This window comes from Streptomyces sp. 2131.1 (genome assembly GCF_900105515.1).
Classification (GTDB): domain Bacteria; phylum Actinomycetota; class Actinomycetes; order Streptomycetales; family Streptomycetaceae; genus Streptomyces; species Streptomyces drozdowiczii.
On the sequence record NZ_FNSY01000002.1, the window covers coordinates 1 to 53,641 of the forward strand.

The following is a 53,641-nucleotide window of genomic DNA, read 5'->3' on the forward strand; positions in this document are numbered from 1 at the left end:
TGACAGGCCGCCACTTCGTGGCTACCCGTCAGAGGTTCCGCTCCGCTCCACCTCGGCCCGTCCGCTTCGCTCCCGGACCAAACCCGCTCCGCAGACCGAGCTCACCGCCGGGCTGGCCCGATCCACTCCAGTGGACTGTAGGAATCAGAACGCTGACGCACAGCCACCTCCCTCACCAAAGGGCCACATTCCCTCTACCCGCCCAACCACCCACTCCTTCCGCCCGCTCACTCGCAGCCACCGTGCGAGTTGCCTGAGCGTGAAGGCCAGGACCGCGTGTGCAAGTGCCGACTGACTTCAGAACGGCTTCATGTGCTTCATTAGTAAGACGAGATTAGCTATGGAATCACAGCACCCCAGCACTCATCGCCCCGGAAGTGGAATCCTCACACCGCCCGTCGGGAATGATCGACTGACAGAAGACCCGCAGCACACACACGACAGCCATCCTTCAGCAGAAGAACAACACGGCGCATCAACCGCAACAGCCTTGTCCCCAGTCTCGAAGGCCACCTACCCCTCACGAACCAGACACTCGGCGCAGGTCAAGTAAGCAAGACCTGCGAGACGTAGCAAGTCACCGAGTCACTCGATTCGCCTCACCGGCGGACTCTACTCAGACATAAGAGCGTTCCACATCGAAGTGAGCTCTGACCTGCGGCGATGTGAAGCTGTTTGTTCTAGATACCTGGAACAAACAGCTTCCGAGTGTTCCAGGTATCTAGAACAAAGCGCGCTCAGAGTGCGGACTCGCCTGGAGCCTCAGAGACGGCCTCTACCAACTGCACCCGCTTATCACCGGCGCGAAGGTGTCCTCCCACGTGATGCCGATCCCCAAGATCCGAGCTGCCGAACCAGACCGCTTCACCCAACAGCGACGGGCAAAATGCGCCGCCAGACAGCCAACCTCGCCACCGCACACCCGCTGTCACCCGGTAGCACAAGCTGAACCGAACCGTTCCAGGACAGCAGAACAACTCGCGATAAGGCACCCCAGAGGGTCCACATCGCTGGGGTTGTCTACCCCCTGAGTAGTCACATCACAGGTCAAAGGTCAGCCAAGCCGACGTTCGAGCCGCCCTCTCGTGGCAACACCGCTGGGCCTACACGGTGTTGATCCACCTCTTGGGCCGGCAGGAGCCAGGCGGGCGCTGCGCTGCCTGGTCACCCACGGAACCATTGCCGCCGAGATCGGCATCACCCGGTCCAAGGTCACCCGTGCCCTCCAGCACCTCGGCTTTGCTCGGATGGTAGGGAAGGAAGGCAACGGCGCCTACCGGCTCAGCCCGCTGATCGCCGGGTTCCGTACCCCGGCAGAGCGGCAACGCCGCCTGGAGCCGCCCATCGACCTCGCCAACCGTCGGCGAACCCGACCTCCTGCCTTCAGCGAAGTGGCGTCGCGCCAGCCGATGCGACGCCACTTCGCGCGTGCGGGAGCACGGCGTACAGCCAGAGCAAGGCCCTGGGGCACCAGATCGCCGTACAGGGCCAGGCGGACGAGTTCGGCGAGCAGCGCGGCATGAGCGAGAACGGGCAGCGGCAGGGGACTCGTGACTTCCTCGCGGGTGGCGGGGTCGCGGTAGTGCCTGAGCTCATTCTCGAACGATCAGCAAGTCGGATTCCCAGAGGGCGCTCCGTGTCTTCGGGTGCCCGGCAGCTGGTCGTGCCACGTCATCAGCGTGTGGCTCGTTACCTCGTGTACGTCGAGGAGCCGAGCACGACCTGGTGGCCGGTGATCTCGAAGTCCACCCCCGACGGCGTGGAACGGGCAGCGGTGAAACCGGCGTTCTGAGGCAGGGACACACGCCATACGTAGGAGTGTCCACCGATGCCCGGCACCGCGACGCTGATCTCGTCGCCCTGCGCCAGCAGACTTCCGCCGGTGTCGACCTTACGGCCGTCCCAGGTGCCGCTGACCTGAACCCGCGCTTCCTGCCCGTGCGACCCGGCCGCCGGACCGACGGTGAGTGCCCCGCCCTTGCCCATAAGCCGCGTGATCACACCGGACAGCGCCTCGTAGGAGAAGGACACTTCGCCGGTGACCAGGTTTGCCTGCGCCGTGCGGGAGGACAGCGAGGTGACCGTCACGTCGTGCAGGTCCAGGGCGAGCTTCCGCACGTCGAGGTAGTCGCCCTGCGCGTTCGACGTCGTGTTGAGCGAGAAGTTACCCGCACTGATGGTGACATGGTCGAGCTCGCGGCCCGTCGCCTGGGTCAGGAACGGGAAGCCGTGGATCGACACATGGGTGTAACCGTCCGTCGAGCCTGAGCCGTATCCGTACTTCTGCTGCGCGAGCTGAGCCGCCTCCCCCTCCGCGACATGCACCGCGACCCGGTCCGCCACCGTGAACAGCACAGCCAGCACGACGACCACGATCGCGAGCACTCTGACCCAACGCTGTCTCATTCTCCTGCCCCCTCCCACTGCCGCGCCCCCCTGGCAGCGACCACACCGCCGAACAGACACACGGCGACGGGGCATAGTAACCGGGGTTACGGACCTGAGAGCTCAACAGAAGTCAAAGGGCCGTGCGGAGACGACCACGACACGCGCTACTGAAGGTTTCTGGTGGCTGTGAGCGCGTGAGCGTCGATGCGGTTCAGCCACATGTCCTGGTCATCTCGTCGCTTCCGCGGCGGCGGCGACGGTCGGCTGCGGCCGGCCAGGCTGTGGACGAAGATCGCGTCCCTTTGGCGTCGATCTCGTTCACCGGCCGGTGAGCAGTTCTCCGTACCAGGCGAGTGTGGTGTCGACCGTGGCCTGCATCGGGTTCGGGACGAGGCTGTACGCCTTCTCGATGGCCGTGGAGTCGACGATCTGCGCCTCCGTGTGCTGGTAGAACATCTCGGCGTACTCCGCCATGAACACCTCGTCGAACGGCCCGAACGGGCGCGGCTCGGGTATGGCGGTGAGGTTCAGGGGGCGGCCGATGCGCTGCGCGATCAGGTCCATGATCTGGCGGGTGGTGAGTGCGGGTGCCGTGGGCAGGTGCCAGACGCGGCCGTCGCCGTCCGGGTTCTCGCCGAGCGTCGCGAGGCCCGCCGCCACGTCACCGATGTAGGTGTAGCTGTGCGGCAGATCGATGTCGCCGAGTACCGGGACCTCTTCCCCGGTCAGCGCGGCCGGGAACACCGCGCCGCCGAGCGTGGAGTTGAGGACTCCGGGGCCGACGAAGTCGGCCGACCGGCCCAGCACGACGCGCAGCCGGCCCTCGTCGTGGGCGGCGAGGTAGCGGGCGTCGAGATCCGCGCGCATGCGGCCCTTGCGGGAGGTCGCGTTCCAGGGGGTGTCCTCGGTCATCACCGCGCCGTGCGTCTCACCGTATGGGTAGAGCGTGTCGAGGACGACAAGGCGCGCGCCGGCTGTCTCAGCCGCCGCGAGGACGGACCGCTGGATGCGCGGCATCACCTCGACCTGGAGGTGATAGGCGACGTTCAGGCAGTGGTAGGCGACCGCCGCTCCGTCGAGTGCGGCCCGCGCGCCTTCCGCGGTAGACGCGTCGGCGGCGAACCGCTGGACCCCGTCCGGGGCGCCGCCGTCGCCGCTCCGGTCCACCAGTCGGACCTGGTGACCACGGCCGGCCAGCTCCGTCGCGAGCGCGGTGCCGGCGGGACCGGCGCCGAGGACTACGTGGAGATCACGTGCTGTGGTCATGAGGACTCCCGAGGTAGGCAAAGGTGACTGTACATCGCTTTAGTTATTGACTGTAACTGTTGCGATGGAGCGTCGCAACAGTTCTTGTTAGACTCAGTAACTGCAGTGATCGTGCCTAGCGAGAGGGCCGGGAATGGCGGAGACGCAGCAGGGGCCGCGGGCCAGGTACCGGGAGCAGACCCGGGCGGAGATCAAGGAAGTGGCGCTGCGCCAGCTCGCCGAGGGTGGTGTGGGGGCGCTCGCGCTCACACGGATCGCCAAGGCACTGGGGCTGTCGGGCCCCGCCCTCTACCGCTACTTCGCCAACCGCGACGACCTGCTGAGCGCCCTGATCAGGGACGCGTACGACGACGCCGCGACGGCGATCGGCGAGGCGGCGGCCACGGCGCGCGACCGGAGCCCGCGCGAGCGGTTGCGCGTGCTGGCCGGGGCCTACCGGGCCTGGGCGGTCTCCGCGCCGCACCGTTATCTGCTGATCCAGGGGTCTCCGGTACCGGGGTATGTGGCCCCGGACGACACCCTGGAGCGCGCGCGTGCCGTGCTCGGGCCGCTTCTGCCGGTCTTCGCGGGCGGTTCCCCGGGGGCCGACGTGGCCTCGATGGTGGACCGGATGGCGGCGTGGCTGGAGACGGACGCCGGCGTGGGGTCCTGGGTGGCGGAGTACGTGCCCGACGCCGCGGGGGACGTCAGGGCCTCGGCCGTTGCGCTGGCCGGTGCGGTGCTGGCGTGGGCGCAGTTGCACGGGGCGGTGGGCCTGGAGGTGGCCGGGCAGTTCGCCGGCATGGGCCATGACGGGGAGACCCTGCTCGCGGCCCAGAACGGCATGCTGGCGGACGCCTTCGGCCTGGAGTAGGCGACCGGGTCCGGGAGTTCAGGCCCGTCGGCCGTTGGGGGCTCCGTGTGCCGGGCGGGCGGTCGGGTGATCGATGAGTTCCGGGGCGGGCGGGGGTCATCACCGTCGACGGCCCGAACCTCGCGGCCCAGGCGATCAAGGCCGGGCTGGTGGACGAGTACCACCTGTTCATCACCACGAGCGTGGTCGGCGGCGGCAAGCGGTTCTTCCCCGACGGCGTACGACTCGATCTCGACCTGGTCGAGAAGCGCGCGTTCGACAGCGGACTGATCTACGCGCGCTACCGGGCGCGAGGTTCGCGCCCTCGCCGGTGAAGGGCGACATCAGGTGGGCGGCGTCGCCGACGAGCGTCACGCCGGGGACTCTGTCCCATGCGAGTCCGACGGGGAGGGCGTGGACGGGCCGGAGCAACGGTTCCGCGTCGCTCTCCGTCACGAAGGCGGTGAGCAGCGGCGACCATCCGTCGAACTCGTCGGCGATCCGGCGGAGGCCCGCGGACGGGTCGCTGAAGTCGATCGACCTCTGCATCGGTGTACGAATGATGCCCTGCGGATGCCCGCGGGACTTCGCTTTTCGCGACCAGCCGCGCCTGGCGGTTCAGCCCGTGAGGGTGCTGAGCCAGCTGGTGAGCAGGCGGTTGGTCTCCTCGGGGCATTCCTGCTGGATCCAGTGGCCGCAGCCCTCCAGGAGATGGGAAGCGGTCAGGCCGGGGAGCATGGTGGGGAAGGCGTCGATGGCGTCGGACATCCAGGTGGTGGAGGCGTCCAGGGTGCCGCCGATGAACAGGGACGGCTGTATGTCCTTTACGGGCGGCTGTGGCTCGCGCTCGGCGACCAGGACCTCGTACTGAGCGCCGGGGACGTTGCCGAGTTCGACACCCGCGATGCGCATGGGGTCGCGTACGCCGGCCCCGGCAGTGCCGGCGTACGGGTCACCGAGCATCGCCGCGCAGAGCCGGGCCCGGACAGGCTCGGCGCCGCCGGTCCTCACTCGGGACGGCCGTCGGCGAGCCACTGGGCGAGGCCGCGCAGCCCGGCCGCCCAGCGTCCGAGGTCGGTGGCCTCGGCGTGGACGGTGACTACGGTGAGCAACTCGGCCACCGCCTCGTCCGACCTCTGGGCGTCGTTGAGGGTCAGGGCGCGGAAGACGCGTACGGAATCGGAGTCGGGGAACTCCCTGCGGGCACGGTCGAGCACCGCCAGCGACTCGTCCAGCTCGCCCAGCCATCTGAGGGTGCTGGCGTACTGGCACAGGCACCGGCGCAGGACGTCACCGTCGAGGCCGAGGGCGAGCGCGCGCTCGTAGTGGCCACGGGCGGTCTCCTCCTGGCCGGCGGTGTCGTAGGCGCCGCCCACCTCGTACACGAGGACCGGGTGGTCCGGGTGTTCGGCGAGCAGCGCCTCGAAGTAGGCGATCGTCGGGGCCATGTCCGCCCGGTCGCGCCGGTCGTAGCCACGCTGGAGCGCCTCGGCCAGTTCGGGCGTCACGTCGGTCGTCACTGCCGCTCCCCCACGCATACGAGTCCGGGGACCGATTCTAGGGGAGTCTCTCCTCTCGCGGCGCGCGGAGATCGCCCCGGGCGGGAGCGAGCTCTCCTCCGGCGGTCCTGCCATGCCGACGCGGGTGCGGTCCGTGTCGGCATGGCCGTCAACCGCCTTGCGAGGAAGGGTGGTTGCGACCGCGGTCGGTCGTATTCTTCGGCGCTCAGCACCCAACTTCGGGCTGCTCTCGCCGCCCCCGCGTCACTGGCTCACGGGACCTCGTCCTTCACGAAGTGGGCGGCGGAATCGGTCAGATCCGAGGGGGCGGCCATTGCCGTACCCAGAACGAATGCCGTGGTGAACAGAACGGTTGCAATGAGCTTCGTCAAAGTCTCTGTATTCCTCATATCGGACGGGAAGGCTGACCGTTTGGTCTAGGCGCGGCGAATCGTTCCTGCCTGCCTTTTCATCACGCGAACGATCGTTTCTGCGTGTGGTGGTCCATCGAAGATCGGGGCGACCGGGCCGCAGGGCCCTTTCTCCTCGATCGCCTTCACCGGCTCGGCCGACGGGTACTCGTCGGTCCAGAGCGGTCGCAGCCCGAGCGGGTACCGAATCTCCTCGAACTTGTCCGGGTGCGCAGTGTGCCCGTGTTCAGTGCCGGCGCTCGGCACCGGGGCGGGCCATGCCTCCCGTTCGATGTCCTCGAGGCGTCGGCGGAAGTCGACGTGCAACTGGTCCATCGTGTCGAAGAAGCTCTCCAGCAGAGAGCACATTCCATACCTCCTGTGGCCACGCCGGCCGTCGGCTCCCACGGCAGATGGGGCTGGGCTGTTCAGGGACGGCGGTGCGTTGTTCGCTCGTGATCGTTTACGTGATCGTTTACGGGATTCCAGACTCCCCAACGAATCCCACCGCTGAAAGGAACGTGCCAATCGAGTGACCCCGTCCGGAGTTGACACCGCGTGACCGGTTTGCTCCGACCACGAGCCTTCCGGGTTCTGTGACGGCCTCTCACAGAACCCGGAAGGAGGTCACCGCCTGCGGGGCGCCCAGCCGCTGCCCACGCCCGCCACGTGGAGGGCCAGAGCCGTGAGCCCCAGCAGCATCACGTTCGTCGAGGAAAAGACATCATTGGTACTGATATCCGCCGCGTTGATCAGGAACGAAACGAAGAACAGCACTGCCGCGACTATGCCGAGCATGAGAAACCCCTCTCATCGAAAGTGCATCCCCTGTACCCCCTCACCTGATACATAGACGGCCTCCTGACCCCGCATCGCCGGAAAGTCCGCGAAGGCTCGTCGGCTGTGCGCGAGGAGTTCGCGTACGGCGGGGTTGTGCGGGCTCTTCCAGATCAGGGCGAGCAGTGCCGGTGTGTCGACGTCGTCGATGGTGCGGGCGGTGAGACGGTCGCGGTGGACCGCGGCCATCGATTCGCTGAGGACGGCCACGCCGAGGCCGCGGGCGGCGAGGTCCGCGATGGCCTCCGCGGCGCCGGCCTGCATCGCGATCGAGGGGTGGAGGTGCTGTGCGGCGCAGGCCCGGTCGAACACGGCCCGCAGGCCGGTGCCGGGCGGCATGCACACGATGGGGTGGGCGGCCAGGTCGCTCAGGGTGATCCGTCGCTGTTCCGCCAGGGGGTGCCCGGGCGGGATCGCCGCGACGAGCCGTTCACTGATGATCGTCAGCGCGTGGAGTCCGTCGGGGGCTGTCGCGGTTCCGATGAGTGCCAGGTCGACGGCGCCGGTTCGTACGCCTTCGGTGAGCCGGTCGGAGCTGTCCTCCAGCAGGGAGATCTCCACGCCGGGGTGGGCCTCGTGGAATGCGGCGAGGGCCTCGAAGAGCGGAGTGAGGGTGCAGCCGACGACCATTCCTACGGTGAGCCGGCCCCGTATCAGGTCGGTCACCTCGTCCACCGACCGGCCGACCGCTCCGACCGCGTCGAGCGCGGCGCGGGCGTGTTCGAGCGCGGCCTTCCCCGCGACGGTGAGCGTGACGGTCCGGGACGACCGGTCGAACAGCTCGGCGCCGAGTTCTCGTTCCAGTTGGCGGATCTGGGCGCTGACGCCGGACTGGCTGATGTGCACCCGCTCGGCGGCGCGGGTGAAGTTCCGCTCTTCGGCGACCGCGACGAAGTACTCCAATTGCCTCAGTTCCATGGCTCCCGATTCTAGTTTGCAGAAGAATCATATGTTGGACTTCTGATGAGTGGGCGATCACGCTGGGAAGTGCCGGAACCCCACGTGAGGAGGAACCCATGCCGGAGTACGAGAAGGCCATGCGGCCCGAGGACATCACCCGCTTGTTCGTCGAGCGGTCCAATGCCGGTGACGCGGCCGGGGTCGCCGCGCTGTACGAGGAGGACGCGGTGCTGGCCTACCCGCCCGGCGAGCGGACGGTCGGGCGCGACGCGATCCGTGCGCTGTGGGAGAAGGTGCTGGCCAACGGGCCGCACTTCGAGCCGGAGCAGCCGTTGCCGACGCTGATCAGCGGCGACATCGCCCTCACCTCGACCCCGCCCAGGGACGGGGCCGGTGCGCGGGCGCAGGTCGTCAGGCGCCAGCCGGACGGGAGCTGGCTGCGGCTGCTGGACCAGCCGGAGTTCGTCCCGCCCGGCAGCTGACGTCCCGTGGTCGGTGCGGAGGCCGGGTTTCGCGTCCCCGTACGCTCGTTCCATGCCCCGAAGCCCGAGGAAGTCCCGGCGGCTGGTCGCCGGCGGGCGCGTGTACATGTGGACGCTGCGTCACAGTCACGGTGTGACGGACAGCGGCCGGTCGTGCCGCGAGACGCTCACGCTGTCCCCGCAGCCCTCGGGTGCGGGTGGGCCGCTGCGGATCGTCTTCGGCGAGGGCCCCGGCCGGTACGTGCCGGGCGGGGCTCCCCTCGGGTCCGGGGACGTGGGGTACGTCGGGGGCGCGTCCCTCAACCTGCATGAGCCCGGGGCCGTCCGGGCCCTGCTCGACGCGGCGCTGGGCCGCGGGTGGCAGCCGGAGGGGCGGGGCCCGGTGGAGGTGGACGGCTGGTCGCTGCTGGAGGCGGCCGCCGCGGCGCGGGCCGGGGGTGTGGATCCGGAAGGGTGATTCCCGTCCTCAGTGGTGGTCGTTCGGGGTGCCTATGGCGGCGGCGGCCTCCCGTACGTGCGGGACGGCCCGTTCGGCGAGGTCCGGGTCCGAGGTGACCACGTTGATCGCGGCTCGGACCGGCCAGCCGGGCAGGGGGGCGGCGACGCCGTGCGCCCCCACGTTGACCTCGCTGTGGGTGATGACGTAGCCGGCCTCGCGGATCGCCTGTACGCGGTCGGGTTCCGCGGCGCGCGGGGGGCCCGAGGCGAGGGTGGCGAGGCCGCCCGAACCGTGGTCGAGGGGGTCGCGGCTGCCCTTGCGGTACCAGAACAGGGGGCCGTCGGTGGGCGGTTCGGCGACCACCGTGGTGACGGCGGTGGTGCCGATGGCCTCGACCAGGCTGGCGGTGGCGTCCAGTCGGCGGGCGAGGCGGTGGAGAACCGGTTCGGCGACGGTGCGCAGGCTGGGGCCCGTATCGCCGAGGAGCCCGGGGACGGCCGGGCCCACCGCGTAACGCCCCTCGTCGTCGCGCGCCGCGAAGCCGGTGCGGTGGAGGGAGACCAGCAGGCGGTGCGCGACGGAGCGGTGGAGGCCCGTCGCGGCCGCCACCTGGCTGGTGTTCAGTCCGCCCGGGCGGCGGCTCAGTTCGACGAGGACGGCGAGGCCGCGCTCCAGGGTCTGTGAGCCGCCGCTCTCGGGGTCGTTCGGCGGGGTCATGGTGCCTCTTCGGGGATCGGCCGGATCGTGGGGAGGATCCTGCCACGGACCTCGCCCAGGCCGATGCGGCCCCGGGCTCCCGGCGCGGAGTAGCGCAGGACCACCTCGTCGCCGTCCTCCAGGAACGTGCGCTCCTCGCCGCCCGCCGTCCAGGTCTCCCTGCCGCCCCACGAGAGTTCCAGGAACGAGCCGCGCTGGTGTTTGTCCGGTCCGGAGATGGTGCCGGAGGCGTAGAAGTCCCCGACGCGCAGCGAGGCGCCGTTGACGGTGAGGTGGGCGAGCATCTGCGCGGGCGACCAGTACATGGACGCGTACGGGGGGCGGGCGACGACGGTGCCGTTGACCTCGACCTCCACGTCGATGTCGTAGCCCGACGGGCCCTCCTCCCGCAGGTAGGGCAGGACGGCGGGTTCCTGGCCCGGCAGATCGGTGCGGGCGTGTTCGAGGGCGGCGAGCGGGGTGACCCAGGCGCTGACGGTGGTGGCGAAGGACTTGCCGAGGTTGGGGCCCAGGGGGACGTACTCCCAGGCCTGGATGTCGCGCGAGGACCAGTCGTTGACGCCGGTGACGCCGAAGACGGTGTCGGTGAACTCGGCGGTCGTGACGCGCTGCCCGAGCGGGATCGTGCGGCCGACGACGAAGCCGAGTTCGGCCTCGATGTCCAGGCGCAGGGACGGGCCGAAGGTGGGTGCCGGGTCCGTGGGGGCCTTGCGCTGGCCCGCGGGGCGGTGGACCGGTGTGCCGGAGACGACGATGGAGCCGGCGCGGCCGTGGTACGCGACCGGCAGGTGGCGCCAGTTGGGCATCAGGGCGTCGCCGTCGGGGCGGAAGATGCGGCCGACATTGGTGGCGTGGTCCACGGAGGCGTAGTAGTCGACGTAGTCGCCGACCTCGAACGGCAGGTGCAGCGTGACGTCGGCCAGCGGGACCAGGCGTACGCGGTCGCGGTGCGCGGTGTCGGTGAGCAGCTCGGTGGCCCAGGCGCGGACCTCGGCCCAGGTCGCCGGGCCGGCGGCCATGAGGGGGTTGAGCGCGGGGGCGTCGAGCAGCGGTGTCCAGTCGGGGCGCAGGGCGGCGGCCGCGGCGCCCAGGTCGAGGGCGTGGTCGCCGATCCGGACGCCGATGCGCGGGGTGGTGCCGGCGGTGGAGAACACGGCGTACGGGAGGTTGTCGACGTCGTACGCGCTGCCGGCCGCGGCCTCTGCCCAGGTAGTGGGGTGGGTACTCATGTGCGGGGTCCTTCGGAGTCGGTGACGGGCGGTCAGGGGTGGCTCGAGGAGGCCGAGGGCGGTCAGGGCATGGCGTCGAGGAGGCCGAGGGCGGTCAGGTCCTCCAGCGGTTCGAGCACGCTGCAGGACCCGTACGAGGTGAAGGCCGCCCGTGCCGTCGCGGTGTCGGCGGCCGGGAGCGCGGTGACGGCGCGGGCCAGGGTCTCCGGGTCGCGCTCGGCGAGGGCGGCGCGGACGGCGGGGAGGGGTTCTCCGGAGCAGGCGCGGGCGGTCGCGAGGAGCACGTTGAGGTAGCCGTGGTGCTCGAAGCCCGTGGTGGGGGCGGTGTGGCGGACCGCGTGGTGGAGCCCCGCCGTGCACTTGAAGGCGGCTCCGGACGCGACGGTGTCGTGGATCCACGCCGCCGCCTCGTCCTCGGTCGGGAACGCCGCCGCCTCGGTGCCTCCGGTACGGAACTTCAGCCGGAAGCCGTGGCGTACTGCGGCGGCGAGGGCGTCGGCCCACGCGGATGTGCCGGGGCGCGGGGCCTCGATGTACACCGCGCCGGGCAGGCTCTGCGCGGCGAGGTCGTCGAGCTGGTCGCGGAGGGGCTGCGCGGGGTCGGGCCTGACCTCCAGGGCGGCCGGTACGAGGCGGTCGGTGGCGGCGAGGGCGGCCAGGACGGCCGGGATCGCGGCGGGGGCGGTCACCACGCTTACCCGCAGGCCGTCGGGGAAGAGCTCCGGTCCGGCGAGTTCCGCCAGTTCGGGGAGCCGGTCCGCGCCGATGACGAAGGGGCCGACGAGGGCGGCGTGTGCGGAGGCGAGGTGCCCGGCGTGTTCGGTCACGGCGCGCGGCAGCGGGGCGAGCCCGGGCGGGAAGACGGCGGCGTCGTCGACGAGGTGGCGGAAGGCGGGAGGGAGAGGCACAACCGGCACCCTAGCGGAGGTGCTTCGGCATGCGAATGCCCAGTGTTCTTTTATCGAATACCCCGATGCCCCCGGTCGCCGTTTCCGGGCTCCGCTCCGTGGGAACGTGCCGGGGCCGCGTGACCGCCCCCGCCACCGACGCGGTGACGGGGGGCGGGAGGGGCAGGTTTCAGCAGGGGCGGATGTGGAAGACCGGGGTCCAGGACGCGGTGCCGCTGCCCTTGGCCACGTGGGACCAGCGTTCGCTGCCGTCGCTGTTGTAGAAGCGGGCGCGGGTGCCGGAGGTCTGGTTGTTGTTGAAGGTGCCGTCGCCGATGCCGTTGAAGTCGTAGTAGCCGCAGCGGTAGTAGTCGTAGTTGACGCCGCGCCCGTCGGTGATGCACAGGTGCCCGTTGCCGCAGGCCAGGGCGGTGGCCGGGGAGGTCAGGCGGCGGGTTTCGGTCTGGCCGGGGGCGGGAAGCGTGACGGTTCCGCCGGGTACGGCGAGTGTGTTGGCCGAGGTCTGGCGGGCCTCGGGGTCCCGGGCGAGAGCCGCGTCGACCTGCCGCTGGAGCTGCCCGGCCTGCTGGTCGGTGAGGCCGGCGGACCTGGCCTGCTGGGCGTAGGTCTGCTGCGCGGTCGGGGCGGCGGGGGCCATGGCGTGGGCGGACAGGGAGGGACCCGCGATCAGGGCCGCGGCGGCGGCGAGCAGTCCTGCGGATCGGCGGAACGTGACACGCTTCAAGGTCTTCTCCTGGTGTTGGTCGTGCGCCTCTTTGAGGAGCACGGCGACTCTTTCCAACTCGCCGCCGCTTCAAAGGACATGGCACCCGGATTCACTGTTTGGTGGTGCAGATGCCTTTTTTCGTACGCGCACGGATCCACCGAGCAGCTGTGCCGTTCACCGGCGCCGGCGGAGGTGAACGGGCCCCGCGCCCCGGGGGCATGGTTGCGGGATGGGGACGCGGGTTCGCCGAACAGCCGCCTGGAGCCGGGCCGGAATCACGGGCACGTCGGCAGGATGCACGAGAGCCTCGCTCATACGGGCCGCACGAACTACCACCCGCACGCGCCGCGCGGGTGCTGGAAGCCTGACGCTTCACTGAGCCCGGGGTGCTGGGCGAGGGGGGCAGGTGAGCACGTATACATCGCGTGTATACATATCGCGTATAGTGCGCGGACCGGTGCCCCCGAAGGAAGGCGAGACATGACATACGCAGCGCCCCGACACGAGCCTGCGCAGCGCAAGGAGTGGGCGCGTCCGCTACTTCCGCACCTCCTCGCGGGGGCCGGAGGGCTCCTCTTCGGGGTCCTGACCAACCTGGCTCAGGGGTGGCTTCCCGGCAGTTCCGGCCAGATCGCGAACTCGGGGGCCGTGTGGTGTGTAGCCGCCTTTACCGCGGGAGCTCTGACCCGGCGCGGGTCGGCTCGGGCGCCGGTGCTGGCCGGCCTGCTGGCCGAGACGTGCCTCGTGGTCGGTTACTACGGTTATGCGGAGTTCGGCCGCGACGGCATGGGAAGCCCGTTCTTCCCACTGGTCTGGCTGGCCCTGGGCTGCATCGCGGGACCTCTGATGGGCATGGCCGGCCACTGGTGGCGCCGGGGCCGCACTCCCCGCCGCCGGATCACGGGTCTGGCCGCCCTTCCCGGAGTCTTCGGCATGGAGGGCATCCACTACGCCTGGACCCTCCACTACACCGCTGAGGCCACCGCCTGTTTCATCCTCCTCGCCGTACTCCCCTGCCTGGGCCGCTCGTGGCGTGAACGCCTGACGACCCTGGCGGTCGCAACGGCCTTCGCAGTGGTGGCGTACGGGTTGGTGGAACTGCCACTGAACGCTCTGTCGGCGTGAACACCGCGCACCGCCGCTGCCGGGTCGGTCCGCGACGGGGCTGAGACGCGAAAGTCCCGGCCTGCGCCACGGGGCGCAGGCCGGGGGCACCTCGGGCGCGCGACCGGTCAGGCGGTGCGGGTGCGCACCCGCCGGGACTTCCGGGCCAGCAACAGGGCCTGGAGAATGAACCACCCCCCGCCGCCGGTGGCGTACACCGACAGCACGTCCAGCGAGGGGTCGGCACCCGCGGCCTGGATGTTGTAGGAGATGCCGACGACGAAGGAGAGCCCGCCCGAGATCAGGGTCGGCCACTGCTTGCCCAGCTCGGGGCCGCGCCGCCGCACCCCGACGATCACCTGGGCGGCCCCGGAGACGACGGCCCAGGCTCCGAACACATGGAGCACCGGCTGCACTCCGCCGGCCCCGGCGATGCCGAGCGCGACGGCGGCGAGCGTGCTGAGCACCCCGTTGAACGCGGTCACCCCGCGCTCGGGGCCCTCGGGTGTGGAGCGGTGGTCGATCAGTGAGGACACCGCGTCGATCAGCGGGTAGACGACGAGCAGGGTGATGGCCACCGCGTCGATGTCGTCATGGGCTCGGGCGAACGCCAGGGCCCATGCCACGGCGAGTACACCGCGGCCCAGGTACAGCCTCAGCAGGGCGGAACGTCCCTCTGTCTGCGTGCTCATGATGGTCCGGCCTTTCGGGTCGGTGGCTCGTGGGACCGGTCAGTGCCGGGACGGGACGGCGCATCGGAAGCCGGCGGCGGTGTGGCCCTTGTAGCGGGGTACCTCGGGGTAGCGGCACAGGTTGCGCTCGACCGGCTTGCCGTCGGCGTCGATCAGGGTGGCGGGCAGTGTCTTCGGGGCCTGGCCGTGCTCGACCCAGGCGGTCAGCGCGGCAAGGCCGTCGGCCGAACCGTCCTGGCCGTTGAGACCGCAGTGACTGGTGCCCGGGGCGAGGAAGACGCGGTAGAAGGTGTCGACCGCCTCGGAGCCGCCCAGTTCCCGCTCGACCTGCTCGCGGTACTCGACCGTGCCCCGGGTCGGGATGAACTGGTCGTCCTGGCCGTGCCAGGTCAGCAGCTTGCCGCCGGACCTGCGGAAGCCGGACAGGTCGGGGTCGTCCGTACCGATGAGCTCGTCGTACTCGGCCCGGGACTGGTCGAACAGCCGGGTGAACTCGCTGTAGGTGATCCTGGAAACGTCGTAGGACGGGTCCCTCTTCAGCCAGTTGGTGACCCAGAACTGCGGGACCGGGAAGGGAGCGCCCACGGCGGTGCCGTCCGGGGTGGTCGTGGTGCCGGCCAGGCCCTTGAGGTCGGCCGTGACGGGGACGCCGGACCACAGCTTCTTGCCCGTGGTGGTGCGCGGGCCGTCCCAGATCCTGCGGACGACGGACGCGTCGGCGGCGGTGATGGTCAGCTCCCTGCCGTCGCACACGACCTTGGTTCCGATCAGGCGGCGCGGGTCGAAGTCGCAGCGGGACGGGTCGTTGACCAGCCCGTCCTCGGCACCGTCGAGCCTGTCGCAGGCTTTGACGGCGGCGTTGGTGAACGCGTCCAGCTCACAGCCGGTGGGGTGGGTCTTCTCGTTGTTCATGACGACCTGCGGCCACAGGGTGGCGACCTCGAACTCGTCCCAGTTGACCGCGGGCGCGTCGGCGAGGATGCCGTCGTAGTCGTCGGGGTGGCGCTGCGCCTCCGCGTAGCCCTGGCGGCCGCCGGTGGAGCAGCCGGTGAAGTAGGAGTACGCGGCACGCTCGCCGTAGACCGAGGCGACGACCTGCTTGCCGACGACGGCCGCCTCGTGCTGGGAGCGGTAGGAGAAGTTCTTCAGCGACGTGGTGTTGACGGTGCCGTCGCTCTTCAGCGCCCAGCTCACGTCCAGGGCGTCGCCAACGCCGGCGTCCGTGGTGGTCGCCGCGTAGCCGCTCCTGACGGCGTTGCCCATGCCGACACCGTTGTCCCCGGCGAGGTAGGCGCTGCCGCCCAGTGCCTGGAAGCGGCCGTTCCAGCCCTTCTCCGGCAGCCAGTTGGAGATCGTCACGCGGTCGCCCTCGCCCGGGTGGGTGAGTGTGACGGTCACCTTGCAGAAGGCGGGGACGCCCGTGGCCTCGCCACCGAGGATGCCGGTGCCCTTGATGGTTCCGCCCCCGTCGCGGACCACCGTCACGGACTCCACCTGGGTACCGGCCGGCGCCTCGATGGGCCCTTGGGCGCAGTTGAACGTGGTGGCCGAGGCGGGCGTCCTGCCCTCGGCGGAGGCGGTCGGCGGGCAGACCGCCGCGGCCAGGGGCACACCGGCCGCGAGCGCGGTCAGAAGTCGTCGTTTCATGGGTGTCCGTCCAGGAAGTAGGGGCGTACGGGGCCGCGTATCGACACACGTGAGCGGCGGGAGGGAAAACCGGCGGGAGCTACGGGCTCACCTTGCGGCGGAGGCTGGTCAGGGTCCGTGTGCTCCTTGCCCGGAGGCGTCGCCCGGTGAGGTGTGCGGACCGTGCGACGACAGGGCGACGCATGCAGCACACCCCTTCGTCACCGTTTAAACCGGTGACGATCGTGACACGCGGCTCACCGACTGTCAACGGAATGAGGGGTGGGCCGCATCGACGGCCGGCCGGGGCCGGGGCGGCGGATTGCGGCCGGCCACGGGGAACGGCAGGGGACGCCGCCCCGGCTCCACGGGTGCCGGGCCCGGCTGCCGCACGCCGGCCGCACCCGGGGTACGGTGCCCCGACCAGGGGGAACCGTCCCGGACGGTGGCGGGTTCTTGCACCCCGATGCGGTCACCTGTCAGAATGGTGACGTGAATCTTGACCACGTCTTCGTCTGCGGGAACCCGGCGCTCGACTTCGCGGCCACCCTCCGGGCCCGGCGATCGACGCGCTTCGAGATGTTCGTGACTCCGGACCGGCTCAACGCCTGGTACCTGGAGTCCGGGCTCGTGGACACGATCACCCCCGGCAACGAGGACGACGTCCGGGCGGCGGTCACCGTACGCGAGGCCGCCTACCGGCTGATCACCGACCGCCGCCTCGGCGAGGAGTTCGACCGCGAGGCACTCGCCGTGCTCAACGGCGCCGCCCGCGAGCTTCCCGTGACGCCCCAGCTCACCCCGGCGGGCCGGCACACCGACGCGACGCCCGCCCAGGCCCTGGCCACCGTCGCCCGGCAGACGGTCGAGCTGCTCAGCGGCCCGGACGTGCCCCTGCTGAAGGAGTGCGGCAACCCCGAGTGCACGCGCGTCTACATCGACCGGTCCCGGGGTATGCGGCGGCAGTGGTGCGGCATGGAGTCCTGTGGCAACAAGTACAAGGCCGCCGCCTACCGGGCCCGCAAGAAGACCGCGGCGGCGGCTGACGCCGCGAGCTGACGACCGCCGACGGGATGACGGCACACCTGCCGAGCCCTCGGCTCCGGATCATGCGGTGTGGGCACTTCGGCTTCTCAGCGCTGGTCGGGCGGACAGCACACGGTTGTGACCAGCCACTCGGCCGCCCCTCCGGTCGCGCGTGCGGGACCAAGCCGCGTCGGACTTGGAACTGACGGACGAGATGACGACGTTGCAGCGAGAGCAGGCCCTCCTGACGGACATCCTGAACCTCGCCCAACGCTACGAGGGGGTTTGCGGACCCGTCCTGGCTGCCCGAGCTGTCGCAGAACGAGCCCGTGGTCGCGAAGGCGAAGCGCACGGGTGCGGGCACGGCCCGGCGGACAGGTGCGGCGGGAACCTCTCCGGTGGGTGGCCGGGTTGGCGCGAAGGGGAAGCCTCGCCAACCTCTGCTGGGTGACCTGTTGCTGAAGCTGCTGGGCGGCCACGATGATCCGCGCCAGGCCAAGGAACTTCGCGACGAGCTCCTGGAGAAGCATCCCGACCGCGACCCGACGCCGCAGGTGGTGCGGAACACGCTGGAGTCACTGGTGGCGCCCTGTCCCGTGCGGCCCGTCCGTCAGAGAAAGCTCGAAGTCGACGGGCCGTATCCCCCGAGCACCGCGCTCTCCGCCCAGTTCCACACCTGGACGTCGATGGGCCGGGCCGGCTCCTCTGCGTCCGTGACGGTCCGCGGAGCTCTGCGGACGGACCCGTCGGCGTTGCGGCCGGCGGCCGAGGCACCGCCCGCGCGAAGTGAATGGATCCCGAGAGTCATGTGCTGTCCTTGCTCGCCGTGGACGGCGTGAGCCGGCCGGAGGTGGATGCGGGCCCCGCATCGGGGGGTTGGAGGGATACGGGACCCGCGGTCAGGGGGTCAGGCTGCGGCAGCCCGGATGCTGACCGGGATGTTGCCGCGCGTGGCCTTGGAGTACGGGCAGATCTGGTGCGCGGCATCGGCGAGCTGCTGGGCGGTGGCCCGGTCGACAGCGCCGAGTACGGGGTTGAGGACCGCGGAGAGGGAGAACTCCCCGTCGTCACCGTGGGTGAGGGTGATCTCCGCCGTGATGGTGGTGCTGGTCAGCCGGACCTTCCGCTCGGCTGCGGCGCGGCGCAGGGCGCCGAGGAAGCAGGCCGCCCACCCGGCCGCGAGGAGCTGCTCGGGGTTGGTGGCGCCGCCCGCGCCGCCCAACTCCTTCGGGATGGCGAGGGCGGTCGTCAGCAGACCGTCGGAGGAGCTGACGCGACCGCCGTTGCGGCCCTCTCCGTCGACGTCGACAACGGCGGTGTAGGTGACTGCCATGGCGGGTGCTCCCTGAGTCCGGGGCGAGAAAGATTTGAGGACACATCCCGACCGGCATTTGCACTTCATCACCGGTTGAGAAGGTGACGTAATCATGGCAGCCGCATTCGTCACCGGTCAAGCCGGTGACGAATTGAGGGGACCGTTTTCGTTCGCCCGCCCGTCTGCCCGCGGGCGCAGGGTCGTCCCGTGTTCGGCCCAACTCGCTTGAAAGAGAACGGGATTAGGGTGTGTGCGGCCCGCAGCGGGCGGGCCGTCCGGGCCGCGTACGACGTACCCGGGATGCAGGAAACCGGGGGCGGACACACATGGCGGACGAGACGGACACAGTCGGCACGGACACAGCCGGAACAGGCACACCCCGACCGGACACCGCCGGCCCCCTCCCCCCGCCGGACCGGCGCGTCCTCGCTGTCGCCGGCGGGGTGTTCGCGGTCCTCATGGCACTGTCCACGCGCTACGGCTTCCACATCGACGAGCTGTACTTCCTCGACTCCGCCCGGCACCTCCAGGCGAGTTACGTGGACCAGCCGTTGCTGGCGCCGCTGCTGGCACGGGTCTCGCTGTCGCTGTTCGGCGTCTCCGAGGCCGGTCTGCGCCTGTGGCCCGCGCTCGCCGCCGCGGGCACGGTGATCGTGGGCGGGCTGACGGCACGTGAGTTCGGCGGCGCCCGGCGGACCCAGCTCCTCGCGGCGGTCGCGACCGCCGCCATGCCCGTGCTCCTGGGCGGCGCGCACATCGCCAACACCACGGCGTACGAGGTGCTGGCCTGGGCGGCGATCACGCTCGTGGTCGTACGGATCGGCCGTACCGGCGACACCCGCTGGTGGCTCCCCGCCGGAGCGCTCGTCGGCGTCGGCGCCGAGTTCAACCACCTCGCCGGCATCTTCGGGATCGTCCTGCTCGCCGCCGTCGTGCTCGGCCCGGCCCGCCGTACGGCGGCCGACCGGTGGCTCCTGGCCGGTGCCGCACTCGCCGTACTGATCGTCCTGCCCGACCTGTGGTGGCAGGCCCACCACGACTGGGCCATGTTCGAGATGACCCGGGCGCTGAACGCGAAGAACGGCGGCCCCGGGCAGATCCCCACCTGGATCGTCGGCCAGCTCGCCACGGCCGGGTTCGCCACGGCGGTCCTCTGGATCGGGGGCCTGCGCCTCCTGTGGCGCTCCGGCCGGCCCCTGTGGCAGTGCCTGGTCGCCGCGTACGCCGTGCTGTTCGTCCTCTTCGCGGTGACCACGGGCGCGCAGATCTACTACCTGGGCGGGCTGTACGTGTCCCTGCTGGCGGCCGGTGCCGTGGGGCTCGACGAGTGGCTGCACGCCCGCCGTGACCGCCTGCGCTCCCTCATGACCGCGACCGCGGTCTCGACCGCGCTGCTCGCCGTCATCGTCCTGCCGGTCCTGCCGCCGGCGACGGTGGCCTGGACGTACGGCGTCAGCACGAACACGGGAGAGACCCTGGGCTGGCCCCAACTCGTCGGCACCGTACACCAGGTGTGGGACGGCCTCCCCCAGGAGCAGCGCGCCGGCGCGGTGATCCTCACGGCCGACTACGGCGAGGCGGGCGCCGTCAACGAACTCGGCCGCGGCACCGGCCTGCCGCGCGCGGTGAGCGCCCACAACACCGACTGGTGGTGGGGCCCCGGCAACCCGGCCGCCACCACCGTCCTGGCCGTGTCCCCCGGCCCGGAGCACGCCCCCGGCTACGCCGCCGAGCTGCGCCGGTACTTCCGGCACGTCACCGTGGCCGCAGACCTCACCAACCCGTACGGCATGCACAACGTCGAGTGGGGTGGTCACGTCTACCTCTGCACGGGCCCCCGTCAGCCCTGGGGCGAGATGTGGCCGCGACTCCGCCACTACGGATGAGGCGTGCGTACACCCCCTAGCGTGGGCCCATGCATCCCTTTTCGCGCTCCTGGACAGCTCTGCTCGACGCCGTGGCCGCTCTTCCCGACGAGGACTTCGGCAAACCTTCCGGCTGTACGGGGTGGCTCGTCCGGGACCTGGTGTGCCACCTGGTCATCGACGCGCAGGACGTCCTGATCACCCTGGCCACCCCTGCCGACGACCCCGCCACGGCCGACGCGCCCGGCTACTGGACGCTGCTTCCCGAACCGCCGACGGGCGACGGCCCGCTGCACGCGCTGATCCCGCGCCTGGCGGCGGCGTACGGCGAACCGAGGTGGCTGAAGCACCACATCGACGACGTCGGCTCGGCGGCCGTGCGCGCCGGCGGGCTCGCCGACCCGGCCGCCCGTGTCCGTACCCAGGACATGGTCCTCACCGTCGCCGACTACCTGTCGGCGTACGTCCTCGAAGGCACCCTCCATCACCTGGACCTGGTGGCGCATCTGCCCTCGGCCCCCGAGCCGCCCGCCGACACCCTGGCCGTGGCGCGCACCGCGCTGGAGGCCGTCGCCGGCGCCGCGTTCCCCGCCTCGTTCCCGGACACCGACGCGCTGCGGATCGGCACGGGCCGCGGCACCCCGACTCCCGCGCAGACGGCGGAACTGGGCGACCTGGCGGCGAAGCTCCCGCTCATCCTCGGCTGAGGTACTCCTAGTGACGCCCGGTCAGGTACACCGACCGCAGCTTGAGCCGGTCCGTCGTGGGATTGCCGTGCGGGCGCAGGGTCCAGGAGTCGCCGGTGCAGTCGGGCTCCGAGAACACCATGACCCACTCGTCGGTGTCGTTGTGCGGAGCGAAGGCGGGCTCGGCGGAGCGGGTGTCGGCGACCTCGGGGAGCGTGACGCAGCCGGGGCTCGGGGGGTCGTGCAGGATGACCGTGCGCGGCATGCCGTCGAGCCCGGCGAAGTCGTAGGAGAAGTCCCCGACGGCGGCACTCGCGGTCCCCGACTGTGCGACGAGGAGGGCGAGAGCGCCGATGGCGACGGCCGCGGTATGACGAAGTCTCATGACACCCAGGTCGTTCTGAGGCATTGACGGCTTCCTCGACGCCGGACCCGGCAAACCGCCGGATCCGCTCGTCTCTCCCCTGAAGGCCGCTCCCGATACCGGACGTCACCCGCACGGACTCCGGCGTATCGATTCTTCGTACTCCAGCGGGTTGGCGGCCCTCGGTGAGAGCAGGCGCCCCGCGTGTGACCGGCGAGGAGTCCACCGATGCGCCGCCGGGAGGGTGCCATCGACTCGTCCAGCCCCGCGGGCTTGCCGACGACAGGCCCTAGCGGGCGTTGGCGGTCTGGTGCAGATGACGGCTCACATCGCCCACCATGCGGATCTGCACCCTCCGCTCCACGAAGCGCCACTGCCCCTCGCGGCGGGCGAAGCGGTCCCGGTACCGACCCGCGGCGACAGGCTGCAGCGGCAGGTCGGCGAGCGCCTGCAGGACGGTGACGTACGACCGCGCGACCGCCGTGCCTGCCTGCTCGTCCACCTCGACGCCGATGTTGGTGGTGACGTGCTGCGTGCGCGGTGTGCCGTCGGCATGGATGATCACGGTGTTCCGGAACATCTCCTCGATCGCGCGGCGCTTCCGCCGACCGGCTCGCCGCTGCCGTGGAACGTGGCGTCGGCCAGCAGAGCGCCGAGTCCGGCGAAATCCCCGTCGTCCACGAGTTCGGCGTACCGGGCGATCAGGTTCTCGATGATCCGGTGACTCGGCAGGGAGCCGCTGTGCGAGGGGACGGGCGTGGGCACGGTCTTCTCCATGGGACTCTTCGCGGGGCGGGATGGCACTCGCGCGCCTGACAGCGAGTCAGGACTCCGACGCTGCCTCGCCGCCGTCGCGCCGGGCGGAGAGGCCGAACGGTGCTGCTACAGCCCCAGGTCGAGGGCGACGCACGAGTAGAACTTCCACGAGTTCTCGGGGGTGTAGGTGTCTCCCGTACCACCCGGCGTGGCTTCCACCTCCGCTGCCATGTCCTCGCGGCGGATCCGCTCGGGGAGCTTACCGAAGCGCATGTGCCTCACCGCCGCGTCGGCGTCCATGGCGAGTTCCTTGTTCATGGCTCTGCCCCACTTCTTCGGTCGTGGATCGCGCCCTGTTCGTCGTCCCGGGCGACTGATGCCAGCATGCATTGCCCAGTGTCACCTGTCAAACCGGTGACGCCTGCCTTACTCGACCCACCCCATGCCTTCCCCCGCGCGACTGAAGGCGCAAGGCGTGACTTCGTCACCTGCTGGACAGGTGACGCTCTTCTGTGCGAGGGTCCACCGTGCCCCGGTCCTCCCGTACGGCGGGTGTGAACAGCGCAGCGGGCACGAGCCGGACACGTAAGAACGTTTGACGGAAGGTTTGACATGATCAACAGGCGCACTTTCAGCAAGGCCGTCGGCCTGGGCACCGGCGCGACCGCGGTCTCACTGTCGGGCCTGGGGACCGACGCGTTCGCCTCCACCGCCTCGCACGGGCGGCCGGGCGGCGGCTCGCAGGCTCCCACCGTCCCGGCTGTCGCGCCGGGCACCCACACGTCCTTCGGCGAGATCAAGCAGGTCAAGGCCGGTGTCCTGAACGTCGGTTACGCCGAGGCCGGCCCCTCCCACGGCCCGGTGGTCATGCTGCTGCACGGCTGGCCGTACGACATCCACAGCTACGTCGACGTCGCCCCGCTCCTCGCCGACCTGGGCTACCGCGTCATCGTCCCGTACCTGCGCGGACACGGCAGCACCACCTTCCTGTCCCACCGCACCCCGCGCACGGCCGAGCAGTCCGCCATCGCCCTGGACGTCATCTCCCTGATGGACGCCCTGAAGATCGAGAAGGCCGCGCTGGCCGGCTTCGACTGGGGCTCGCGCACCGCCGACATCATCGCCGCCCTGTGGCCGGAGCGGGTCACCTCCATGGTCTCCACCAGCGGCTACCTCATCACCGACCGCAAGATGCAGGCCGCACCCGCCGACCCGGCCGTCGAGCGCACGTGGTGGTACCAGTGGTACTTCGCCACCCCCCGCGGCAAGGCGGCCATGGAGGACGAGAAGAGCCGCCTCGCCCTGTGCCGCTACGTGTGGACCCTGGTCTCCCCCAACTGGGCCTTCGACGAAGCCACTTACAACCGCACGGCGGAGGCGTTCAAGAACCCGGACTACGCGGCCGTCGTGCTCTTCAACTACCGCTGGCGCATCGGCCTGGTCGACACGGACCACCGGTACGCACGCCATGAGAAGCTGCTCGCCGCCCAGCCCACCATCCACGTGCCCACCGTCACCCTCGACGCCTCGCTCGACCCGTTCACCCCGCCGCCCGGCGACGGCTCGGTCTACCGCTACCACTTCACCGGCCCCTACGCGCACCGCACGATCGCGGACATCGGCCACAACCTGCCGCAGGAGGCGCCCACCGCCTTCGCTCAGGCCGTGGTCGACGCCGACCACCTCTGAGCCCGGGGCGAGGGCCGGCGGCCCTCCCCCGAACCCGCTCTCGCGTCCCCGGTCAGCCCCTCAGCCGGTGGGGATGGGCCGGGTAGACGCCCAGGACCCGCACCTCGGAGGAGAAGAAGCGCAGTTCCTCCAGGGCGAGGGCGACCCGCTGCTCGTCGGGGTGGCCCTCGGCCTCGACGTAGAAGCGGCTGGCGTTGAGCCCCGCGCCGATCTGATAGCTCTCGATCTTGGTGAGGTTCACCCCGCCGGTGGCGAAGCCGCCGAGCGCCTTGTAGAGCGCGCTCGGGATGTTGCGCACGCTGAAGAACAGGCTCGTCATGGTCGGCTGACCCGGGTCCGGGGCGGGAGCGGGCGTGCGGGACAGGACGACGAACCGCGTGGTGTTCTCCGGGTCGTCCTCGACGCCCGCGCGCAGGACGTCGAGGCCGTGCAGCCCTGCCGCGGCGGGGGGCGCGAGTGCCGCGTGCCGCGCGTCACCCAGCTCGGCCACCTCACGCGCCGCGCCGGCGGTGTCGTCGCAGACCAGGGTCCGCCAGCCGCCCTCCCGCAGCAGCTTGCGGCACTGCCCCAGGGCGTGCACGTGGCTGCGGACACATTCGACCTGGTCCAGGGTGGAGCCGGCGACACCCATCAGGTCGAAACGGATGGCGAGGAAGTACTCGCCGACGATGAACAGCCCGGACTCGGGGAGCAGGTGGTGCACGTCGGCGACGCGTCCGGCCGCGGAGTTGTCCACCGGGATCACGGCAAGGTCGGCGTCGCCGAGGGCCACGGCGTCCAGGGCCTGCTCGAAGCCGGTGCAGGGGTGTTCCGAGGCGTCCGGGTACAGGGCGCGCGCGGCGGTCGCCGAGTTGGAGCCGGGTTCACCCTGATATGCGACGGTCGTCACCGCGTTCAGCCTTCCTGAGGGAAATCCTGTCGTGGGCGGCAGAAGTTCCGTTGCGTACCGCGCCTGCTGAAGTATCCGTGAACTCGCCTCCCTCTCGCTCACCAGGGGCTGCCTCCCGGCACCGCGGCCGGCCGTCGGCCCGAGGCAGCCGGCTCGCCGTCGGCCGCCCGCATCCTGATCCCGGTCCGGTCCGGTCCGGGGCGTCGGTGATTCAGGCCTTCGTCGAGGCGGCCCATTCCACGAACTGGATGATCACGCCGTTGGGGTCGGTGATCTGGAAGAGGCGTTCGCCCCAGGGCTCCTCGCGCAGCGGCATCGTGATCTCCACGCCTTCCTCGCGCAGCCGCTGCTCCTCGTCCTTGATGCCGGTGGCGAGGGTCAGGGCCAGGATCAGGCCCGCCGCGCGCCGGTCGCGCTGGTCGGGCGGCAGTATCTCCGTCCCCCGGGCGAGCAGCACGATGTCGGCTGCCGCGTCCGGGCGGGTGAGGGAGGCGAAGCCCTCGGCAGCGGCCTGCTCCGTGTAGCCGAGGTGCGTGGTGAAGAACTTCCGGGACGCGGTGACGTCGTCGACGGTGAGGGACAGGGTCGTCGTCGTGATCGCGGCGGTCGGCGTGGCGGGAGTGGTCGGCTGCATGGAGGTCTCCTCTGCGGGTGCGATGCGGTGCTGTACGGCGCAGGGCTGCGGTGCAGGGCTGCGGGCGGGGCGACCTGGGCGGGCCGGCACCCGGTCAGTAGCCGCCTCGGCGGGGGAGGTTGCGTACTGGCGGGGGCATCCGGCGGGGCTGCGCGGGTGCCCCCGTCCGCTGCGGGTGGAGGCGGGGGCTCCTGGGCGGTACGGGGACGGCGGCGGGGTTGCCCGTCCGGTCGGCCAGGACCGCGCCCAGGTCCAGGGCGGGGAAGTTCGGTGCGGGGCGAGGGGCCTTCGGCATACGGGTGCCCTTCCATTCGTCGTTCGAGGTTAACTTTACGACGGAGGTAAATTTAGCCCGAGGCTTCAGGGGTGTCAACATAAAAATGCTACGAGGGTAAGATTGCTCCATGACTCCTGAGGCCACCGCCGTCGCAAGCGCCCCCGTCGGACTCCGTGAGAGCAAGAAGCAGGAGACCCGGCAGCTCATCTCCGATGCCGCCACCCGGCTCTTCCTCGACCAGGGCTTCGAGCAGACCACCATCGCCGAGATCGCCGCCGCCGCCCGCGTCGCGAAAAAGACGGTGACCAACTACTTCGCGCGCAAGGAGGACTTGGCCCTCGACCACCAGGACGCCTTCACCGGCTCACTGGCCGCCACGGTCGCCGGCCGGGCCTCGGGCGAGTCCGCGCTGACGGCCCTGCGGCACGCCTTCGCCGAGGCGGTCGCGGCCACCGATCCCGTCGCGGGCTTCTCCGGCCCCGAGTTCGCCCGGATGATCGCCGACAGCCCCACGCTGACGGCACGACTGCGCGACCTGCACGACCTCCGGGAGACCCGGCTCGCCGAGGCCTTGGCCGAAGCCACCGGCACCGCCCCCGACGACATCGCCGTGCGCACCGCCGCCGCCCTGCTCGGCAGCGTGCACCGCATGCTCTTCGACCGCATCCAGGAACTGACCCTGGCCGGCTGGACCAACGCACAGATCAGCGAAGAGATGGCGGCGGCAGGTGACTACGCGTTCGGGGTGCTGGAGGAACCGCTGGCCGGTTACGCCGCCGGGCCCTCCGCCGACCCGAAGGTCCACCCGGACCTCGTGCTCTAAGGGTGTTCTCAGCGGCCCGTCGTTCTCAGCGGCCCGTCGTCCTCAGCGCCCCGGCCAGGCGATGTCGTCCACCGCGAGGAACGCCTCGCCGACCACCTTCGCCGGGGTCGCGCCGGTGAACGCCACGACGTCCCGGTGCAGATGGGACTGGTCGGCGTAGCCGGTGTCGGCCGCCACCCGGGCCGGGCCCTCGCCCGCGACCAGGCGGTGGGCGGCGTGGTCGAAGCGGATCAGCCGCGCCGCGCGCTTGGGCGGCAGGCCGAGCTGGGAACCGAAGCGGGACCACAGCCGCTTCCGGCTCCAGCCGACGTCATCGGCGAGTTCGTCGATCCGGAGCATGCCGTGGCCGGCGATGATCCGCTGCCAGGCCCGGGACACCTCCGGGTCCACCGGCGCCCCGGCCGCGTACCGGCGGGTGAGCAGCTCGTCCGTGAGCGCGAAGCGGGCCTGCCAGGACGGGGCTTCGCCGAGCCGTTCGCGTATCCGGGACGCCTCGCGGCCCCACAGGGCGTCCAGCGGGACGACGGCACCGTCGAGCTCGGCGGGCGGCACTCCGAGGACCGCGCGGGCGATCACCGGGGACAGCCGCACCTGCACGCACTCGACGTTCTCCCCGTGCACCCGGACCGCGCCGCCGGAGCCGAGCCCGGGGCCGGCGACCAGGCACCCGCGCTGCTGCTCACCGGTCGCGGTGTCGAGGACGGGGATCCCGGCGCCGAATTCGAGGAGCAGGGTGACTGCCGGATGCGGGACCATGCGCAGCGCCTCGAGATCGTGCACGCGGAACCCGGCCATGGTGACTCCGCCCACCCGGCTGGGCCGCTGCGGCCGGGAGACGTCCCATTCGGCCGTACCGTGCATGAAGGTGTGCACACTTCCATGCTACGAGCGGGCCTGGGAGGGCCCCGCAGGAAGGGTGGAAAGCCGGCCGGGCGGAACATTCGTTCAATAAGCGGGCGGGGCCGGTGGCGACAGTGGGGTCATGACTGTTTCTGAGACCGCCCGGTTCTCGGCCGTGACATCGGCCGACGGCAGCACCATCCATGTGTGCCAGGACGGGCCCCGTGACGCCCCCGCGCTCCTGCTCATCCATGGATCGGCGTCCTCGGCACGTTCCTGGGACGCGCTCGTTCCGTTGCTGGCCGGCCCGGGGGCCGGGGCCGAAGCCCGCCGCGTCGTACGGATCGACCTGCTCGGGCACGGCCGGTCGGACAAGCCCGACGACGGCAGCTACGCGATCCCGGACCAGGCGCGGCGGGTCGGCGAGGTGCTGGACCGGCTCGGTGTCGGGCATGCCGTGGTGGTGGGCCATTCAAGCGGCGGGGTGGCCGCGACGGCCCTCGCCGAACAGCGGCCGGAGCTGGTGTCCGGTCTGGTGCTCGTCAACACGGGGCCCGGCCTCGGGGCGTTCATCGCCACCGGCTCCGGCGCCCCCGCCGGGCCCGTGCAGTGGCCGCCGAGCGACGAGCAGATCCGGCAGCTCGCGAGCACGGGCTTCAGCCGCCCCGGCTACCGGGTGCCGGACGCGCTGCTGGACGAGGTGCGCGCCATGACGCCGCACTCGTTCACCGCCACGATGCAGGGCACCCGCGCCTACCTGGAGCAGCGGGTGCTGCCGGACCGGCTGGCGGGACTCGGCAAGCCGTTGCTCGTGCTCTTCGGTGAGGACGACCGCCGTTGGCGCTCCTCGTCCGCCGCCGACTACCTCGTAGTCCCTGGTGCCCGGGTGGAGCTGCTGCCGGGGCTGGGGCACTCGCCGATCCTGGAGGACCCGCCCCGGGTCGCCGGTCCTCTGCTGGACTTCGCCGCGCTCCACGGCTGAAAGGGAGGGCGTCGTGCGGATTCTCGTCTCCGGTGCCGGGGTCGCCGGGCCGGTGCTCGCGCACTGGCTCACGCGGTACGGCTTCCGGGTCACCGTCGTGGAGCGGGCACCGGCGCTGCGCAGGACCGGTGGCCATGCGGTCGACCTGTTCCGGCCCGCCGTGGACGTCTCGGAGCGGATGGGGGTGCTGCCGCGCATCGAGGAGCGGGCCACCGGCACGGACCGGCTGACCGTCTTCCCGGAGGGGGCGCGGCGGCCCGTCCGGGCGGACCTCGCCAAGATCTTCGGCGGGGCCTCCGACCGCCATGTCGAGGTCATGCGCGACGACCTGACCACCATTTACCGCGACGCCTCCCGCGAGGACGTCGAATACCTCTTCGACGAATCGGTCACCTCCGTCTCGGCCGGAAGCGAGAACGGGGACGAGCACGGGTGCGAGGTGACGTTCGAGAGATCCGCGCCACGCCGCTTCGACCTCGTCGTCGGCGCGGACGGTCTGCACTCCACCGTGCGCCGCCTCGTCTTCGGCGCGGACGCGGGCCGCAGTTCCTTCCTCGGGGCCTACTTCGGGGTGTTGAGCCTGCCCAACGCCTCCGGTCTGGACGGGGAACTGCTGATGCACGTCGGGGTCGGGCGCACCGCCGGGATGTACGGGGCACGGCATCTGGGCGACGCGCGGGCGCTGTTCCTGTTCCGGAGCGCGCGGGAACTCGACTGGCACCGCCGCGACGTTCCCCGGCAGAGGGAGCTGTTGCGCGGGGCGTTCGCCGGGTTGCACCCGCAGGTCGACGGGTGGCTGGAGGAGCTGGACCGTACGCCGGCGTTCTACTTCGACTCGGTCAGCCAGCTCCGTATGGACAGCTGGTCGCGGGGGCGGGTGACGCTGGTCGGGGACGCGGGCTACTGCCCCGGTCCGGCCGTCGGCGGCAGCACCACGCTGGCGGTGGTCGGCGCGTACGTCCTCGCCGGGGAGCTGGCCCGCGCGAGCGGCGACCACGAGCGCGCGTTCCCCGCGTACGAGCGGGCGATGGCGGAGCACGTACGCGGCAGCCGTGCGGTCGCCCTGAGCGCGGCAAAGACGCTGATCCCGGCGTCGCGCCTCGGGGTCCGGGGCCTGGCACAGGGCGCGCGGCTGGTCTCCGCGCTGCCCGCGGGACCGGGCCGCGCGCTGCTGCGCCTCACGACGAGGAGCGGACGGCTCTACAACTCGATGACCGTCGAGGACTACGCGCCGGCAGCCGCCGTGTGATGCCGGCGGACGCGGCTAGGGCCTGTCCAGCGCGGCCTCCACCTCGTCCATCACGTGTTGCCAGTGGGTCCGTCGGCGTTCGCGTTCCTCCGCGTTCGCCAGGTGTTCCTGGTGGAAGCGGAGCGTGGTGCGGGCGCCGTCGGCGGCCGGGGTCACGGCCACCTGGAGGGTGGTGGTGCCGTGGGTGACGCGGATGCGGTCCGCCGGGCGGTAGCCGCGTACCTCGCCGGTCACGCCGGCGGCCGTCCGGTAGGGCGCGCCGCGCTCGGGGGTCAGGGCGGTGTCCGAACCTAGCCAGAGGGCGAGTCCCTCGGGACCGCTGATGAAGTCCCAGACGACGGACGGCGGGTGGGGCAGGGTGCGGGACACGCCGATCTGCCAGCCCGCGTCCCTGGTGAGTCCGGTGGGCATCGGTCATCCTTCCTCGGAGTGGCGGGCGCGCAGCGCCCTGACCTTGTGACGGTTGCCGCAGTGCTCCATCGAGCACCAGCGGCGGCGGCCGGGGCGCGAGGTGTCCACGTAGATGAGATGGCAGTCCTCGGCGGCGCAGGTGCGGATGCGGTGCGCGTGGGGGCCGGTCAGCAGTTCGACGGCGTCGCGGGCGACGGTGGCGGCCAGCGCCGTGCCGCTGGGGGCGCCGGCCCAGCGGCGGCTGCCGTCCGGGGCGATGGCGGGGGCCAGAGCGGAGCGGGCGGCGGTCTCGTTGATGACCGCCAGGTCGCCGGGCGGGTGCGGTTCGCCGCGCGTGTGGGCGATGACCACGCGGAACAGGGCGTCGCGCAGCATCCGTAGCGCCGCGACCTCCACGGCGGAGACGGCCGGTTCGGGGGTCGGGGTCAGCCGGGAGCGTTCCGCCCAGGCGACGACGTCGGCGGGCCCGTGCAGGACTTCGTACCGCTGGTAGGGCCCGGGGCCGCCGGTCGTCAGCAGTTCCAGGCACAGGGCGCCGGGGTCGAACCGGTAGGCGACGCCGGTGGTGGAGCGCAGGGTCAGGCCCACGGGCTCGGCCCGCGCGGCCGCCCCCGCTCTCTCTGCGGAGTTCATGTAACCACTATAAGTGGTTACAGTGACACCGTCAGGGTTCTGCGGCGGCCGGGGCCTACCGCAGCAGCGTCAGGTGGCCCCGGCTGCCGCGCGAGGTGCGGCTCGGAACGGCCGTCGCGGGGGCCGTAAAGCCGCCCACGGCGCGCGGGAGAACCACCTCGGCGGGACGGTGGGCGCTCACGATCGCGTCCAGGGCCTCCGCGAAACGGACGATGTCTCGGGCCGTGGTGTCGTGTCCCAGGGAAGCGTGCAGAGCCGTGGTGATGCCTCGTCCGGGCAGATGGAGCGGCATCTCCTGGGCCACCGTCTTGCGCAGGACGACCCCGTGGGCGCGCAGCTCGCGACGGAGCTGGGACGCCGTCAGTTCCTCGTGCCGGAAGGCCAGGACACCGGCCTGGACCCGGCCCGGGGCGATGAGCTCGGTGCCGGCGACCCGGTCGACCGCGTCACGCATCTCCGGGTAGAGGTCCTCGCGCGGCGCGGGCGCCTCCTTCCCGTGCAGGAGGAGCGCGGTGTTGAGGCCCGCGACGGACGCGCTGTGCGGCGTCCCGGGCAGGTCCTGGTCGTACCGCGCCGGGCCCGGCTCGGTGAGCGCGGACCGCAGGCGGGGCGTGGTGCAGGCGAAACCGACACCGGCCGGCCCGCCCAGGAAGCGCCAGCCGTCCCCGGTGAGCAGGTCGGCGCCGATGCGCGCCGCGTTCACGGGCAGGTGGCCCACGGCGTACGACACGTCGACCGAGTACAGCGCGCGGTGCGGGGCGAGGATGCGGCCGATCTCCTCGACCGGGTTGACGATCCCGCAGCCGGCGGGGACCTGGGCCACGCTGACCAGGGCCACGTCCTCGTCGATCTGCGCCGCCATCCACTCCAGGTCCAGGTCGCCGTGCGCGTCCAGCGGAACGACGTCGAGGCGGCAGCGGGTGCGGTCGCGCAGCGCGAACAGCGCGGTGAGGCGTGCGACGTCCTCGTACGGCGTCGTCCAGACCCGGTCGCCCGGCCCGACGGGCAGCCGGTCGAGCGTCTCCCGGAAGGCGTCGACTCCGCCCGTGACCAGGGACGTCACGCCGGTGGCGGGTACGGAGAGGAGGGTGCCGAGGCGTTCGTGGACCTCCGCGTCCACGATGTCCTCGACGTACTCCTCCAGTTCGTGCGTCCCGTACTCGTCCTCCCTGCGCAGCAACTCCGCGACGACCTCGCGCACCGCGGCCGGCGTGTGGCCTGCGGCGGCCGCGTCGAGACGGACCGTTCGTTCGACCTGGGGCGTCTGCACGTTCACTTCCGGGTCCTCCCCCCGTTGTCGGGGAACCTTGACAAGTCATTGCCTGACCTCTGGCAATATGTTGCCCGGCGTTTGGACAATTTGGCAACGGCCGCTCCAGCGATACTCAAGCAGAGAGGCCCCGACCCCTTCCCCTGGCCCCGTTTCCGAGATTTCCTGGCTCGCTTCTCCAGGGTTTGCCAAGCGTCGGCAGGAGTAGCAAGGGCACAGAGATCCTGCGCATAGCAGCAGGTCACAGCAGTGCGAGCGAGCAACCTCTGCCCGGAGTGGCGGCTTGACGCGCCCGACTCTCCATTTCCTCCACCCATTCACGAGGAAATTACGAGCGAATTCCTAGGGGGTGTTGCCAATCTTCTAGGCAAGAAGTTGCCAACACGGAACCCAGAACTTGTCACAAAGGAGTCCAGCCATGAAGAACATCGCCCGCGTCCTCGTCAGCACCGCCGCCGTCGCCGCCGCCGTTCTCACCTCCGCCGGCGTCAGCGCGGCCGGCGGCCAGGACATCGGCTGGCCCCTCACCGGCGGTTCGACCCACGTCTCCGCCGACATCGGCTGGCCCGTGGCCCCCCAGGGCGGCGGCGACATCGGCTGGCCGGGTGCCGCCCCCCAGGGCGGCGGGGACATCGGCTGGCCCTCCGCGCCCGTCGCCTGACCCGCGTCCGGTCCGCCGAAACCACCGCACGAGCGCCCGTCCAAGGCGGCTCGAGCGGGACACGGCACCGTGGCTCACGTACGCACGCAGGCTCGTACGTCCGGGCTCGCGCGCGGCCAGAAGTCCCGGCAGCCGGAAGGAAGTCCGCCCCATGGCACAGACACCGTGGAACGCGAGGTTCGAGACGATTCTCCGGCAGGGCCTTCCCGGCCTGGGCAAGGGGAAGACGCCCGACGCCGACGTCCCGATGGAGAGCTACGGACTCGACTCCATGGCACTCATCGGCATCGTGAGCGCCCTCGAATCGACGTACGGGGTCAGCCTCGCCGGCCAGCTCGTCGTTCCCGTGCACACCCTCACCGCCGGGCAGCTCTGGGGCATCGTCTCCGCGGCCCTCCAGCCCTCCTGGGACGCCGGCCTCTACCCGGCGTCGGACTCCCCCACCCTTGGGCGCACCCCTTGGGCCGTCGCCTGACCAACAGCCCCGCCCCCGCAGGACCCGAGAAGCCCCCGCCGCTCACCGAGCGCCGCGGGGGCTTCGGTCGTGTCCGACCACCCCGGCATCTCCTTGTGACGCAGGTCACAACTTCGCCATGTCACATCCGAGGGCCCCGGTTCCATCCCCTGGTTGTCAGCAGCCGGTATGGAAGGACACGATCATGAGCGCGCAGCAGGAAAACCGTACGGCGGCCACGCACCGAGTGGTGATTCTTGGGGCCGGATACGCGGGCATGGCGGCCGCCATTCAGCTGGCGGCCCGGACCAGGAAGCAGCGCGACACGGTGCAGGTGACCGTGGTGAACGCGCAGGAACGGTTCACCGAGCGGATGCGGCTCCACATGACGGCCACCGGCCGCACGCTCGCCGCGATGAGCGTCCCGGAGATGCTGGAGGGGACGGGCGCGCGGTTCGTGCAGGGCTGGGTGACGGCGGTGGACGCCGCGGCCAGGACCGTACGCGTCGACGACGACCGCGTCCTTCCCTACGACACGCTGGTGTACGCACTGGGCGGGGTCTCCGACACCTCGGGGGTCCCGGGCGCCGACGACTACGCGTACACCCTGAGCGGCGTCGAGGACGCGGATTTGCTCGCCGGCCGGCTGGAAACTCTCAGCGGCGGGAACGGCAGCGGCACGGTGGTCGTCGTCGGCAACGGGCTGACCGGCATCGAGTCGGCCGCGGAGATCGCCGAGCGGTATCCACACCTCGACGTGGTGCTGCTGGGCGGCAAGGAGCCCGGCGCGACCATGAACGGCAAGGCCGCGGCCCATGTGCGCGCCGCCCTCGACCGGCTCGGTGTCCGGGTGCGCAGCGGTGTCGAGGTGGTCAAGGTGCTCGCCGGTTCGGTGGAACTGGCCGGCGGCGAGAGCATCGCGGCCGACGCGGTCCTGTGGACGGGCGGCACCAGGGTGGCTCCGCTCGCCGCCGCGGCGGGGCTCGAGGTGGACGGGCGCGGACGCGTCGTCACCGACCGCGCGCTGCGTTCCGTTTCGCACCCGGAGGTGTACGCGATCGGGGACGCGGCCGCGATCAGCCAGGGATACGGGGTCATGCACGGCACCTGCCAGGGCGGCATGCCGACCGGAGTGCACGCCGCGCTGTCGATCGTCCGGGTCCTCGGGGGCAAGGAGCCCAAGCCCTTCCGGTTCGGCTATTACCACACACCGGTGAGCCTGGGGCGCGGTGACGCGGTCGTGCAGTTCACCCGGCCCGACGACAGCCCGCGACGGATATGCCTGGTGGGGAAGGCGGCCGTCCGGTACAAGGAGACCGTGACGGCTTCGCCCTGGCCGACGTACGGCCGGATGAAGAAAATGCCCGCTTCGGGCGCGTTCTGGCCCCGGGGCGGCCGCTTCACCCGCTAGGACCCGTATCCGATGTCACTGAGGGGCACCATGAACGACCCGACCGCCGATCCCGGCCGTCTCGCCCACCCCGACCAGCAGGTCTTCCTGGAGTACCGGCGGCTGCTGTTCTCCGTCGCGTACCGCATCCTCGGCAGCGCGGCCGACGCCGAGGACGCGGTCCAGGACGCCTGGCTGAAGTGGTCCGCCGCGGACCGTTCGAAGGTGGCCGATCCCAAGGCGTACCTGACCCGGATCGTGTCGAACCTGGCGCTGGAGCGGCTGCGGTCCGCCCGCTGCAAGCGGGAGACGTACGTGGGGCCGTGGCTGCCGGAGCCCGTCCTGACCGGCACCGGGGCCCCCGAGGCCGTCGTCCCGGACGCCGAATCGGCGGCTCTGGGCGCCGAGTCGGTGTCGATGGCCATGCTGGTGGTCCTCGAAACGCTCAGCCCGCTGGAGCGCGCGGTGTTCGTGCTGAAGGAGGTGTTCGCCTTCAGCCATGCGGAGATCGCCGAGGCGGTGGAGCGTTCCGAGGCGGCGGTACGGCAGGCCGCGCACCGCGCCCGTGAGCACGTACAGGCCCGCCGGCCGCGCTTCGAGGCCGGCCGGTCGGCGCAACGCGAGGCGACGGAACGATTCTTCGCCGCCGCGACCGGCGGTGACGTCAACGCGCTCCTCGAACTGCTCTCCCCGGACGTCACCCTGTGGACCGACGGCGGCGGCAAGGTCCGCCAGGCCCTGCGCCCGGTGATGGGCGCGGCGACGGTGGCCGCCTGGTTCTCGGCCATCGGCACGGTCGCCTACCAGGGCGTCGAGCCGGCCGACATGAGGGCCGAACTCGTCGAGATCAACGGCGGTCCGGGCATGGTGTTCAGCGGGCCGGACCGCGTGATCGCCACCGTGACGTTCGACTTCGACGCGGACGGACGCATCTCCGCGATCCACAACGTGGCCAACCCGGACAAGCTGCGGGCGGTCGCGGCGGGGGTTCCGTACGACCTCGGGGCGCGGTAGCCCGTACGGATGGTGCGCGGGTCGTCGCACACGACAGCAGCCCGCCCGGGCAGGACCGGACGGGCTGCGGAGGGGGAGCCTCCGGTCGATATCGACCCGTGTGTCGCATCAACGACGTTGCCGTACGCGGCCCGAGCATCGCTCCAGAACCGCTGGAGCTGTCACCGGCGGACGCCTCCCGGCCACGATCCCGTACCACGTTCTGGCAACGGCCGAGATCGTCCACGGCCCCGGCCGGCCCGCCCCGACCTGCGGCTAAGGCAGGGCTCCAGCCGGTCCGGAGAGACCTTCGAGCTCCTTCTGCCAACGTCCTGGCAATGTCTTGCCAAGGCTGAAGCCGCCGTCGAAGGAGCTCGCCACGATGTCCATTTCCGGTCTCATCGAGCAGCAGGTCCTCGCACGCCCCGACACCGTCGCCGTCCACGCTCCCGGACATCCCGGCGACGAGGTCTCCCTGACCTACCGTGAGCTGGGCCGAGCCGCCGACCGGCTGGCGCGGGTCCTGGCGGCCCGGGGCATCGGCCGGGGCGACCTGGTGGCGACGAGTCTGCGTCCCGGACCCCGGTGGGTGACGGCTCTGCTCGCGGTGCTGCGGACCGGCGCCGCGTACGTGGCGCTCGACCCGGCCGATCCCCTCGCGCACCGCCGGTTCGTCGTGGGCGACAGCGGGGCCCGCACGGTCCTGGCGGAGACGGCGGATGCCCTCGACTACGCGGGGCTGGGGGCGGCTGTCGTCAGCCCGCAGGCGGAGGGGCCGGCCGGTGGACCGCACCGGGCGGTCGACGTTTCCGGTGACGACCCCGCGTACGTCTGCTACACCGCCCGTTCCGGCGGCGGCTCGCCCGTCGGCGCCGTCGTCCCGCACCGGGCCCTCGGCGAACTGCTGCGGCCGGCGGCGGCGTTCCGGCCCGGCCCGGACGATGTCGTCGCGCAGGCCGCTAGTCCGGCGTCGGCCGCGAGCGCGTTCGAGATCTGGACGACGCTGGCCGCCGGGGCCCGGCTGACCGTCCTCTCCTTCGACACCTTCGCCGGTCCGGAACGGCTGCGGCGCGCCCTCGTCGACCACGGGGTGACCGTCGCCCTGCTGCCTGCCGCGCGGTTCCACCGGATCGTCCGCGACCGGCCCGACGCGTTCGGCTCGCTGCGCGCGCTGCTCGTCGGCGGCGGGGTCTGCGACCCGCACCAGGTGCGGCGGGTCCTGCGGGCCGGGGCGCCCCGGCGGCTGCTCCAGGTGTACGGGGCCGCGGAGACGGGTGCGTTCGCCCTGTGCCACGAGATCGGCGGCGAGGCGGCGGACGCGGTCCCCCTCGGGCGGCCCGTCGGGGCCACCGCCGCCGTGGTCGTCGGCGCCCACGGCCTGCCCGCCGAGCCCGGCACCGTCGGGGAGCTGCTGCTGGGCGGGCCCGCCCTCGCCGACGGGTACCTCGGCCGCCCGGAGCTCACCGCCCGGCGCTTCGTCGAGGACCGGTTCACCGGGGTCGGCGGACGGCTGTGGCGCACCGGGGACCGGGTGCTGCTGCGGACGGACGGCGCACTGGAGTTCGCGGGCCGGGTGGACGGCCACGTCACCGTGCACGGCCTGCGCGCCGAGCTCCACACGATCGAGTCGGCGCTCACCGCGCATCCCGCCGTCGCGGAGGCGGTGGTGACGGTGCATACGGACGCGGAGGGCGAACAGCGGTTGGTGGGGCATGTGGTGGCGGAGGACGCCACCGTCTCTTCCCGCGCCGTCCGCCTCGAAACCGCTCTGCGCGCCCATCTGCACCGGCACCTGCCCGACGGGCTCGTGCCCTCTTCCCTCGTTTCGCACCACGTACTCCCCCTCGACGCCGAGGGCCGCATCGACCGGGCCGCCCTGCCCGCCCCCGGTCCGGTCGCGGACGTGGTGGCCGGGTCGCCGCCGGGCACGCCGGTGCAGGAGATCGTGCGGGACCTGTTCGCCGAGGTGCTGGGGCTGCCGCGCCGGCTGATCGACGCCGACTGCGACTTCTTCCGCGTCGGCGGCCACTCCCTGGCGGCGGTCCGGCTGCTCGACCGGGTGCGCGAGACGCTGGGCACCGGGCCGGTCGGCCCCGACGCGCTGCACGCCGCCCCGACCCCGGCGGCCCTGGCCGCGCTGCTGGGCGAGGGGCCGGCCGCCGCGATCGGGCCGGGGGCGTCCGGTTCGGCCGGTACGGACAGCGTCGTGCTGGCGTTCCGGCTGCGCGGGCCCCTGGACGTACGGGTGCTGGACGAGGCGCTCGCCGTGCTGGGGCGGCGGCACGGGGTGCTGCGCAACTCCCGGATAGGGACCGCCGGGACGCGGCTGCGGTCCGCGGCTCCGGACGACCACCTGCTGGAACTCTCGCTGCCCGCCGACGGCGTGGACCTCTGGTCGCAGCTGCCGCTCGCCGCCGATCTGGCCCGGGTCCACCGGGAGCTGGCCACCGGAGGCAGCCCGTCCCCGGTGCGGGAACTCGTACGGTACGCACCCCGTTCTCCGTATGGCGACCGGGCACCGACCCCGCTGCCGGGCGGCGGGCCGCAGGTCTTCGACACGGCCCCCGGGCGGCTGCACGCGGACCTGGACGAGGCACTGCACGCGCGGCTCACCCGGTTCGCGGCAGCGCACGGGGCGACGGTCTTCATGGTGGTGCACGCGGCGCTCACCGCCGTACTGCGTCAGCTGGGCGCGGACGGGGAGATCACCGTCGCGGCGCCGGTCCCGGCCCGGGACAACGCGACCCTGCGCGGAGCCGTGGGCGCGTACGGGCGGGTGCTCGCGCTGTCCGTGGACGCGTCGGACGACCCGGCGTTCAGCGAACTGGTCCGCCGGGCGCGGGAGCGGGACCTGGCCGCGTACCGCAGCGGCGACGCGCCGCTCGCCGGTGCCGGGGGCGTCGCGCTGACGGTGCTCCAGGAGACGGCAGCGGCGCAGTTCGCGGCCGGGGCGCTCACGGTGCAGCCGGAGCGCGCCGGGCTGCCGCTTCCCGCCACGGACGTGGGCTTCACGCTGACGGAGCGGCAGAGCCCGGCGGGCGCGCCGACGGGCATCGCGCTGACGACCACGTACCGGCGCGAGACGGTCGGCGAGACCGTCGCCGCCACGCTGACCGGCCGGCTGACCTCCCTGCTCGCGGCGGCCCTGGACCACCCGGAGCTGCCCCTGAGCACGCTGCTGCTTCCGGCCCGGCGGCCCGCGGTCAGCAGCGGGGTGTGGGAGGGCGGGCGCCGGCACGTGCTGCCCGTCACGACGGTCGCCGACCTGTTCGCGGAGCGGGTGCGACGGGCGCCGGGGGCGGTGGCCCTGTCGGGTGCGATCGGCGTGGCCGAGGCGTCCGGCACGGGCGAGGCGGCGCGCGTATCCGTCATGGACTACGCCGAGCTGGACTCCCGTTCCGACCTGCTGGCACACGCACTCGTCACGCACGGCGCGGGGCCGGGCACCACGGTCGTGACCGCGCTGTCGTCGCCGACCGGGTTCGCGGTGGCCGCCCTGGCCGTCGCGAAGACGGGAGCCGCGTGCGTACCCGTCGATCCGGCGCGGAAACTCCCCCTTTCGGTGCGACCGGTGGTGATGCTGCTCGACGAGACGGCGGACCTGCTGCTGGATCAGATGCCGGAGGCCGTACGGCTGGTGCGCGACGAGGCCGCCGGTCTGCTGCCCGCCGACGGGAAGTGGCCGCTGCGGGACTCGGACCGTACGCGCCCGCTGAACCCGGACGACCCGGTGCTGTGGGCGCTCGGCGCGCCCGGCACCACGGTCGTCGGCGCAGGCCCCGTCGTCGCGGCGACGCTGGCCGAGCCGGTCGATGCCGCGTGGCTGGTACGCGGCTACCCGGATGCGGACGCGGCGATCGGCCTGCTGGGCGCGCTGGTGCGGGGCGTCCGGGTGCACGTACCGGACCTGTCGCTGCGGCACGCCGTACCGCAGGAACTCCTGCGCTGGTTGCGCGAGCGGGACGCCCGGACGCTGCTGGGCGGCAGCGACGAGGTGCTGGTCGCCCTGGTCGCGCTCGCCCGGGAGGAGGGCATGTCCCTGCTCACCAGCGGCGGCTGGGCCGAGGGCCACCTGGTCGTCGAGCACCGCGGTACGGGGACGGCCCGGCCCGCCCCCGGCTACCGGGCGTACGTCCTGGACGCCGGACTGCGCCCCGCGGCTCCCGGCGCGATCGGCGCGCTGTACGTGGCGGGGGCGGGCGTCGCCCTCGGCTACGCCGACGCCCCGGCCGCCACGGGCGAGCGCTTCCTGCCCGACCCCTTCGGCGGCCCGGACGCCACCGCCCGCATGTGGCGCACGGGCCGGGCCGCCCGGCTGGACGCGGAGGGCAACCTCACCGTGCTCGAAGGGCCGGCCCCGGACGACCCGTTCGCCGACACCCCCTCGACCTTCGTGGTCGTCGACGACGGCGCGGGCCGCCGCGCCCTGTGGCCGGCCGCGGCTGCGGTCCCCACGGGCTGGTCGGAGATCCACGCGGAGAGCGGATACGAACTGTGCCTGGATCACCTGGACGAGCTGCCGTGAGGGAGCGGGAGCGCCCCGGTCCGCAAGCCGCGCGACCGCCGCCCTCAACTCCGCGCGGTGTGCACCGGCTTGGCATCCGCCGATCGGGTCGAAAACGGGTGGTGGGGAGCCGCCTTCCGCGCCCGGCGGGGGCATGGCCACAAGATCGTTTACGGGTCGGCCTCCGGCCCGGCGGAGCGCGATCGGTATGTCGTGGCGTGTCCGTCACCCGACACGGCCGGGCCATGGGCCGGGCTCGTACGAAGGAGATTTTGTGATCGCACAGGGCAAGCGGCTCCTCGGCTCCCTGGCCATGGCGTTCGCCGCCGCGGCCTCCCTCACCGTGGCCGTACCCGCCGGATCCGCCTACGCCATCGACCACGTGGAGTGCGTCGGCGGCGCGGACTTCCTGAAGATCTACTCCCACCTCGACGGCCGGAACAGCGTCGACTGCTACGCCAACGCGGGCAGGACCGACTTCGGCGGCTGGTGGGCCGACCGGATCGTCACGGGCAACAACGACCTGATCTACTACGACGTCAACGGCGACTCGGTGCGGATCAACCGCTGGACGGACATCACGTTCCCGAACAACCCGCCCCGGATCAAGAGCATCCAGATCCTCTGAGCGCCCGGTAGCGAACGGCCCGGCCCCGCCGTCGACGAACGGCGGGGCCGGCGCCGTCACACCACGTCGAACTCGTTGCCCTCGGGGTCCATCATGGCGGCGGCGTAGAACCCCATGTCCGGCTCCTCCCGGATCCGCGCCACCGTGGCACCGGCCCCGACCAGCCGTCGCACCGTGGCGTCGACCCGCTCCTTGCGCACCTCCAGCGGGACGGCCCGGCCCCCGCCGACCTTGAGGTCGAAGTGCCACCGGTTCTTGGCGGCCTTCGCCTCCGGCACGCGCTGGAACCACACGCGCGGCCCGCGCCCCGTGGGATCGACGATCGACTCCGGTATGTCACCGGCTCCCGGCGGCAGTTCCTCGGCGGGGACCCCCATGTCCTCCCAGTAGGCGCGCCATGTGGCGTGCCCGTCGGGCGCCGGCTCGGGCACGTACCCCAGGGCCTCGGCCCAGAAGGCCACCATCCGCCGCGGATCGGCACAGTCGATCGTCAGCTGCACTGTCAGCTCCATACCCGGAGCATCGCAGGCGGGTCTGATTGCCGTGCGGGGGCCCCGGCCGCTTCGTAAGGTCGCCTGTGTGACGGGCGACGATGTGCTGGAGATCCTGGACGTACTGCGCAAGGCCGGGGCGGAGGTCTGGATCGGCGGCGGGTGGGGCATCGACGCGTTGGTGGGGCGGCAGACCCGGGAGCACGAGGACCTGGACCTGATGCACCGGCTGGAGCAGGAGCCGCTCGTCCTCGCCGCTCTTGCCGAAGCGGGGTTCGCCGAAACCCTGGACTGGCGGCCCGCGCGGTTCGTCGTCTCGGACGCCGGGGGACGGCAGATCGACCTGCACCCGCTCGTCTTCGGGCCCGGGGGCGGTGCGCTCCAGGAGTCGCTGGAGCCCGGGAAGCCGTTCGCGTACCCGGCGGAGTGCTTCGTGACCGGTACGGTCCTCGACCGCACCGTGCCGTGCCTCTCCGCCGAACAGCAGGTCTACTTCCACCAGGGTTACGAGCCCAGGGAACGGGATCTCCACGACATGGCCCTGCTGCGCGAGGCGTTCGGCATTCCTTCCCCCTGATCCCGCCCCGGCCCGGACCGGCTTACGGGAAGTAGAGGGCGGCCTTCTCCAGCACGTGTTTCGTGAACATGCCGCCCCAGGCGGTCCCGCCCCGGTACATCGTGGTGCGTACGGCGCCGGGGGCGGTCTCGACCGTGACGGGCCGGCTGATCAGTGTCGTACCGAGCAGCCGGGCGTCCTGGGCGGCCCACCGGGCCGCCTCGGGCCTGACGCGGGGGCTCACGAGGGCGGGAAGCACGAACGCCGCGTTGCGGGCGCCGGGTATGCCCTTGCGCAGGCTCTTGGCGTAGCTCATCGCCCAGACGGTGAACTCCCCCAGCATGGCCACGTCGACCTCGGGGACGGCTGCCGCGAATACGAACACCTCGGTCTTCGTCCCGAACCAGCGGACTTTGCGGTCGGCGCGGCAGCCGGTCACCACCCGGTAGTCGTTCCAGGGCGGCGAGCTCATGGTGCAGCCGTCGGCCGTCAGCCTTGCGTGGAGCGCCGTGAGGTAGGTGGCCGCCGCGTCGGCGGTCGGGCCGGGCCCGTTCGGGTTCATGCGCGCATCCTCCAACTTCCCTGGTACGTAAGGGAAGAGGGCCACGAAAGTACTACGCCGGATGCGGTACGTGGCAGCAGAGGCGGGTGCGGAGGCGGCGGGGCGGGGTGCTCGGCCTGCCGCGTCTCAGGGCGCTTCCGGGGCCGCCCACCGGGATACGGGTGCAGCGCCGGGCCGGCACCGTACGGTCTCCGTCAGCACGCCGACAGGGCCGCCATGATGGCGGTCGCCCGTCCCGGTTCGGAGGTCTTCGTGGCGGACGGGGCGGGGGTTTCGGGGGTGTCCGTGGCCGTGGTGTGCGTCATGTCGCGCTCCCCGTGCGTGTGGGTGTCTGGGTCGCCACGAGCGTGCTCCCGGCCGGTGCAGAACGCGTCGAGGGCTGCTGGATCTGGGAGAGGGCGTCGGCGAGGATGCGCCAGATCTCGGCCGCCAGGTCGATGTTGGCGTCCTGCTGTGCCTGCTGTGCCAGGGCCCGCAGCCCCTGCACCCCGGTCTCGTCGCCGGACAGGACGAGCAGCTGGTTGCGCAGGATGTCGAGGCGGACGCGGTCACGGTAGGTCATCATCGGTTCCTCGGCCGCGAGCTCGCCGAGCAGGGTGCGGGCTTCCCCGTATCGGCCCGTCATGAACGCGAGGTCGGCCTTGAGTGCCGAGAGTTCCTGGCGCATCCCGGGCGTGCCGACGAAGGCCATGGCCTGTTCGGCGGCGGTGACGCACTTCTCGGCGGCCTCCGGCTCGGCCGGGACCTTCTGGAGGTGTAGGCGGCCCGCCGCGAGGCGCAGCCGCAGCCACAGCACCAGGTCGTCGGTGCCCGCGAACCGCTCCAGCGCCTGCCCCAGGTACCGCTCGGCGCCCGCGTGGTCGCCCTGGCGCATCCGTACGGCGGCCGCCGTCCACATCGCCTCCGCCCACAGCGCGTCGGCGCGGCCCTCGACGAGGGCGGTCAGTTCGTCGGCGTACGCCCGCGCGTCCGGGAGCCTGCCCTCCTCCGCGCGTACGGAGACCAGGGCGAGCAGCACCGCGGCGTGGTCGTCGACGCCGACCCCGGCCTCGCGGGCCATGCGGTCGGCCTCCACCGCCGCGTCGGCGGCCCCGTTGATCTCGCCGAGGGAGCGCAGGCAGCGGGCGAGGCGGGTCAGGCCACGCACCTGGAGTTCGGGCAGCCCGACGTCGCCGCCGAGGCGGACCAGGCGCTCCAGGTGGTCGCGTTCGGCCGCGTGGTCGCCCTGGAGTCTGCGGTGCCGGGCCAGCAGCCACAGGGCCTGCCAGCGCAGCACGGGCAGCTCGTGACCCTCGGCGGACAGCGCGTCGTGCAGGGTGCTCAGGGCGTCGTCGGAGCCGGTGGAGGCGGCGAGGGTGAGGGCGTGGGCGAGTGAGCCGCCCGCGGGGTCCTCGAAGTCGGCGGGTTCGATGCCCAGGCGCTGGGCCAGGTAGCCGACGGCGCGTTCCGTGGGCTGGCGGGCGCCCGACTCCAGGCGGGAGAGGTAGCCGGTGGACATGCCCTCTCCGGCCAGCGCGGTCTGCGAGTAGCCCTGGGCCATGCGCAGCTTCTTCAGACGGCGTCCGAACGAGGGTTGTTGCAGCATGTGACCATTCCCCTGGAGTTGACGCGCTGTCGACACGGGCCGCCTGCCGGGCGGTAGCGGGCGGGTCGGACGGGTCGGGTGGGCGCCCTGGACGCGTTCGAGCGTAGGACCGGGGCAACGGAGCGGGCAAAGCTTTGCCTGCGTATGTGCCTCCGGTCTCGTGCACGTCTCTTGCGGGTCTCGTGCGCCGCTCCAGTGGCCGGGCGCCCACCTGCGGGGGCGTGTGGACCGGCGGTGCCGTCAACCGGTGGCGCGTACACCCGATTCGAAGGCGTAGATCGCGGCGTGGACGCGGTTGCGGAGCCTCAGCTTGTGCAGCATGTTCTGCACGTGCGTCTTGACGGTGTGTTCGGAGAGGGTGAGCGAGCCGGCGATCTCGGCGTTGGACAGGCCGCGGGCGAGGAGTTCGAGTACCTGGCTCTCGCGTTCGGTCAGCTCGTCCGGGCTGACCGAGGACAGCCGGGGGCCGGGCGGCGGGAGGCCGCGTGTTCCCCCGCCGACGAGGGTGTAACCGGCCGCCGCGAGCACCACGGCCGAGGTGAGCTCGCCGGCCGTCGCCGTGCCGGGAAGGTGTCCGCGGGTGGGCACGCCGCCGGGCGCCTCACCGACCGTGAGCACGCTGACGGCCCCGGGGTCGGGGCGGTCCTCCGGTGCGAGGGTGCCGTGCACGACCAGGACGCGGGGCCGGCTGGCGTGCAGGGCGCGGGCGAGAGGGGGGCCGGGCGGGCTCTCGCCGGTGACGTGGATGGCGGGGTGGTCCGCGAGAAGGGTGCGCAGTCCCACGCGGGCCAGCGGGTCCGTTCCCACGACGTGGACGCGGACCGGGCGGGGGCCTGGTTCCGGCACCTCGTGCAGCTCGGGCCGCCGGGCGGGCAGGACGCGCAGGGTGGCGTGCTGTTCCTCCATGGCGGCCCCTCCTCACACCTCGGCAGCGTCACCGTAGTGCGCGGCCCGGGGGCCTCCCGGCGGATTCGAGCGGTCCGCGACCGTTCCCCGATTCCGCCTCGTACAGCCATGTGCCCGCAACCGTCCGGGTTCGTACGAGACGTGCTCGAAGGCTGCTCGAAAGTGACTGGAGGGGTCCTTGTGAAGTGCCCCGGCGGGCAGAGGCCTGGTGCTTGAATGGTCTTGATCGGTACGGCAGTCGACCCAGGGGAGCGGACGCCGCCATGCGGAAGTCGTATTACGCAGCGCACGTCTACATGATCGTCGGAGTGATCTCGGGGCTCTTCTACCGGGAGTTCACGAAGCACAACGACTTCCACGGCGACACGCAGCTGGCGCTGATGCACACGCACCTGCTGGCGCTGGGCATGATCGTCTTCCTGATCGTCCTCGCCCTGGACAAGGTCTTCTCGCTGTCCGGCTCGAAGCTGTTCACTGCGTTCTTCTGGTTCTACAACACCGGCATCGCCATCTCGACCACGATGATGGGCGTCCACGGCATCCTGACCGTGCTCGGCCGCAGCGAGGACGACATCGCCGTGGCCGTTCCGCTGACCGCCGGGTTCGGCCACATCCTGCTGACCGTCGGGCTGATCCTGCTCTTCGTCCTGCTCGGCAAGCGCGTCAACGAGCACGTCAACCCGACGGCGACGACGACCGAACCGGCCGCGGAGACCGCCGGCACCGTCTGACGGACGGGTGACGGCCCGTCAGGCCGGCTGGGGCGCCGGGTGGGCCAGGGCGTCGGTGAGCAGCAGCAGCCGCTCGTCCGTGCCGGCCTCGGTGAGCCTGGCTCCCCCGGTGAGCGTCACCAGTCCGTGCCAGGCGCTCCACACCACCTCGGCCAGCACCCTGGGGTCGCGGCCCTCGGCCAGGGGCCCGACCACTTCCTGGATCTCCGCCATCACGTCGAGCAGGGGCTGCGGTTCGCGTTCGTCGCCGCGCTCCTCGCCCGTGTCCAGGACCAGCATCGCCTGGTAGAGCGCGGGCCACCGGGCGGCGAACGCGGTATAGGCGCGGGCCACCGCCTGCAGCGCCTCGCGGGGACCGCCGGACTCGGGGCGCGCGGCGCGCAGCACGGAGGCCAGCTCGACCAGTCCCTCGGTCGCCACGGCGTGGACGATCGCGTCCTTGTTCTTGAAGTGCTGGTAGAGCACGGGCTGGCTGTACTCGATGCGGTCCGCGAGGCGCCGCGTCGTCACGTTGTCCCAGCCCTCCTCCTCGGCCATCTCACGCGCGGTGGCGAGGATGAGCTGATGGCGGTTGGCCTGCTCACGGAGGCGGCGCTCTCTGGCGGTCATGGCCCCGATACTAACATTTCAGCGAAACTCTAGCTAGCGTTGATAGGGTTCCTGCTGCCGAAAGAAGTAGGGTGCGGCCCCTTTCCGTACAGCCGGGTTCGAGTGACTTTCGAGGCGTGGTCGCCACCATCGGCGGCAAGACCGCCACAGAAGGGCCACCTCATGCCGACCCGGACCCCCTCGGAGGCACTGCTCGACCTGGCCGCGGACGTGATGGGCCTCGACGCACGCACCCTGGCGGCCAGGGCCGCGGGATCCCCCTTCATCACCCTGGGCGGCACCTTCGACCGGGCGGCCCGGCTGCGGCTGCGCGCCGGTGAAGCCCTGGGTCTCGGCGTCGAGTTGGACCAGCTGATGGGGCCCGAGCCCCTCGCGGACGTCCTCGACCGCGCCGTCCCGGCCGCTCCCCCGCCGCCCGCACGGCCGTCGTCCGCCCTGCGCCCCCTGCTCCCGGGCCAGCGGGTGGCCTTCGGTGACACCTCCGCGTACCGGGTGCTCAGCGCCGAACTGTCCGGGCCGCTCGACGTCACCGCGCTGCGGACGGTGCTCGACGCGCTCTGCGACCGGCACGAGGGACTGCGGACGGCGTTCACGCCGTACGGGGACGGGGTGGGCCGGCACGTACTGGACCGGCACCCGGGCCCGCTGGCCGAACTCCCCGACACCGACCCGGTCGCCGCCGGACCGGACCCCGTCCCCGCTGAACCCGACCCCGTCGCCGCCGCGCACTCCCGGCTGGCTGCGGAGCTGCGGCGGGTCGCCGGGCAGCCGGGCCGGCCGCCCGTCGCCTTCGCCCTGGCCGCGCTGGGGCCCGGCCGGCATCTGCTGTCCTTCGTGCACCACGAGGCCGTGGCCGACGGCTTCTCCGCCGCACTGGTCTGGCGCGAACTCCTCGCCGGTTACGAACGCGTGGTGCGCGGGTCCGCGCCGGGGTACACGGCGGCTCCGGGCCCGGACGCGGTGGAAGGGGCCCACCCCGAGGCCGTGAGCGCCCAAGGCGCCGCGCCCCGCTTCCGCACCGAACGCATGGCCTTCGCCCTCGACGACTCGTTACGGGACGCGGTCGACGCGACCGCCCGGCGCGCCGGGGTGCCGCACAGCTGTGTGCTGCTCGCCGCCTGGGCGCTGGTCCTGGGGCGGGACTCGGGCGCGGACGCGGTGCCGGTCGGCGTCGAGCTGCCCCGGCACCCGGGCGCGGCGGCGGTGCGGGCCGTCGCCGCGTGCGGGGCCCGGGTGTCGGCCGCCTGCGAGCTGGAGGGCACCACGGACTACTTCCTGCGGGGCGTCGCCTGCGCGTTCGGCGAGGCCCTGGGCCGGCTCCGCGACGAGCCGTCCGGGGCGCGGGAGCGAGGAACCGCACACACCCTCGCTCCCGCGTCACCGGCGCCGGTGCTCTTCGCGGCCCGCGACGAGTGGCTCCCGGCCCGCGCCTCGTACGGCGGCCTGACCGCGCGCTTCCACCACGCCCACCTGGGCACCGGCCCCGCGCAGGCGGCGCTGACCGTGCTGCGGTGGCGGGACGACCCGTTGCTCTGCCTGGACTTCGCGCCCGCCGTGATCCGACGCGCCGCGGCCGTACGCCTGGTGGCCGAGGTCCGCCATGTCCTGCGGGCCCTCGTGCGCGCCCGCGCGTGGGCGCCGGTGGACCACCTGCTGGCGCGCTCCGGCGCACCCGGCACCGCCCCGTTCCCGGCGGCCGGGACGGTGCCGCTCCCCCTGTGCTGAGAGTGGCCCGGTGCGCGCGGCGGGGGACACAGCACGCACACCGGGGTCTGGGAGGGTCAGCCCGCGAACTCCGCGAGCCGCTTCACGGTCTCGGCCGGCAGCGGCATGGACGCGATCTCGTCGGCGACCTTGCGCGCGCCGACCCGGGCACTCTCGGAGGCGAGCAGTCCGCGCGCCGCCTCGGTGACCGCGTCCGCGGTCAGGTCCGGGGCGAAGACGACCTCGCCGGCGCCCGCGTCGCGTACCGCGCGGCCGTTGGCCGGGCCGTCCGCGCCCTGCGGCAGCACCAGCTGCGGGAGCCCGGCGGCGAGGGTGGCGAGCGTGGTGCCGGCGCCGCCGTGCTGGACGACGAGCGACGCGCTCTCCAGCGCCTTGGCCTGGGCGACCCACGGCACGGCGACCACCCGGTCGGGCAGCTCGCCGAGCTCCTCGACGGGGACCACGGGACCGGCCGCGACGAGCAGCGGGACGTTCAGCGGGAGCAGGCCCCGGACGACGGTGCGCAGCACGTCCGCCGAGCCGAGGGCGGTGCCGAGGGTGACGTAAACGAACGGCTCCGAGCCGCTGCGGAACGGCTCGGGCAGCTCGCCCGGCTCCGCGTACGCGACCGAGCGCTGCTCGATACGGGGCAGCGGCGCGGCCAGGAAGTGCGGGTCCTGGATGGACGGCGGGCAGATGTCGATGTACGTACGGGCCAGGGCCAGCAGCTGGCCGCCGGGCACGTCGACGCCGAGGTCGGCGGCGGTGGCGAGCAGCTTCTCCTGGACGGCCAGGTCCTCGGGGCCCTGGGCCATCAGCCCGACGCCGTGCGCGACGGCCGGGATGCCCGCGAGACGGGCGGCGAAGGAGGCGCCGGGGTTCAGCGCCTCGTAGACGACGAGGTCGGGGCGGAGCCGCTCCAGCTCGGGTGCCAGGTCGGCGGCGACCCAGCGGGGCAGCACGGAGCCGAACACCTCGACGTGCAGCGCCGCCAGGACCTCCGGCGGCACGTCCTGCGCGCCGAGGTCGCCGCCCTGGTGGCCCATGGCGCGTACGGCTTCCATGAACGCCTCGGGGACCGGGCGCCCGGCCTTGACCGGGTCGAGGCCGGCCCGCACCAGGGCGGGATGCAGCTGCTCACCCGTGGCGAAGGAGACCTCGTGGCCCGCCGCCTTGGCGGCCGTCGCCAGGGGGATGAGGGGATAGACGTGGCCGAAGTTTCCGGCGCCGGCAAAGAGGATTCTCATACCGCCTCAGCGTAGGGACGCCGACCCGCCTTGTCTAGTGACGCTAGAAAATTTATCACTGACAACTTCACTGCTCGCCAGGGCAGTTGATCGAGCCGGACTCAAGGACTCCTGTGGGGCCTCTCCAGCGCAAGCCCATCGCGACGGCCCATCGTCGTGCTGCGGCCGCCTGCCCCGGCTCGCGGGACACGGCATGGCGCTCGCGGGAAACGGCCTACCGAAGGAGCTCTCGATGACCATCACCCAGGCCGCGCCCCCCGGCGTCGCCACCAGCGCGGCCGGGCGGTTCACGCTCTCCGCGCAGGCCCTCGACAGCGCGGTGACGCCGAACGCGGTGTTCCGCGACTGGTTCGACGCCCAGCGCCGTACCAACCGCTACGACGTACGCCGCATCCCGTTCTCCGAGCTCGTCGGCTGGCACTTCGAGGACGCCACCGGCAACCTCGTGCACGACAGCGGGCAGTTCTTCTCTGTGGAGGGGCTGAGCCTGCACACCGAGTGGAACGGGCACGAGCACTCCTGGTCCCAGCCGATCATCAACCAGCCCGAGGTCGGCATCCTGGGCATCGTCGTCAAGGAGTTCGACGGCGTCCTGCACTGCCTGATGCAGGCCAAGATGGAGCCCGGCAACGTCGACACGGTCCAGCTCTCCCCCACCGTGCAGGCCACCCGCAGCAACTACACGGGCGTGCACAAGGGCGCCGCCGTCCGCTACATCGAGTACTTCACCCCGCCGCGCGCCCGCTCCCGCGTCCTCTACGACTCCCTCCAGTCGGAGCAGGGCTCCTGGTTCCTGCGCAAGCGCAACCGGAACATGCTGGTCGAGGCCGTCGGGGACGTACCGCCGCACGAGGACTTCGTCTGGCTGACGCTCGGCCAGATCAACCAGCTCCTGTACGAGTCCAACGTCATCAACATGGACGCGCGCACCGTCCTCTCGATGATCCCGGCGCTCACCGGCAGCGGCCCCTCGCTGCACTCCACCGAGCACGTGCTGAGCCGGCTCACCGAGATCAAGGCCCGCCGGCAGCTCGTCCAGCGCACCATCCCGCTGAACCGGGTCCAGCGCTGGCAGCGCACCGACCACGAGATCGTCCACGACACCGGGCACCACTTCACGGTCATCGCCGCCTCCGTGGCCGCCGCGAACCGCGAGGTCAAGAGCTGGACTCAGCCGCTGCTCGCCCCCGCCGAACAGGGGCTCTCCGCCTTCCTGATCCGCCGGATCGGGGGCGTACCGCACCTGCTGGCGCACGCCAGGTCCGAGGCCGGCGTGCTAGACGTGGCCGAGCTGGGCCCCACCGTGCAGTGCCAGCCGGGCCGGGCGCTGTCCCTGCCGCCCCACCAGCAGCCGCGCTACCTGGACGTCGTCCTGGGCGCCGATCCCGGCAGGCTGCTGTACGACACCGTGCAGTCCGAGGAGGGCGGCCGGTTCCACCACGCGGGCAACCGCTATGTGCTGATGGAGGTCGGGGAGGAGTTCCCGCTCGACGTGCCCGAGGACTTCACCTGGGTGACCGCGAGCCAGCTCTCCGGCCTGGTCCGGCACAGCAACTATCTGAACGTCGAGGCCCGCACGCTGCTCACCGGCCTGCGCGCGGCCTGGTCGCTGGGCGGGGTGTACGCATGACGGGCGCGCGGGTAGTGCGGCTCGGGGTGCTGGGCTGTGCGGACATCGCGCTGCGGCGCACGCTCCCGTCGCTGGAGCGGCAGCCGCTGGTCGAGGTGACGGCGGTGGCCAGCCGCCGTGTCGAGCGGGCCCGGGAGTTCACCGAGCGGTTCGGCGGCGCGGCCGTCGAAGGGTACGAACGGCTCCTGGAGCGGGACGACGTGGACGCCGTCTACATCCCGCTGCCGCCCGAGCTGCACGCGGAGTGGACGCTGCGGGCACTGGCGGCCGGCAAGCACGTGTGGTGCGAGAAACCGTTCGCGACGGACCTCGCGGAGGCCGAGAAGGCGGTGGCGGCGGCGCGCGAGCGCGGGCTGCTGCTGATGGAGAACTTCATGTTCCTCCACCACTCCCAGCACACCCGGGTCCACGAGCTGGTCGCGGACGGCCTCATCGGCGAGGTCCAGCTCTTCGCCTCGGAGTTCGGCATCCCGCTCCAGCCGGCGGCGGACGGCTCGGGCGGGCTGCGGCGGGCCAGCACCCTGCCGGAGGTCGCCGCCTATCCGCTGCGCGCGGCGCAGCTGTTCCTCGGCCCGGGGCTGAGGGTCGCCGGTGCGCAGGTGCGCCCGGCGAGCGCGCACGGGCCGAGCCCGGCCGGCAGCGCGCTGCTCGAATCGCCCGACGGGGTCGCCGCGCAGCTCTCGTACGGGGTGGAGCACGCGTACCGCAGCGGCTACGAGCTGTGGGGCAGCCGGGGGCGGGTGCGGCTGGAGCGGGCGTTCAGCACGCCCGACGAGTACACCCCCGTACTGAAGGTGGAGCGCGACGGGCGGGCCGAGGAGATCGCGCTCGCCCCCGACCACCACTTCACCAACACCGCCGGGGTCTTCGCCCGCGCGGTGCTGCAGGGCCAGGACTTCGCCCCGCACGCCGACGCGATCCTGGCGCACGCCCGGCTCGTCGAGGAGGTCCAACGGGCCGCCGGCTGACGCCGATACGCATGGGGCGGCCTCGATTATTACGGCGTAATAATCGAGGCCGCCCCGCGTGGTTCCACTGCCCGACGGGCCGTCAGGCGGCCGCGTTCTGCATGGCGTAGAAGTCGACACCGAGCTGGTGGAACATCCCGCCCATGTCCAGCTGGTCCCAGTGCTCGGCCAGCAGGCCGTTCTCCACGCGCCAGATGTCGATGGACTGGAACGTCAGCGTGCGGCCGGTGGCCTCGACGCCGAAGAAGGCGCCCTGGTGGGTGCCCGAGTACTCGAAGCGGCCGGAGACGCGGTCGCCGTCCGAGATCACGTCGTGCACGGCGATCCTGATGTCCGGGAACGCGGCGAATATCTGCTTCCAGAACTCGGTGTTGGCCTCGATGCCGTCCTCGACCACGGGGTTGTGGTCGATGTGCCCGGGCGCGGTGTGCTCGCTCATCCGGCTGATGTCGTGATCGTTGATCATGTCGACGAACGACTGGATGAGTGCGCGGTGGTCTGCCATGGGTGTGCCTTCCTCGTGCTCGCCTCAGGGAACGCTTCGAGGATCTGCACGGGTGGTCGAGCCGCCCTGGAGGCCTCCTGTGGCGCGGCCGATCCCCCATCTGTTCTCAAGTGCCCGCTCCTAGCGTCGGGGTCATGAAGGCTCTCGTACTCTCCGGCGGGGCCGGAACCCGCCTGCGCCCCCTCACCCACACATCCGCCAAGCAGTTGGTGCCCGTGGCCAACAAGCCGGTGCTCTTCTACGGCCTGGAAGCGATCGCGGACGCCGGCATCAAGCAGGTCGGCATCATCGTCGGGAATACCGCCGACGAGATCATGGAGGCCGTCGGAGACGGCTCCGCGTTCGGCATCGAGGTGACCTACATCCCGCAGGAGGCACCGCTGGGCCTGGCCCACGCCGTGCTCATCGCGCAGGAGTTCCTCGGCGACGACGACTTCGTCATGTACCTCGGCGACAACTTCATCGTCGGCGGCATCACGGACCTCGTCGACGGCTTCCGCGCCGACCGGCCCGACGCGCAGATCCTGCTCACCAAGGTCTCCGACCCGAAGGCCTTCGGCGTCGCCGAGCTGGGCCCCGACGGCCGGGTCACCGGTCTGGAGGAGAAGCCCGAGCACCCCAAGAGCGACCTCGCCCTGGTCGGCGTCTACCTCTTCACGCCCGCTGTCCACGAGGCCGTCCGCTCCATCGAGCCGTCCGGGCGGGGCGAGCTGGAGATCACCCACGCCCTCCAGTGGCTCATCGACAACGGCCGCGACGTGCGCTCCACCACGATCTCCGGCTACTGGAAGGACACCGGCAACGTCACCGACATGCTGGAGGTCAACCGGTCCGTCCTGGAGACCTCCGAGCAGCGCATCGACGGCAGCGTCGACGAGAGCAGCGAGATCATCGGCCGCGTCACGGTCGAGGAGGGCGCCTGTGTCGTCGGCTCCCGCATCGTGGGCCCGGCGGTCATCGGTGCCGGCACCGTCGTCACGTCCTCGTACGTCGGACCCTTCACGTCCATCTCGCGCAACTGTGTGATCAGCGACAGCGAGATCGAGTTCTCCATCGTGCTGGACGACTCCTCGCTCAACGGGGTCCGGCGCGTGGAGGCGTCGATCATCGGGCGGAACGTCGTGGTGACGCCCGCCCCGCGGATGCCCGCGGCCCACCGTTTCGTCCTCGGCGACCACAGCAAGGTGCAGATCTCCTCATGACCGACACACGCATCCTCGTCACCGGCGGCGCCGGCTTCATCGGCTCCCACTACGTCCGTACGCTGCTGGGCCCCGACGGCCCCGGCGACGTCACCGTGACCGTCCTCGACAAGCTCACGTACGCCGGCAACCCGGCCAACCTGGACGACGTCCGGAGCAACCCCCGCTTCTCCTTCGTCCCGGGCGACATCTGCGACCGCGAGCTCGTCGCGAGGGTGGTGGCCGGGCACGACCAGATCGTGCACTTCGCCGCCGAGTCGCACGTCGACCGCTCCATCCAGGGCGCCGCGGAGTTCATCACGACCAACGTCCTGGGCACCCAGACCCTCCTGGACGCGGCGCTGCGCCGGCCGGGCGGCCCGGTTCCGTTCCTGCACGTGTCGACCGACGAGGTCTACGGGTCGATCGACGAGGGCTCCTGGCCGGAGACGGACCCGCTGCGCCCGAACTCCCCGTACGCCGCCTCCAAGGCGTCCTCCGACCTGGTCGCCCTGTCGTACCACCGCACCCACGGGCTCGACGTCCGGGTGACGCGCTGCTCGAACAACTACGGCCACCACCATTTCCCCGA

56 protein-coding genes and 4 pseudogenes (1 of these 60 cut by a window edge) are annotated in these 53,641 nt (G+C 72.0%); 26 read left to right on the forward strand and 34 right to left on the reverse strand.

Annotated elements, in window-relative coordinates:
* Nucleotides 1-1,689: 1,689 nt before the first annotated feature.
* Both BLW14_RS32415 and BLW14_RS32420 read right to left on the reverse strand, forming a co-directional pair.
* A complete protein-coding gene (locus BLW14_RS32415) occupies nt 1,690-2,406 on the reverse strand; it encodes an LmeA family phospholipid-binding protein (protein WP_256333047.1) in 717 nt (238 codons plus the stop codon).
* A 300-nt stretch (nt 2,407-2,706) separates the two neighbouring features.
* Nucleotides 2,707-3,654 (reverse strand): NAD-dependent epimerase/dehydratase family protein, encoded by a 948-nt coding sequence (locus BLW14_RS32420; protein ID WP_093710934.1) that lies wholly within the window; start codon nt 3,652-3,654, stop codon nt 2,707-2,709.
* Between the two features lie 133 nt (nt 3,655-3,787).
* Here BLW14_RS32420 and BLW14_RS32425 point away from each other — a divergent pair, with 133 nt between their 5' ends.
* Together BLW14_RS32425 and BLW14_RS32430 are read left to right on the forward strand one after the other, a co-directional pair.
* On the forward strand, nt 3,788-4,507 hold the full coding sequence (locus BLW14_RS32425) for a TetR/AcrR family transcriptional regulator (RefSeq protein WP_093710935.1): 720 nt from the start codon (nt 3,788-3,790) through the stop codon (nt 4,505-4,507).
* Between the two features lie 98 nt (nt 4,508-4,605).
* Nucleotides 4,606-4,821 (forward strand): annotated as a pseudogene (locus BLW14_RS32430) (dihydrofolate reductase family protein); the annotation flags it as partial.
* Here the strand turns inward: BLW14_RS32430 and BLW14_RS35550 are convergent.
* Both BLW14_RS35550 and BLW14_RS32440 read right to left on the reverse strand, forming a co-directional pair.
* Nucleotides 4,796-5,029, reverse strand: a pseudogene (locus tag BLW14_RS35550) (FAD-dependent monooxygenase); the annotation flags it as partial. The pseudogenes BLW14_RS32430 and BLW14_RS35550 sit on opposite strands and share 26 nt — an antisense overlap.
* Before the next feature lie 75 nt (nt 5,030-5,104).
* Nucleotides 5,105-5,302: pseudogene (locus BLW14_RS32440) on the reverse strand (alpha/beta fold hydrolase); the annotation flags it as partial.
* Between BLW14_RS32440 and BLW14_RS35555 the strand changes: the two are divergent.
* A pseudogene (locus BLW14_RS35555) lies at nt 5,300-5,422 on the forward strand (transcriptional regulator); the annotation flags it as partial. The pseudogenes BLW14_RS32440 and BLW14_RS35555 sit on opposite strands and share 3 nt — an antisense overlap.
* Before the next feature lie 71 nt (nt 5,423-5,493).
* Here BLW14_RS35555 and BLW14_RS32450 read toward each other — a convergent pair.
* The 4 genes from BLW14_RS32450 to BLW14_RS32465 form a co-directional block, all read right to left on the reverse strand.
* Nucleotides 5,494-6,006 carry a tetratricopeptide repeat protein gene (locus tag BLW14_RS32450; protein WP_218137712.1) on the reverse strand — a complete coding sequence of 171 codons (513 nt, stop codon included), beginning with the start codon at nt 6,004-6,006 and terminating at the stop codon, nt 5,494-5,496.
* Nucleotides 6,007-6,422: 416 nt separating this feature from the next.
* On the reverse strand, nt 6,423-6,764 hold the full coding sequence (locus BLW14_RS32455) for a hypothetical protein (protein ID WP_093710937.1): 342 nt from the start codon (nt 6,762-6,764) through the stop codon (nt 6,423-6,425).
* Between the two features lie 258 nt (nt 6,765-7,022).
* Complete coding sequence (locus BLW14_RS34725; protein ID WP_093710938.1) at nt 7,023-7,193, reverse strand: hypothetical protein; 171 nt, start codon at nt 7,191-7,193, stop codon at nt 7,023-7,025.
* Between the two features lie 12 nt (nt 7,194-7,205).
* A complete protein-coding gene (locus tag BLW14_RS32465) occupies nt 7,206-8,150 on the reverse strand; it encodes a LysR family transcriptional regulator (protein WP_093710939.1) in 945 nt (314 codons plus the stop codon).
* Nucleotides 8,151-8,248: 98 nt separating this feature from the next.
* Between BLW14_RS32465 and BLW14_RS32470 the strand changes: the two genes are divergently transcribed.
* On the forward strand, nt 8,249-8,614 hold the full coding sequence (locus BLW14_RS32470) for a YybH family protein (RefSeq protein WP_093710940.1): 366 nt from the start codon (nt 8,249-8,251) through the stop codon (nt 8,612-8,614).
* A 52-nt stretch (nt 8,615-8,666) separates the two neighbouring features.
* Nucleotides 8,667-9,071 (forward strand): hypothetical protein, encoded by a 405-nt coding sequence (locus BLW14_RS32475; protein WP_177154256.1) that lies wholly within the window; start codon nt 8,667-8,669, stop codon nt 9,069-9,071.
* A 9-nt stretch (nt 9,072-9,080) separates the two neighbouring features.
* Here the strand turns inward: BLW14_RS32475 and BLW14_RS32480 are convergent, their stop codons facing one another.
* The 4 genes from BLW14_RS32480 to BLW14_RS32495 all read right to left on the reverse strand — a co-directional run bounded on the left by BLW14_RS32480 (nt 9,081) and on the right by BLW14_RS32495 (nt 12,631).
* Nucleotides 9,081-9,770 carry an IclR family transcriptional regulator gene (locus BLW14_RS32480; protein ID WP_093710942.1) on the reverse strand — a complete coding sequence of 230 codons (690 nt, stop codon included), beginning with the start codon at nt 9,768-9,770 and terminating at the stop codon, nt 9,081-9,083.
* Nucleotides 9,767-10,999, reverse strand: a complete 1,233-nt coding sequence (gene fahA / locus BLW14_RS32485) for a fumarylacetoacetase (RefSeq protein ID WP_093710943.1) — start codon at nt 10,997-10,999, stop codon at nt 9,767-9,769. The genes BLW14_RS32480 and fahA overlap by 4 nt, the downstream gene beginning before the upstream one ends.
* A gap of 62 nt (nt 11,000-11,061) precedes the next feature.
* Nucleotides 11,062-11,907 (reverse strand): hypothetical protein, encoded by an 846-nt coding sequence (locus BLW14_RS32490; RefSeq protein WP_093710944.1) that lies wholly within the window; start codon nt 11,905-11,907, stop codon nt 11,062-11,064.
* A 169-nt stretch (nt 11,908-12,076) separates the two neighbouring features.
* Nucleotides 12,077-12,631: a hypothetical protein gene (locus tag BLW14_RS32495; protein WP_256333048.1), complete on the reverse strand. Its 555-nt coding sequence runs from the start codon at nt 12,629-12,631 to the stop codon at nt 12,077-12,079.
* Between the two features lie 462 nt (nt 12,632-13,093).
* On the opposite strand from BLW14_RS32495, the gene BLW14_RS32500 reads away from it, so the two are divergent.
* A complete protein-coding gene (locus BLW14_RS32500; protein WP_256333049.1) occupies nt 13,094-13,738 on the forward strand; it encodes a DUF6518 family protein in 645 nt (214 codons plus the stop codon).
* A 107-nt stretch (nt 13,739-13,845) separates the two neighbouring features.
* Here BLW14_RS32500 and BLW14_RS32505 read toward each other — a convergent pair whose 3' ends face one another.
* Both BLW14_RS32505 and BLW14_RS32510 read right to left on the reverse strand, forming a co-directional pair.
* The gene (locus tag BLW14_RS32505) at nt 13,846-14,409 is read right to left on the reverse strand and encodes a DUF308 domain-containing protein (RefSeq protein ID WP_093710946.1); all 564 of its coding nucleotides are present in this window, start codon (nt 14,407-14,409) and stop codon (nt 13,846-13,848) included.
* 39 nt (nt 14,410-14,448) lie between these two features.
* Nucleotides 14,449-16,056 carry a tannase/feruloyl esterase family alpha/beta hydrolase gene (locus BLW14_RS32510; protein WP_093710947.1) on the reverse strand — a complete coding sequence of 536 codons (1,608 nt, stop codon included), beginning with the start codon at nt 16,054-16,056 and terminating at the stop codon, nt 14,449-14,451.
* 471 nt (nt 16,057-16,527) lie between these two features.
* On the opposite strand from BLW14_RS32510, the gene BLW14_RS32515 reads away from it, so the two are divergent.
* Entirely contained in the window at nt 16,528-17,094 is a 567-nt protein-coding gene (locus tag BLW14_RS32515; protein ID WP_093710948.1) for a CGNR zinc finger domain-containing protein, read from the forward strand.
* 577 nt (nt 17,095-17,671) lie between these two features.
* Here the strand turns inward: BLW14_RS32515 and BLW14_RS34730 are convergent.
* Together BLW14_RS34730 and BLW14_RS32525 are read right to left on the reverse strand one after the other, a co-directional pair.
* Entirely contained in the window at nt 17,672-17,869 is a 198-nt protein-coding gene (locus tag BLW14_RS34730; protein ID WP_177154255.1) for a hypothetical protein, read from the reverse strand.
* A gap of 99 nt (nt 17,870-17,968) precedes the next feature.
* Complete coding sequence (locus BLW14_RS32525; RefSeq protein WP_093710949.1) at nt 17,969-18,394, reverse strand: Ohr family peroxiredoxin; 426 nt, start codon at nt 18,392-18,394, stop codon at nt 17,969-17,971.
* A gap of 440 nt (nt 18,395-18,834) precedes the next feature.
* Here BLW14_RS32525 and BLW14_RS32530 point away from each other — a divergent pair, with 440 nt between their 5' ends.
* Both BLW14_RS32530 and BLW14_RS32535 read left to right on the forward strand, forming a co-directional pair.
* Entirely contained in the window at nt 18,835-20,262 is a 1,428-nt protein-coding gene (locus BLW14_RS32530; protein WP_256333050.1) for a glycosyltransferase family 39 protein, read from the forward strand.
* Between the two features lie 29 nt (nt 20,263-20,291).
* On the forward strand, nt 20,292-20,948 hold the full coding sequence (locus BLW14_RS32535; protein WP_093710951.1) for a maleylpyruvate isomerase N-terminal domain-containing protein: 657 nt from the start codon (nt 20,292-20,294) through the stop codon (nt 20,946-20,948).
* 7 nt (nt 20,949-20,955) lie between these two features.
* Here the strand turns inward: BLW14_RS32535 and BLW14_RS32540 are convergent, their stop codons facing one another.
* The 4 genes from BLW14_RS32540 to BLW14_RS32550 all read right to left on the reverse strand — a co-directional run bounded on the left by BLW14_RS32540 (nt 20,956) and on the right by BLW14_RS32550 (nt 22,365).
* Nucleotides 20,956-21,336, reverse strand: coding sequence for a hypothetical protein (locus BLW14_RS32540; RefSeq protein ID WP_093710952.1), 381 nt, complete (start codon nt 21,334-21,336; stop codon nt 20,956-20,958).
* A gap of 244 nt (nt 21,337-21,580) precedes the next feature.
* Nucleotides 21,581-21,871 carry a nuclear transport factor 2 family protein gene (locus tag BLW14_RS35565; protein ID WP_256333051.1) on the reverse strand — a complete coding sequence of 97 codons (291 nt, stop codon included), beginning with the start codon at nt 21,869-21,871 and terminating at the stop codon, nt 21,581-21,583.
* Nucleotides 21,853-22,068: a nuclear transport factor 2 family protein gene (locus BLW14_RS35570; RefSeq protein WP_256333052.1), complete on the reverse strand. Its 216-nt coding sequence runs from the start codon at nt 22,066-22,068 to the stop codon at nt 21,853-21,855. The genes BLW14_RS35565 and BLW14_RS35570 overlap by 19 nt, the downstream gene beginning before the upstream one ends.
* Nucleotides 22,069-22,173: 105 nt before the next feature.
* Entirely contained in the window at nt 22,174-22,365 is a 192-nt protein-coding gene (locus BLW14_RS32550; RefSeq protein ID WP_093710953.1) for a hypothetical protein, read from the reverse strand.
* Between the two features lie 294 nt (nt 22,366-22,659).
* Here BLW14_RS32550 and BLW14_RS32555 point away from each other — a divergent pair, with 294 nt between their 5' ends.
* Nucleotides 22,660-23,736, forward strand: coding sequence for an alpha/beta fold hydrolase (locus tag BLW14_RS32555; RefSeq protein WP_093710954.1), 1,077 nt, complete (start codon nt 22,660-22,662; stop codon nt 23,734-23,736).
* A gap of 52 nt (nt 23,737-23,788) precedes the next feature.
* Here BLW14_RS32555 and BLW14_RS32560 read toward each other — a convergent pair whose 3' ends face one another.
* The 3 genes from BLW14_RS32560 to BLW14_RS34315 all read right to left on the reverse strand — a co-directional run bounded on the left by BLW14_RS32560 (nt 23,789) and on the right by BLW14_RS34315 (nt 25,554).
* Nucleotides 23,789-24,625, reverse strand: a complete 837-nt coding sequence (locus BLW14_RS32560) for a prephenate dehydratase (protein WP_093710955.1) — start codon at nt 24,623-24,625, stop codon at nt 23,789-23,791.
* Nucleotides 24,626-24,836: 211 nt separating this feature from the next.
* On the reverse strand, nt 24,837-25,259 hold the full coding sequence (locus BLW14_RS32565) for a VOC family protein (protein WP_093710956.1): 423 nt from the start codon (nt 25,257-25,259) through the stop codon (nt 24,837-24,839).
* A 94-nt stretch (nt 25,260-25,353) separates the two neighbouring features.
* Entirely contained in the window at nt 25,354-25,554 is a 201-nt protein-coding gene (locus BLW14_RS34315) for a hypothetical protein (protein ID WP_143052037.1), read from the reverse strand.
* 109 nt (nt 25,555-25,663) lie between these two features.
* On the opposite strand from BLW14_RS34315, the gene BLW14_RS32570 reads away from it, so the two are divergent.
* Nucleotides 25,664-26,359: a TetR/AcrR family transcriptional regulator gene (locus BLW14_RS32570; protein WP_093710957.1), complete on the forward strand. Its 696-nt coding sequence runs from the start codon at nt 25,664-25,666 to the stop codon at nt 26,357-26,359.
* Nucleotides 26,360-26,401: 42 nt separating this feature from the next.
* Here the strand turns inward: BLW14_RS32570 and BLW14_RS32575 are convergent, their stop codons facing one another.
* Nucleotides 26,402-27,232 (reverse strand): helix-turn-helix domain-containing protein, encoded by an 831-nt coding sequence (locus BLW14_RS32575; protein ID WP_093710958.1) that lies wholly within the window; start codon nt 27,230-27,232, stop codon nt 26,402-26,404.
* A gap of 109 nt (nt 27,233-27,341) precedes the next feature.
* Here BLW14_RS32575 and BLW14_RS32580 point away from each other — a divergent pair, with 109 nt between their 5' ends.
* Entirely contained in the window at nt 27,342-28,181 is an 840-nt protein-coding gene (locus BLW14_RS32580) for an alpha/beta fold hydrolase (RefSeq protein WP_093710959.1), read from the forward strand.
* A 13-nt stretch (nt 28,182-28,194) separates the two neighbouring features.
* Nucleotides 28,195-29,430 carry an FAD-dependent monooxygenase gene (locus BLW14_RS32585; protein WP_093710960.1) on the forward strand — a complete coding sequence of 412 codons (1,236 nt, stop codon included), beginning with the start codon at nt 28,195-28,197 and terminating at the stop codon, nt 29,428-29,430.
* A 15-nt stretch (nt 29,431-29,445) separates the two neighbouring features.
* Here BLW14_RS32585 and BLW14_RS32590 read toward each other — a convergent pair whose 3' ends face one another.
* From BLW14_RS32590 to BLW14_RS32600, 3 genes are read right to left on the reverse strand one after another with little or no spacing between them, the layout of a single operon-like run.
* A complete protein-coding gene (locus BLW14_RS32590; protein WP_093710961.1) occupies nt 29,446-29,841 on the reverse strand; it encodes an SRPBCC family protein in 396 nt (131 codons plus the stop codon).
* A gap of 3 nt (nt 29,842-29,844) precedes the next feature.
* A complete protein-coding gene (locus BLW14_RS32595; RefSeq protein WP_177154257.1) occupies nt 29,845-30,474 on the reverse strand; it encodes a CGNR zinc finger domain-containing protein in 630 nt (209 codons plus the stop codon).
* 55 nt (nt 30,475-30,529) lie between these two features.
* A complete protein-coding gene (locus tag BLW14_RS32600) occupies nt 30,530-31,750 on the reverse strand; it encodes an aminotransferase class V-fold PLP-dependent enzyme (RefSeq protein WP_093710963.1) in 1,221 nt (406 codons plus the stop codon).
* Nucleotides 31,751-32,162: 412 nt separating this feature from the next.
* Between BLW14_RS32600 and BLW14_RS32605 the strand changes: the two genes are divergently transcribed.
* From BLW14_RS32605 to BLW14_RS32630, 6 genes are all read left to right on the forward strand, one after another.
* Entirely contained in the window at nt 32,163-32,405 is a 243-nt protein-coding gene (locus tag BLW14_RS32605; protein ID WP_093710964.1) for a hypothetical protein, read from the forward strand.
* A gap of 151 nt (nt 32,406-32,556) precedes the next feature.
* The gene (locus BLW14_RS32610) at nt 32,557-32,880 is read left to right on the forward strand and encodes an acyl carrier protein (RefSeq protein WP_093710965.1); all 324 of its coding nucleotides are present in this window, start codon (nt 32,557-32,559) and stop codon (nt 32,878-32,880) included.
* 184 nt (nt 32,881-33,064) lie between these two features.
* Entirely contained in the window at nt 33,065-34,270 is a 1,206-nt protein-coding gene (locus tag BLW14_RS32615; protein ID WP_093710966.1) for an NAD(P)/FAD-dependent oxidoreductase, read from the forward strand.
* A gap of 30 nt (nt 34,271-34,300) precedes the next feature.
* Nucleotides 34,301-35,263: an RNA polymerase sigma-70 factor gene (locus BLW14_RS32620; RefSeq protein ID WP_093710967.1), complete on the forward strand. Its 963-nt coding sequence runs from the start codon at nt 34,301-34,303 to the stop codon at nt 35,261-35,263.
* A gap of 361 nt (nt 35,264-35,624) precedes the next feature.
* Nucleotides 35,625-39,767, forward strand: a complete 4,143-nt coding sequence (locus BLW14_RS32625) for an AMP-binding protein (RefSeq protein ID WP_093710968.1) — start codon at nt 35,625-35,627, stop codon at nt 39,765-39,767.
* A 253-nt stretch (nt 39,768-40,020) separates the two neighbouring features.
* A complete protein-coding gene (locus BLW14_RS32630; protein ID WP_093710969.1) occupies nt 40,021-40,374 on the forward strand; it encodes a beta/gamma crystallin domain-containing protein in 354 nt (117 codons plus the stop codon).
* Nucleotides 40,375-40,430: 56 nt separating this feature from the next.
* On the opposite strand, the gene BLW14_RS32635 is transcribed toward BLW14_RS32630, so the two are convergent.
* Complete coding sequence (locus tag BLW14_RS32635) at nt 40,431-40,886, reverse strand: VOC family protein (RefSeq protein WP_093710970.1); 456 nt, start codon at nt 40,884-40,886, stop codon at nt 40,431-40,433.
* A 67-nt stretch (nt 40,887-40,953) separates the two neighbouring features.
* Here BLW14_RS32635 and BLW14_RS32640 point away from each other — a divergent pair, with 67 nt between their 5' ends.
* Complete coding sequence (locus tag BLW14_RS32640; RefSeq protein ID WP_093710971.1) at nt 40,954-41,442, forward strand: nucleotidyltransferase domain-containing protein; 489 nt, start codon at nt 40,954-40,956, stop codon at nt 41,440-41,442.
* A 22-nt stretch (nt 41,443-41,464) separates the two neighbouring features.
* On the opposite strand, the gene BLW14_RS32645 is transcribed toward BLW14_RS32640, so the two are convergent.
* From BLW14_RS32645 to BLW14_RS32655, 3 genes are all read right to left on the reverse strand, one after another.
* Complete coding sequence (locus tag BLW14_RS32645; protein ID WP_093710972.1) at nt 41,465-41,983, reverse strand: hypothetical protein; 519 nt, start codon at nt 41,981-41,983, stop codon at nt 41,465-41,467.
* A 301-nt stretch (nt 41,984-42,284) separates the two neighbouring features.
* Nucleotides 42,285-43,568 carry a helix-turn-helix domain-containing protein gene (locus BLW14_RS32650; protein ID WP_093710973.1) on the reverse strand — a complete coding sequence of 428 codons (1,284 nt, stop codon included), beginning with the start codon at nt 43,566-43,568 and terminating at the stop codon, nt 42,285-42,287.
* Between the two features lie 240 nt (nt 43,569-43,808).
* Nucleotides 43,809-44,474, reverse strand: a complete 666-nt coding sequence (locus BLW14_RS32655; protein ID WP_093710974.1) for a response regulator transcription factor — start codon at nt 44,472-44,474, stop codon at nt 43,809-43,811.
* Between the two features lie 263 nt (nt 44,475-44,737).
* Here BLW14_RS32655 and BLW14_RS32660 point away from each other — a divergent pair, with 263 nt between their 5' ends.
* Entirely contained in the window at nt 44,738-45,205 is a 468-nt protein-coding gene (locus BLW14_RS32660) for a DUF2871 domain-containing protein (protein ID WP_093710975.1), read from the forward strand.
* Between the two features lie 18 nt (nt 45,206-45,223).
* Here BLW14_RS32660 and BLW14_RS32665 read toward each other — a convergent pair whose 3' ends face one another.
* Nucleotides 45,224-45,814, reverse strand: a complete 591-nt coding sequence (locus tag BLW14_RS32665) for a TetR/AcrR family transcriptional regulator (RefSeq protein WP_093710976.1) — start codon at nt 45,812-45,814, stop codon at nt 45,224-45,226.
* A 162-nt stretch (nt 45,815-45,976) separates the two neighbouring features.
* Between BLW14_RS32665 and BLW14_RS32670 the strand changes: the two genes are divergently transcribed.
* Nucleotides 45,977-47,539, forward strand: coding sequence for a condensation domain-containing protein (locus BLW14_RS32670; RefSeq protein WP_093710977.1), 1,563 nt, complete (start codon nt 45,977-45,979; stop codon nt 47,537-47,539).
* 56 nt (nt 47,540-47,595) lie between these two features.
* On the opposite strand, the gene BLW14_RS32675 is transcribed toward BLW14_RS32670, so the two are convergent.
* Complete coding sequence (locus BLW14_RS32675; protein ID WP_093710978.1) at nt 47,596-48,765, reverse strand: glycosyltransferase; 1,170 nt, start codon at nt 48,763-48,765, stop codon at nt 47,596-47,598.
* Between the two features lie 232 nt (nt 48,766-48,997).
* Between BLW14_RS32675 and BLW14_RS32680 the strand changes: the two genes are divergently transcribed.
* Nucleotides 48,998-50,395 (forward strand): NDP-hexose 2,3-dehydratase family protein, encoded by a 1,398-nt coding sequence (locus BLW14_RS32680; RefSeq protein ID WP_093710979.1) that lies wholly within the window; start codon nt 48,998-49,000, stop codon nt 50,393-50,395.
* On the forward strand, nt 50,392-51,363 hold the full coding sequence (locus BLW14_RS32685) for a Gfo/Idh/MocA family protein (RefSeq protein WP_093710980.1): 972 nt from the start codon (nt 50,392-50,394) through the stop codon (nt 51,361-51,363). The genes BLW14_RS32680 and BLW14_RS32685 overlap by 4 nt, the downstream gene beginning before the upstream one ends.
* Nucleotides 51,364-51,445: 82 nt before the next feature.
* On the opposite strand, the gene BLW14_RS32690 is transcribed toward BLW14_RS32685, so the two are convergent.
* Nucleotides 51,446-51,868: an ester cyclase gene (locus BLW14_RS32690; RefSeq protein WP_093710981.1), complete on the reverse strand. Its 423-nt coding sequence runs from the start codon at nt 51,866-51,868 to the stop codon at nt 51,446-51,448.
* A gap of 134 nt (nt 51,869-52,002) precedes the next feature.
* Here BLW14_RS32690 and BLW14_RS32695 point away from each other — a divergent pair, with 134 nt between their 5' ends.
* Together BLW14_RS32695 and rfbB are read left to right on the forward strand one after the other, a co-directional pair.
* Nucleotides 52,003-53,070 carry a glucose-1-phosphate thymidylyltransferase gene (locus BLW14_RS32695; RefSeq protein WP_093710982.1) on the forward strand — a complete coding sequence of 356 codons (1,068 nt, stop codon included), beginning with the start codon at nt 52,003-52,005 and terminating at the stop codon, nt 53,068-53,070.
* Nucleotides 53,067-53,641: the 5' portion of a dTDP-glucose 4,6-dehydratase gene (gene rfbB, locus BLW14_RS32700; protein ID WP_093710983.1), read on the forward strand. 418 nt of this gene lie beyond the right edge of the window; the window shows 575 of its 993 coding nt (coding positions 1-575); it begins with the start codon at nt 53,067-53,069; its stop codon lies beyond the right edge, outside the window. The genes BLW14_RS32695 and rfbB overlap by 4 nt, the downstream gene beginning before the upstream one ends.

Coding starts and splice junctions, on each gene's coding strand:
- BLW14_RS32415 (WP_256333047.1), bottom strand. CDS start 2,406: ATGAGACAGCGTTGGGTCAGAGTGCTCGCGATCGTGGTCGTCGTGCTG.
- BLW14_RS32420 (WP_093710934.1), bottom strand. CDS start 3,654: ATGACCACAGCACGTGATCTCCACGTAGTCCTCGGCGCCGGTCCCGCC.
- BLW14_RS32425 (WP_093710935.1), top strand. CDS start 3,788: ATGGCGGAGACGCAGCAGGGGCCGCGGGCCAGGTACCGGGAGCAGACC.
- BLW14_RS32455 (WP_093710937.1), bottom strand. CDS start 6,764: ATGTGCTCTCTGCTGGAGAGCTTCTTCGACACGATGGACCAGTTGCAC.
- BLW14_RS34725 (WP_093710938.1), bottom strand. CDS start 7,193: ATGCTCGGCATAGTCGCGGCAGTGCTGTTCTTCGTTTCGTTCCTGATC.
- BLW14_RS32465 (WP_093710939.1), bottom strand. CDS start 8,150: ATGGAACTGAGGCAATTGGAGTACTTCGTCGCGGTCGCCGAAGAGCGG.
- BLW14_RS32470 (WP_093710940.1), top strand. CDS start 8,249: ATGCCGGAGTACGAGAAGGCCATGCGGCCCGAGGACATCACCCGCTTG.
- BLW14_RS32475 (WP_177154256.1), top strand. CDS start 8,667: ATGCCCCGAAGCCCGAGGAAGTCCCGGCGGCTGGTCGCCGGCGGGCGC.
- BLW14_RS32480 (WP_093710942.1), bottom strand. CDS start 9,770: ATGACCCCGCCGAACGACCCCGAGAGCGGCGGCTCACAGACCCTGGAG.
- fahA (WP_093710943.1), bottom strand. CDS start 10,999: ATGAGTACCCACCCCACTACCTGGGCAGAGGCCGCGGCCGGCAGCGCG.
- BLW14_RS32500 (WP_256333049.1), top strand. CDS start 13,094: ATGACATACGCAGCGCCCCGACACGAGCCTGCGCAGCGCAAGGAGTGG.
- BLW14_RS32505 (WP_093710946.1), bottom strand. CDS start 14,409: ATGAGCACGCAGACAGAGGGACGTTCCGCCCTGCTGAGGCTGTACCTG.
- BLW14_RS32510 (WP_093710947.1), bottom strand. CDS start 16,056: ATGAAACGACGACTTCTGACCGCGCTCGCGGCCGGTGTGCCCCTGGCC.
- BLW14_RS34730 (WP_177154255.1), bottom strand. CDS start 17,869: ATGACTCTCGGGATCCATTCACTTCGCGCGGGCGGTGCCTCGGCCGCC.
- BLW14_RS32525 (WP_093710949.1), bottom strand. CDS start 18,394: ATGGCAGTCACCTACACCGCCGTTGTCGACGTCGACGGAGAGGGCCGC.
- BLW14_RS32530 (WP_256333050.1), top strand. CDS start 18,835: ATGGCACTGTCCACGCGCTACGGCTTCCACATCGACGAGCTGTACTTC.
- BLW14_RS32535 (WP_093710951.1), top strand. CDS start 20,292: ATGCATCCCTTTTCGCGCTCCTGGACAGCTCTGCTCGACGCCGTGGCC.
- BLW14_RS32540 (WP_093710952.1), bottom strand. CDS start 21,336: ATGCCTCAGAACGACCTGGGTGTCATGAGACTTCGTCATACCGCGGCC.
- BLW14_RS35565 (WP_256333051.1), bottom strand. CDS start 21,871: ATGTTCCGGAACACCGTGATCATCCATGCCGACGGCACACCGCGCACG.
- BLW14_RS35570 (WP_256333052.1), bottom strand. CDS start 22,068: ATGGAGAAGACCGTGCCCACGCCCGTCCCCTCGCACAGCGGCTCCCTG.
- BLW14_RS32550 (WP_093710953.1), bottom strand. CDS start 22,365: ATGAACAAGGAACTCGCCATGGACGCCGACGCGGCGGTGAGGCACATG.
- BLW14_RS32555 (WP_093710954.1), top strand. CDS start 22,660: ATGATCAACAGGCGCACTTTCAGCAAGGCCGTCGGCCTGGGCACCGGC.
- BLW14_RS32565 (WP_093710956.1), bottom strand. CDS start 25,259: ATGCAGCCGACCACTCCCGCCACGCCGACCGCCGCGATCACGACGACG.
- BLW14_RS34315 (WP_143052037.1), bottom strand. CDS start 25,554: ATGCCGAAGGCCCCTCGCCCCGCACCGAACTTCCCCGCCCTGGACCTG.
- BLW14_RS32570 (WP_093710957.1), top strand. CDS start 25,664: ATGACTCCTGAGGCCACCGCCGTCGCAAGCGCCCCCGTCGGACTCCGT.
- BLW14_RS32580 (WP_093710959.1), top strand. CDS start 27,342: ATGACTGTTTCTGAGACCGCCCGGTTCTCGGCCGTGACATCGGCCGAC.
- BLW14_RS32590 (WP_093710961.1), bottom strand. CDS start 29,841: ATGCCCACCGGACTCACCAGGGACGCGGGCTGGCAGATCGGCGTGTCC.
- BLW14_RS32595 (WP_177154257.1), bottom strand. CDS start 30,474: ATGAACTCCGCAGAGAGAGCGGGGGCGGCCGCGCGGGCCGAGCCCGTG.
- BLW14_RS32605 (WP_093710964.1), top strand. CDS start 32,163: ATGAAGAACATCGCCCGCGTCCTCGTCAGCACCGCCGCCGTCGCCGCC.
- BLW14_RS32610 (WP_093710965.1), top strand. CDS start 32,557: ATGGCACAGACACCGTGGAACGCGAGGTTCGAGACGATTCTCCGGCAG.
- BLW14_RS32615 (WP_093710966.1), top strand. CDS start 33,065: ATGAGCGCGCAGCAGGAAAACCGTACGGCGGCCACGCACCGAGTGGTG.
- BLW14_RS32620 (WP_093710967.1), top strand. CDS start 34,301: ATGAACGACCCGACCGCCGATCCCGGCCGTCTCGCCCACCCCGACCAG.
- BLW14_RS32625 (WP_093710968.1), top strand. CDS start 35,625: ATGTCCATTTCCGGTCTCATCGAGCAGCAGGTCCTCGCACGCCCCGAC.
- BLW14_RS32635 (WP_093710970.1), bottom strand. CDS start 40,886: ATGGAGCTGACAGTGCAGCTGACGATCGACTGTGCCGATCCGCGGCGG.
- BLW14_RS32645 (WP_093710972.1), bottom strand. CDS start 41,983: ATGAACCCGAACGGGCCCGGCCCGACCGCCGACGCGGCGGCCACCTAC.
- BLW14_RS32650 (WP_093710973.1), bottom strand. CDS start 43,568: ATGCTGCAACAACCCTCGTTCGGACGCCGTCTGAAGAAGCTGCGCATG.
- BLW14_RS32655 (WP_093710974.1), bottom strand. CDS start 44,474: ATGGAGGAACAGCACGCCACCCTGCGCGTCCTGCCCGCCCGGCGGCCC.
- BLW14_RS32660 (WP_093710975.1), top strand. CDS start 44,738: ATGCGGAAGTCGTATTACGCAGCGCACGTCTACATGATCGTCGGAGTG.
- BLW14_RS32665 (WP_093710976.1), bottom strand. CDS start 45,814: ATGACCGCCAGAGAGCGCCGCCTCCGTGAGCAGGCCAACCGCCATCAG.
- BLW14_RS32670 (WP_093710977.1), top strand. CDS start 45,977: ATGCCGACCCGGACCCCCTCGGAGGCACTGCTCGACCTGGCCGCGGAC.
- BLW14_RS32675 (WP_093710978.1), bottom strand. CDS start 48,765: ATGAGAATCCTCTTTGCCGGCGCCGGAAACTTCGGCCACGTCTATCCC.
- BLW14_RS32680 (WP_093710979.1), top strand. CDS start 48,998: ATGACCATCACCCAGGCCGCGCCCCCCGGCGTCGCCACCAGCGCGGCC.
- BLW14_RS32685 (WP_093710980.1), top strand. CDS start 50,392: ATGACGGGCGCGCGGGTAGTGCGGCTCGGGGTGCTGGGCTGTGCGGAC.
- BLW14_RS32690 (WP_093710981.1), bottom strand. CDS start 51,868: ATGGCAGACCACCGCGCACTCATCCAGTCGTTCGTCGACATGATCAAC.
- BLW14_RS32695 (WP_093710982.1), top strand. CDS start 52,003: ATGAAGGCTCTCGTACTCTCCGGCGGGGCCGGAACCCGCCTGCGCCCC.